Origin of the sequence: Tropicimonas aquimaris, assembly GCF_042676185.1 — a bacterium.
GTDB lineage: Bacteria > Pseudomonadota > Alphaproteobacteria > Rhodobacterales > Rhodobacteraceae > Tropicimonas > Tropicimonas aquimaris.
In genome coordinates this window covers 1-56740 of the sequence record NZ_JBHTJT010000056.1, presented here as the reverse complement: position 1 = coordinate 56740, position 56740 = coordinate 1, and the positions used below count along the sequence as shown (strand labels likewise).

49 protein-coding genes, 1 tRNA gene and 1 riboswitch (1 of these 51 cut by a window edge) are annotated in these 56740 nt (G+C 66.5%); of the genes, 34 read left to right on the top strand and 16 right to left on the bottom strand.

Annotated features, from left to right (window positions below; genetic code table 11):
• The 3 genes in view from ACFQ2S_RS22980 to ACFQ2S_RS22970 are tightly spaced (at most 5 nt apart) and all read left to right on the top strand, a layout consistent with a single transcriptional unit that may run on beyond the window.
• A protein-coding gene (locus tag ACFQ2S_RS22980) for a hypothetical protein (protein WP_386078563.1) crosses the window boundary here: on the top strand, positions 1-455 show its 3' portion. Its footprint begins 67 nt before the window's first position; 455 of the gene's 522 nt are visible here — the last part of the coding sequence; the start codon falls outside the window, past its left edge; the stop codon is at positions 453-455.
• A 5-nt stretch (positions 456-460) separates the two neighbouring features.
• Positions 461-862 carry a response regulator transcription factor gene (locus ACFQ2S_RS22975; protein ID WP_386078561.1) on the top strand — a complete coding sequence of 134 codons (402 nt, stop codon included), beginning with the start codon at positions 461-463 and terminating at the stop codon, positions 860-862.
• Complete coding sequence (locus ACFQ2S_RS22970; protein ID WP_386078558.1) at positions 855-2984, top strand: 3'-5' exonuclease; 2130 nt, start codon at positions 855-857, stop codon at positions 2982-2984. The genes ACFQ2S_RS22975 and ACFQ2S_RS22970 overlap by 8 nt, the downstream gene beginning before the upstream one ends.
• A gap of 288 nt (positions 2985-3272) precedes the next feature.
• Here ACFQ2S_RS22970 and purD read toward each other — a convergent pair whose 3' ends face one another.
• Positions 3273-4535: a phosphoribosylamine--glycine ligase gene (purD, locus tag ACFQ2S_RS22965; protein WP_386078556.1), complete on the bottom strand. Its 1263-nt coding sequence runs from the start codon at positions 4533-4535 to the stop codon at positions 3273-3275.
• A gap of 76 nt (positions 4536-4611) precedes the next feature.
• Between purD and xseA the strand changes: the two genes are divergently transcribed.
• A complete protein-coding gene (gene xseA / locus ACFQ2S_RS22960) occupies positions 4612-6168 on the top strand; it encodes an exodeoxyribonuclease VII large subunit (RefSeq protein WP_386078553.1) in 1557 nt (518 codons plus the stop codon).
• Positions 6169-6242: 74 nt separating this feature from the next.
• Here the strand turns inward: xseA and ACFQ2S_RS22955 are convergent, their stop codons facing one another.
• Positions 6243-6644 (bottom strand): hypothetical protein, encoded by a 402-nt coding sequence (locus tag ACFQ2S_RS22955; RefSeq protein ID WP_386078551.1) that lies wholly within the window; start codon positions 6642-6644, stop codon positions 6243-6245.
• Positions 6645-6802: 158 nt separating this feature from the next.
• Here ACFQ2S_RS22955 and ACFQ2S_RS22950 point away from each other — a divergent pair, with 158 nt between their 5' ends.
• The 5 genes from ACFQ2S_RS22950 to ACFQ2S_RS22930 all read left to right on the top strand — a co-directional run bounded on the left by ACFQ2S_RS22950 (position 6803) and on the right by ACFQ2S_RS22930 (position 11316).
• Positions 6803-7465, top strand: a complete 663-nt coding sequence (locus ACFQ2S_RS22950) for a lysoplasmalogenase family protein (protein WP_386078548.1) — start codon at positions 6803-6805, stop codon at positions 7463-7465.
• Between the two features lie 68 nt (positions 7466-7533).
• Positions 7534-8844 (top strand): signal recognition particle-docking protein FtsY, encoded by a 1311-nt coding sequence (gene ftsY / locus ACFQ2S_RS22945; protein ID WP_386078545.1) that lies wholly within the window; start codon positions 7534-7536, stop codon positions 8842-8844.
• Between the two features lie 19 nt (positions 8845-8863).
• Positions 8864-9634: a class I SAM-dependent methyltransferase gene (locus tag ACFQ2S_RS22940; protein WP_386078542.1), complete on the top strand. Its 771-nt coding sequence runs from the start codon at positions 8864-8866 to the stop codon at positions 9632-9634.
• A gap of 105 nt (positions 9635-9739) precedes the next feature.
• Positions 9740-10642, top strand: coding sequence for a DMT family transporter (locus tag ACFQ2S_RS22935; protein WP_089232460.1), 903 nt, complete (start codon positions 9740-9742; stop codon positions 10640-10642).
• A gap of 62 nt (positions 10643-10704) precedes the next feature.
• Complete coding sequence (locus ACFQ2S_RS22930; RefSeq protein ID WP_386078539.1) at positions 10705-11316, top strand: inner membrane-spanning protein YciB; 612 nt, start codon at positions 10705-10707, stop codon at positions 11314-11316.
• Between the two features lie 90 nt (positions 11317-11406).
• Here ACFQ2S_RS22930 and ACFQ2S_RS22925 read toward each other — a convergent pair whose 3' ends face one another.
• Positions 11407-12342 (bottom strand): alpha/beta hydrolase, encoded by a 936-nt coding sequence (locus tag ACFQ2S_RS22925; protein WP_386078537.1) that lies wholly within the window; start codon positions 12340-12342, stop codon positions 11407-11409.
• Positions 12343-12485: 143 nt separating this feature from the next.
• Positions 12486-12564, top strand: a riboswitch (SAM riboswitch).
• Between the two features lie 43 nt (positions 12565-12607).
• Between ACFQ2S_RS22925 and metZ the strand changes: the two genes are divergently transcribed.
• The gene (metZ, locus tag ACFQ2S_RS22920) at positions 12608-13786 is read left to right on the top strand and encodes an O-succinylhomoserine sulfhydrylase (RefSeq protein WP_386078535.1); all 1179 of its coding nucleotides are present in this window, start codon (positions 12608-12610) and stop codon (positions 13784-13786) included.
• A 23-nt stretch (positions 13787-13809) separates the two neighbouring features.
• On the opposite strand, the gene ACFQ2S_RS22915 is transcribed toward metZ, so the two are convergent.
• Positions 13810-14019 carry a DUF2061 domain-containing protein gene (locus ACFQ2S_RS22915; protein WP_386078532.1) on the bottom strand — a complete coding sequence of 70 codons (210 nt, stop codon included), beginning with the start codon at positions 14017-14019 and terminating at the stop codon, positions 13810-13812.
• A 120-nt stretch (positions 14020-14139) separates the two neighbouring features.
• On the opposite strand from ACFQ2S_RS22915, the gene ACFQ2S_RS22910 reads away from it, so the two are divergent.
• The 4 genes from ACFQ2S_RS22910 (at position 14140) to ACFQ2S_RS22895 (ending at position 18628) form a co-directional block, all read left to right on the top strand.
• On the top strand, positions 14140-14994 hold the full coding sequence (locus tag ACFQ2S_RS22910; RefSeq protein WP_386078530.1) for a helix-turn-helix domain-containing protein: 855 nt from the start codon (positions 14140-14142) through the stop codon (positions 14992-14994).
• A gap of 51 nt (positions 14995-15045) precedes the next feature.
• Positions 15046-15780 carry a glutamine amidotransferase gene (locus ACFQ2S_RS22905; RefSeq protein WP_386078529.1) on the top strand — a complete coding sequence of 245 codons (735 nt, stop codon included), beginning with the start codon at positions 15046-15048 and terminating at the stop codon, positions 15778-15780.
• Between the two features lie 123 nt (positions 15781-15903).
• The gene (folE2, locus tag ACFQ2S_RS22900) at positions 15904-17007 is read left to right on the top strand and encodes a GTP cyclohydrolase FolE2 (protein ID WP_386078526.1); all 1104 of its coding nucleotides are present in this window, start codon (positions 15904-15906) and stop codon (positions 17005-17007) included.
• A gap of 172 nt (positions 17008-17179) precedes the next feature.
• Complete coding sequence (locus tag ACFQ2S_RS22895; protein ID WP_386078524.1) at positions 17180-18628, top strand: TrkH family potassium uptake protein; 1449 nt, start codon at positions 17180-17182, stop codon at positions 18626-18628.
• Positions 18629-18658: 30 nt separating this feature from the next.
• Here the strand turns inward: ACFQ2S_RS22895 and ACFQ2S_RS22890 are convergent, their stop codons facing one another.
• Positions 18659-20437 (bottom strand): trypsin-like peptidase domain-containing protein, encoded by a 1779-nt coding sequence (locus ACFQ2S_RS22890; RefSeq protein WP_386078521.1) that lies wholly within the window; start codon positions 20435-20437, stop codon positions 18659-18661.
• 220 nt (positions 20438-20657) lie between these two features.
• Here ACFQ2S_RS22890 and ACFQ2S_RS22885 point away from each other — a divergent pair, with 220 nt between their 5' ends.
• The 9 genes from ACFQ2S_RS22885 to glmM all read left to right on the top strand — a co-directional run bounded on the left by ACFQ2S_RS22885 (position 20658) and on the right by glmM (position 32645).
• Positions 20658-21587 (top strand): glycine--tRNA ligase subunit alpha, encoded by a 930-nt coding sequence (locus tag ACFQ2S_RS22885; protein WP_089232452.1) that lies wholly within the window; start codon positions 20658-20660, stop codon positions 21585-21587.
• 124 nt (positions 21588-21711) lie between these two features.
• A complete protein-coding gene (locus tag ACFQ2S_RS22880; protein WP_386078517.1) occupies positions 21712-22179 on the top strand; it encodes a DUF6446 family protein in 468 nt (155 codons plus the stop codon).
• Entirely contained in the window at positions 22176-23387 is a 1212-nt protein-coding gene (gene gltS / locus ACFQ2S_RS22875; RefSeq protein WP_386078514.1) for a sodium/glutamate symporter, read from the top strand. Before ACFQ2S_RS22880 ends, gltS begins: the two co-directional genes overlap by 4 nt.
• A gap of 9 nt (positions 23388-23396) precedes the next feature.
• Positions 23397-25616 (top strand): glycine--tRNA ligase subunit beta, encoded by a 2220-nt coding sequence (glyS, locus tag ACFQ2S_RS22870; protein WP_386078512.1) that lies wholly within the window; start codon positions 23397-23399, stop codon positions 25614-25616.
• Between the two features lie 142 nt (positions 25617-25758).
• Positions 25759-28308 carry a putative PEP-binding protein gene (locus ACFQ2S_RS22865; RefSeq protein WP_386078509.1) on the top strand — a complete coding sequence of 850 codons (2550 nt, stop codon included), beginning with the start codon at positions 25759-25761 and terminating at the stop codon, positions 28306-28308.
• 322 nt (positions 28309-28630) lie between these two features.
• The gene (locus ACFQ2S_RS22860) at positions 28631-29182 is read left to right on the top strand and encodes a cell wall hydrolase (RefSeq protein WP_386078506.1); all 552 of its coding nucleotides are present in this window, start codon (positions 28631-28633) and stop codon (positions 29180-29182) included.
• Positions 29183-29329: 147 nt separating this feature from the next.
• On the top strand, positions 29330-30244 hold the full coding sequence (locus tag ACFQ2S_RS22855; protein WP_386078504.1) for a dihydroneopterin aldolase: 915 nt from the start codon (positions 29330-29332) through the stop codon (positions 30242-30244).
• 35 nt (positions 30245-30279) lie between these two features.
• Positions 30280-31305 (top strand): dihydropteroate synthase, encoded by a 1026-nt coding sequence (gene folP, locus ACFQ2S_RS22850; RefSeq protein WP_386078501.1) that lies wholly within the window; start codon positions 30280-30282, stop codon positions 31303-31305.
• Positions 31302-32645, top strand: coding sequence for a phosphoglucosamine mutase (gene glmM / locus ACFQ2S_RS22845; RefSeq protein WP_386078498.1), 1344 nt, complete (start codon positions 31302-31304; stop codon positions 32643-32645). Before folP ends, glmM begins: the two co-directional genes overlap by 4 nt.
• Before the next feature lie 74 nt (positions 32646-32719).
• Here the strand turns inward: glmM and ilvC are convergent, their stop codons facing one another.
• The gene (gene ilvC / locus ACFQ2S_RS22840; protein ID WP_386078496.1) at positions 32720-33802 is read right to left on the bottom strand and encodes a ketol-acid reductoisomerase; all 1083 of its coding nucleotides are present in this window, start codon (positions 33800-33802) and stop codon (positions 32720-32722) included.
• 76 nt (positions 33803-33878) lie between these two features.
• Between ilvC and ACFQ2S_RS22835 the strand changes: the two genes are divergently transcribed.
• The 3 genes from ACFQ2S_RS22835 (at position 33879) to ACFQ2S_RS22825 (ending at position 36073) form a co-directional block, all read left to right on the top strand.
• The gene (locus ACFQ2S_RS22835; protein WP_386078493.1) at positions 33879-34334 is read left to right on the top strand and encodes an Lrp/AsnC family transcriptional regulator; all 456 of its coding nucleotides are present in this window, start codon (positions 33879-33881) and stop codon (positions 34332-34334) included.
• Entirely contained in the window at positions 34331-34789 is a 459-nt protein-coding gene (locus ACFQ2S_RS22830) for an Lrp/AsnC family transcriptional regulator (protein WP_386078490.1), read from the top strand. Before ACFQ2S_RS22835 ends, ACFQ2S_RS22830 begins: the two co-directional genes overlap by 4 nt.
• A gap of 156 nt (positions 34790-34945) precedes the next feature.
• The gene (locus tag ACFQ2S_RS22825; RefSeq protein WP_386078487.1) at positions 34946-36073 is read left to right on the top strand and encodes an aminotransferase class V-fold PLP-dependent enzyme; all 1128 of its coding nucleotides are present in this window, start codon (positions 34946-34948) and stop codon (positions 36071-36073) included.
• A 60-nt stretch (positions 36074-36133) separates the two neighbouring features.
• Here the strand turns inward: ACFQ2S_RS22825 and ACFQ2S_RS22820 are convergent, their stop codons facing one another.
• From ACFQ2S_RS22820 to ACFQ2S_RS22810, 3 genes are all read right to left on the bottom strand, one after another.
• Positions 36134-37333: an FAD-dependent monooxygenase gene (locus ACFQ2S_RS22820; RefSeq protein ID WP_386078484.1), complete on the bottom strand. Its 1200-nt coding sequence runs from the start codon at positions 37331-37333 to the stop codon at positions 36134-36136.
• Positions 37334-37426: 93 nt separating this feature from the next.
• Positions 37427-37663 (bottom strand): hypothetical protein, encoded by a 237-nt coding sequence (locus ACFQ2S_RS22815; protein ID WP_386078482.1) that lies wholly within the window; start codon positions 37661-37663, stop codon positions 37427-37429.
• A gap of 100 nt (positions 37664-37763) precedes the next feature.
• Positions 37764-38414: a pyrimidine 5'-nucleotidase gene (locus ACFQ2S_RS22810; protein ID WP_386078480.1), complete on the bottom strand. Its 651-nt coding sequence runs from the start codon at positions 38412-38414 to the stop codon at positions 37764-37766.
• A 146-nt stretch (positions 38415-38560) separates the two neighbouring features.
• On the opposite strand from ACFQ2S_RS22810, the gene ACFQ2S_RS22805 reads away from it, so the two are divergent.
• Positions 38561-39211 (top strand): GntR family transcriptional regulator, encoded by a 651-nt coding sequence (locus ACFQ2S_RS22805; protein ID WP_386078478.1) that lies wholly within the window; start codon positions 38561-38563, stop codon positions 39209-39211.
• Between the two features lie 98 nt (positions 39212-39309).
• Here the strand turns inward: ACFQ2S_RS22805 and ACFQ2S_RS22800 are convergent, their stop codons facing one another.
• Both ACFQ2S_RS22800 and carA read right to left on the bottom strand, forming a co-directional pair.
• Positions 39310-41316, bottom strand: a complete 2007-nt coding sequence (locus tag ACFQ2S_RS22800) for a glycosyltransferase (protein ID WP_386078475.1) — start codon at positions 41314-41316, stop codon at positions 39310-39312.
• An 86-nt stretch (positions 41317-41402) separates the two neighbouring features.
• On the bottom strand, positions 41403-42560 hold the full coding sequence (gene carA, locus ACFQ2S_RS22795; RefSeq protein ID WP_386078472.1) for a glutamine-hydrolyzing carbamoyl-phosphate synthase small subunit: 1158 nt from the start codon (positions 42558-42560) through the stop codon (positions 41403-41405).
• Positions 42561-42690: 130 nt separating this feature from the next.
• On the opposite strand from carA, the gene ACFQ2S_RS22790 reads away from it, so the two are divergent.
• Positions 42691-43152, top strand: a complete 462-nt coding sequence (locus ACFQ2S_RS22790; protein WP_386078470.1) for a GatB/YqeY domain-containing protein — start codon at positions 42691-42693, stop codon at positions 43150-43152.
• 30 nt (positions 43153-43182) lie between these two features.
• Here ACFQ2S_RS22790 and ACFQ2S_RS22785 read toward each other — a convergent pair whose 3' ends face one another.
• Positions 43183-44100, bottom strand: a complete 918-nt coding sequence (locus tag ACFQ2S_RS22785) for a hypothetical protein (protein WP_386078468.1) — start codon at positions 44098-44100, stop codon at positions 43183-43185.
• Position 44101: 1 nt separating this feature from the next.
• Positions 44102-44605: a DUF2244 domain-containing protein gene (locus ACFQ2S_RS22780; protein ID WP_386078465.1), complete on the bottom strand. Its 504-nt coding sequence runs from the start codon at positions 44603-44605 to the stop codon at positions 44102-44104.
• Positions 44606-44742: 137 nt separating this feature from the next.
• Here ACFQ2S_RS22780 and ACFQ2S_RS22775 point away from each other — a divergent pair, with 137 nt between their 5' ends.
• The 3 genes from ACFQ2S_RS22775 to ACFQ2S_RS22765 are packed head-to-tail and all read left to right on the top strand — an operon-like array spanning position 44743 to position 49756.
• Positions 44743-45408 (top strand): VOC family protein, encoded by a 666-nt coding sequence (locus tag ACFQ2S_RS22775; protein ID WP_386078463.1) that lies wholly within the window; start codon positions 44743-44745, stop codon positions 45406-45408.
• Entirely contained in the window at positions 45405-46658 is a 1254-nt protein-coding gene (locus ACFQ2S_RS22770) for an efflux RND transporter periplasmic adaptor subunit (RefSeq protein ID WP_386078460.1), read from the top strand. Before ACFQ2S_RS22775 ends, ACFQ2S_RS22770 begins: the two co-directional genes overlap by 4 nt.
• Complete coding sequence (locus ACFQ2S_RS22765; protein ID WP_386078458.1) at positions 46658-49756, top strand: efflux RND transporter permease subunit; 3099 nt, start codon at positions 46658-46660, stop codon at positions 49754-49756. Before ACFQ2S_RS22770 ends, ACFQ2S_RS22765 begins: the two co-directional genes overlap by 1 nt.
• 243 nt (positions 49757-49999) lie before the next feature.
• Here the strand turns inward: ACFQ2S_RS22765 and ctaD are convergent, their stop codons facing one another.
• A complete protein-coding gene (ctaD, locus tag ACFQ2S_RS22760) occupies positions 50000-51673 on the bottom strand; it encodes a cytochrome c oxidase subunit I (protein ID WP_386078456.1) in 1674 nt (557 codons plus the stop codon).
• A 417-nt stretch (positions 51674-52090) separates the two neighbouring features.
• Here ctaD and ACFQ2S_RS22755 point away from each other — a divergent pair, with 417 nt between their 5' ends.
• Positions 52091-52726, top strand: a complete 636-nt coding sequence (locus ACFQ2S_RS22755; protein ID WP_386078453.1) for a sulfotransferase family protein — start codon at positions 52091-52093, stop codon at positions 52724-52726.
• Here the strand turns inward: ACFQ2S_RS22755 and lipB are convergent.
• Positions 52723-53436, bottom strand: coding sequence for a lipoyl(octanoyl) transferase LipB (gene lipB, locus ACFQ2S_RS22750; protein ID WP_386078450.1), 714 nt, complete (start codon positions 53434-53436; stop codon positions 52723-52725). The two genes, ACFQ2S_RS22755 and lipB, sit on opposite strands and share 4 nt — an antisense overlap.
• A 102-nt stretch (positions 53437-53538) precedes the next feature.
• Between lipB and ACFQ2S_RS22745 the strand changes: the two genes are divergently transcribed.
• Both ACFQ2S_RS22745 and ACFQ2S_RS22740 read left to right on the top strand, forming a co-directional pair.
• The gene (locus ACFQ2S_RS22745; RefSeq protein WP_386078447.1) at positions 53539-54903 is read left to right on the top strand and encodes a peptidoglycan-binding domain-containing protein; all 1365 of its coding nucleotides are present in this window, start codon (positions 53539-53541) and stop codon (positions 54901-54903) included.
• A gap of 149 nt (positions 54904-55052) precedes the next feature.
• Positions 55053-55139: transfer RNA gene (locus tag ACFQ2S_RS22740), tRNA-Leu, on the top strand.
• Between the two features lie 324 nt (positions 55140-55463).
• Here the strand turns inward: ACFQ2S_RS22740 and ACFQ2S_RS22735 are convergent.
• On the bottom strand, positions 55464-56198 hold the full coding sequence (locus tag ACFQ2S_RS22735) for a hypothetical protein (RefSeq protein ID WP_386078446.1): 735 nt from the start codon (positions 56196-56198) through the stop codon (positions 55464-55466).
• Positions 56199-56740: the final 542 nt, after the last annotated feature.

Genomic DNA, 56740 nt, shown 5'->3' with positions numbered 1-56740 from the left:
ACCGGATCAGCGGCGGGCGGCTGCCTAGATGGACGATGCCTGCTGCCGCGGGCGTGGCGATCATCGGGTTTACGATCTACATGGAATACAGCTGGTTCGACCGGACGACCTCCGAATTTCCGGAGGGCGTGGAGGTGACCTTCACCCACGAGGCCCGCGCAGCCTGGCGCCCCTGGACCTATCTCTGGCCGCTGGTGGACCGGTTCTCCGCCGTCGATCTCGCCTCGATCCGGACCAACGACGCCGTTCCGGCACAGCGGATGGCCAACCTTCTGCTGTTCGCCCGCTGGTCGGGGCCGAAAGTGGTGCCCTTGGTTTACGACTGCGACGGCTGGCGCATGGCGCCGCTGCTCGATACCGTCGAATACGACGCGAGTGGCGCTGTCGCAAAGGCGGACTGGGGGCCGGTGCCCGAGGATGACCCCACCTTCTCCATCGTATGCAAGGAGGCCTGACCATCATGCCCAGCGACGCACCCGACCGCATCCTGATCGTCGAGGACGAGGACAACATCGCGCTCGCGCTGAGCCATGTGCTGAAGCGAGAGGGGATGGAGGTGACCCGAGCCACCGATGGCGAGGCCGGCCTGAAGGCAATCCGCGACACGCGTCCCGACCTCGTGCTGCTCGACGTCATGCTGCCAGCCATGTCGGGCTACGAGGTCTGCCAGGCGGTGCGCGCCGATCGTGATCTGGCCGGGATCAAGATCCTGATCATGACAGCCCGTGGCAACGCGATGGAGCAGCGCAAGGGGCTCGCGCTCGGCGCCGATGGGTTCATCGCCAAGCCCTTCGATCTCTCGAAGCTGCTGGAACGGACCCGTGCCTTGCTGGCAGGCGAGTCGGAGTCGAGCAATGCATGATTGGCTGGCAACGAGGCTCAGCCTGCGCCTGCGCGTCTTCCTGTTCTTCGCCCTGCTCGCGGTGGGCGGCATCGGTGCCGTGATCCTCGGCGAGATCCTCGGCTATCGCCGGGTGGAGGAGAGCGGCATCAAGGCGGGGTTCATCTTTGCCGGGCTGGTGGCCGGCTTCGGCATCCTCGGACTGGTGGCCTGGATCTGGATCCTGTTTGACGAACACGTTGCCAAGGCGATCCAGAAGCTCGCCGGCGGCATGCGGGCGCGCGCCCATGCCGAGATCGCGGAGGAACTGGACGAGGAACCGGCGCGTTACCTGGGTGATCTGGCCCCCGCGGCCAAGGCGATCACCGGTACGCTGACCGAAACCAAGAACGCGCTGGCCGAGGCGGTCGAGCGCGAGACGACGCGGCTCGCGGTGGAGAATGCACGCCTTCAGGCGCTGCTGGCCGATGTACCGGCAGGTGTTGTGCTGTGCTCCTCCGACCATCAGATCGTCTTTTACAACGCCCATGCGCAGGAGCTGCTATCGGGCGAGGTTTCGGCCGGGCTCGACAGGTCGATCCTCGACTACCTGCGCCCCGCGCCGCTGCGCAACGCATTCGCCCGGCTGCTGCAGAGCGAGGACGCCGACGCCGCCTGCAACGTGCTCTGCGCCTCCAGCCAGTCCGGCGATGTGATGGCTGGCCGAATGCGCCTGGTGAAGCTGCCGCAGCGCGGGGCGGAAGCGCCAGGCTACGTGCTGACGCTGCGCGACGTCACCGCCGACCTGGCCCTCCATGCCGAGCGCGAGGCGCTCCTGGAGGATGTGTTCGACAAGGTCCGCCGTCCGGCAGCCAACCTGCAGACCGTTCTCGATGCGGGCGAGGTGGATACGGCCGAAGGGGGGCGCGCGGCGCTTCTGTCAGAGGTATCTGCGCTCACCCACGCCATCACCGATCTCGGAACGCGCTACGATCGCGCGCGCGGCGGATGGTGGCCGATGGATGAGATCCGAGCAAGCGAGCTCGTCGACAGCGTCGTTGCCCGAGTCGGTCTGGAGGGCATCCGTCTGACCGGCGAAGCAGAACGGATGATGCTGCGCTGCGACGCTTTCCAGCTCGTCGCATTGCTCGGACACCTCTGCGAGCGGCTGGTCTCGGTGATCCGCGCCTCGGCCCTGTCGCTCCGCATCTCTGAGGACAGCAATGGCGGGGCCATGATCACGCTCGGCTGGAAGGGCAGCCTGCTGCAGGTCGGCCTGCTCGACGGCTGGCTCGACGTGGCGCTGGAAGTGGGGCTTGCGAACGTGACCGGTCGCACGGTTCTGTCCGCCCATGCCACCGAAGCCTGGCCCGAGGCCGGCGCGGTCGGGCGCAACCTGATCCGCCTGCCTTTGGCCGAGGCCTGGCCGATCTCGGCGCAACCGGCGACGGTGCGGCGATCGGCGGTCTATGATTTCGACCTGATGGACCGCGAACCCACCGGCGAGCTGGCCCAGACGCCGTTGCGCGAGCTGACTTGCGTAGTGTTCGACACCGAGACGACCGGGCTGCTGCCATCCTCTGGAGACAAGATCGTGCAGATAGCCGCGCTGCGCCTGCTTGGCGGCAAGCGGATCCCCGGCGAGGAGTTCGAGAGCCTGGTGAACCCCGAACGCCCGATCCCGGCTTCGGCCACCGAGGTGCATCACGTGACCAACGAGATGGTTGCCTCTGCGCCCACGATCGCGACGGTCGGTCGCCGTTTCCACGCCTTCGCGCAGGATGCCGTGCTGGTCGCGCACAACGCGCCTTTCGACCTGGAATTCCTGCGCCTCCACGAAGGGGAGATTGGGGCCCGCTTCGACCACCCGGTCCTCGATACGGTGCTACTCTCGGCGGTGGTGTTCGGGCAATCAGAGACCCACACGCTCGACGCCCTGACCGAACGCCTCGGTGTCGTGATTCCTCCCGAGGCGCGTCACACCGCCATGGGCGACACCATCGCCACGGCGGCGGCGCTCGAGATGATGATCCCGATGCTGGAGGGGCAGGGCTATCGCACTTTCGGTGAGGTCATAACGGCGGTGCGCAAGCACGGACGGCTGCTGCGTGACGCAAACAGTCCCGACAAGGTTCAGCCGGTGCGCCAAAAAAGTCGGGCGTGACGGGGGAGCGACGGTAGGCTCCCGCCCGCCAGAGCCGCATCGAAGATGCGACCCTGCCCGTTGGGCCGGGCGCCGCCTTCGGCGGCGTGGATGGGCTGGGTCGGTTGTCGTTGACCGAGCCGAGGGCTTCGATCCACTCCGAGGACAAAAGAGGCTGTGAAGGCGCAAGCCCTTGAGGCTGGCACCCAGGCTCTGCCAATCGGCCTCGCGTGCGAAAGCACGCGCCCGGCCCAACGGGATGAGGGGCCGCAAGGCCTCGAATCCGGGCGGGAGCGCTCCGCCGTGCGATCAGAGTGCTCGCCAGCCGATGTCGCTGCGATAGAACCCCTCGGGCCAGTCCACCGCTTCGGCCATCGCATAGGCGCGGTCGCGGGCTTCCTGCAGGGTGCGGCCGCGGGCGGTGGCGTTGAGTACCCGCCCGCCGGTCGCGGTGATCTTGCCGTCGATCTCGGTCGTGCCGGCGTGGAACATCATCTCCCAGCTGGTTTCCGGAAGGCCGTCGAGCCCACCGATCACGCTCCCCTTGGCGTAGTCTCCTGGATATCCGCGGCTCGCCAGGACCACCGTCATCGCATAATCCTCGGCCCAGTTGACCTTGCGCTCCGCCAGGCGCCCCTCGGCGGCCGCGAGCATCAGATCCAGCGCCTGCGCGCCGAGCCGCATCATCAGGGCTTGGCACTCCGGATCGCCGAAGCGGACGTTGTATTCCACCAGCCGCGGTGCGCCGTCCTTGATCATCAGACCGACATAAAGCACCCCGCGATAGGGCGTGCCGCGCCGTGCCATCTCGGCCATCGTGGGCTTCACGATGCGCTCCAGCGCCGCTGCGGTCACCTCCGGCGTCATTACTGGCGCGGGCGAATAAGCCCCCATGCCGCCGGTGTTGGGGCCGGTGTCGCCTTCGCCCACGCGCTTGTGGTCCTGCGCCGTGCCGACCGGCAGCACCGTCTCCCCGTCGCAAAGCACGAAGAAGCTCGCTTCCTCGCCCTCCATGAATTCCTCTATTACCACCTCGGCGCCGGCCGCGCCGAAGGCGCCGGAGAACATCTCGTCGATCGCGGATAGGGCCTCGTCCTCGGTCATCGCCACGATCACGCCCTTGCCGGCGGCCAGTCCGTCAGCCTTCACCACGATCGGCGCGCCCTGCTGGCGGATATAGGCGCGGGCCGGTTCGGCGTCGTCGAATCGGGCCCAGGCGGCTGTTGGGGCCCCGGCGGCGTCGCAGATCTCCTTGGTAAAGCGCTTGGAGGCCTCGAGCCGCGCGGCCGCTGCAGACGGGCCGAAGGCCGGAATGCCCGCCTCCGCCAGCCGGTCCGCCACGCCCGCGGCCAGCGGCGCCTCCGGACCGATCACCACGAAGTCGATCGCCTCGGCCTCGGCGAATTCCACCACCGCCCCGCCGTCGCAGATGTCGAAACTCGCGCATTCGGCGATCTGCTCGATCCCGGCATTGCCAGGCGCGACGATCAGCCGGTCGCATTTCGGGTTCTGCAGGATCGCCCAGGCCAGGGCATGTTCGCGGCCGCCGCCGCCCAGCACCAGAATGTTCATCGCCTTGATCGCCTCCGCTTGGCCTTCGTCGTCCCGCGTTCTAAGGTCGGCGCCGATCCGACACAAGCGAGCCCCGATGTCCGACCTGATCGACGACGAATTCGACGCGCCCGGCCCGGGCAGCAATGCTCCCGAATTCACGGTTTCGGAGATCTCCGGTGCTGTGAAGAAGACGCTGGAGGGCGCTTTCGGGCGGATTCGCGTACGCGGCGAGGTGGGCCGGGTGTTCAGGGCCCGCTCCGGGCATCTGTACTTCGATATAAAGGACGACCGCTCCGTGCTCGCCTCGGTGAGCTGGAAGGGCCAGCTCGAGGCGCTGGCGGTGATTCCGGAAGAGGGGATGGAGGTGGTGGCCTCCGGGCGGCTCACGACCTTCGGCAGCCAGTCCAAGTACCAACTCAACGTCGACCAGGTGGAGCCAGCCGGCGCCGGGGCGCTGATGGCGATGCTGGAAAAGCGCAAGAAGCAGCTCGAGGCCGAAGGGCTATTCGCGGCCGAACGCAAGCGCCCGCTGCCGTTCCTGCCAGAGGTGATCGGGGTGGTTACTTCGCCTTCGGGGGCTGTGATCCGCGACATCCTGCACCGCCTGCGCGACCGCTTCCCGCGCAAGGTGCTCGTCTGGCCGGTGGCCGTGCAGGGCCGGGACTGCGCGCCGCAGGTGGCGGCCGCCATCGACGGGTTCAACCGGTTGTCGCAGGGGGGCGCCCTGCCGCGGCCTGACGTGCTGATCGTCGCCCGGGGTGGTGGGTCGATCGAGGATCTCTGGGGGTTCAACGAAGAGATCGTCGCCCGCGCCGCGGCGGCCTCGGCGATCCCGCTCATCTCAGCCGTGGGGCACGAAACGGATACGACGCTGATCGATTACGTCTCGGATCGCCGCGCGCCGACCCCGACCGCCGCGGCGGAAATCGCGGTCCCGGTGCGGCTCGACTTGCTGGCCCACGTGGAGGGGCAGGGCGCGCGCGCCTCCGCTGCGCTGGCGCGCGGCATGTCCCGGCGCGGCGAGCGGCTGCGCGATCTGGGGCGGGCGCTGCCCCGGTCTGAGGCGTTGCTCGCCACTGCCCGCCAGCGGCTCGACCACACGTCCCATCGCCTGCCGGCGGCGTTGCGCTCCGGCGTGCAGACCCGCAGGCCGCGGCTCGTGCGCTTCGCGGCGCTCCTGCGCCCCGCGCTGCTGACGGACCGGGTCGACCGCGCGCGGGAGCGGCTCGATACCCGCGGCGCCCGGCTCGATCCGGCGCTGACCCGAACCACCGAGCGCGCGCGTGCCCGGTTCGACCGCTCAGCCAGCCGGGTGAAGCCGGCGCCCGTCCAGCGCGAAATCGCGCGCCAGAAAGACCGGCTCGAGGGTCTTCTCCGCCGCTTCGGCAATGCCGCTGCCGCGCAGGAGGCCCGCCGTCGGACCAAGCTCACCGCCATCGACAGGATGCTGCAATCTCTCAACTACGAGGAAACTCTGAAGCGCGGCTTTGCCGTGGTGCGTGGCGACGGCCGGATCGTCACCACCCGCGCCGCCGCCGAACAGGCGCAGGCGCTCGAACTTCAATTCCATGACGGACGGATGAAGCTCGGCGGCACGCCGCGCAAACCTGCCTCGCGCGACGGGAAGCCCGACCAGGGCAGCCTGTTCTGAGCCTCGTCATCTTTTGGTAAATGTTCCCGCGGGCGGCACAGGCGATCGCCAGCCGCTCGCTCCGGCGCTGGTTGTCAGACGCCGACCTCGGGGCCGAGGCAGAAAAGCGGCTCCTCTGCCTCGCCGGCCTCGTAGAGTTCGGTCGCGTCTTCCCGGTCCTCGAATAGCGCCCGCAGCCCGTTGCCGGAATCAAAGAAGGTCCAGCATTGCGGGTCCGGCGTGTCCTCGTAAACGAAGCAGATGAACCGCCCCTCCTGGTACCATCGCCCTTCCTTGCATTGGCCATCGAGGAAGGTCCAGGTCACCCGCCCGTCCTCGCGATACCGCTCGGCGCCATAGGCCCGCCCCTCGGAATAGAAGAAAAGCGTGCGCCCCTGCGTGCGCGCGTCGAATTCTTCCGCGGTGAGCGGCGTTTCGGCGGCGGCAAAGGCCGGAAGCAGCAGTAGCAGGCAGGTCAGAAGGGTGCGCAGCGGCATGGTCTCTCCTTGCGGTCGCCGGGCAGGCGCCTTCCGGCGCCCGCATCAGAATGGCAGATCGGCGGAGGCGCGGCCAGTCACCATCCCGTCAGGGTGTTGCCGCATCGGTGGGTGACAGGCCTGCCTGTCGCGGCTATCGCGGAGGGATGTCCTCAATCGTGTTCGCCCTTGCCGTTTCGGCAGCCGGTTTCGCCACAATCTACCTGCTGCGCCATTGCGCGGGTCCGTCAGGTGTTGCTCGCAGCCTGACCAAGACCCTCTCGACCGGACTGCTCGCTGCCGCCGCCCTGTTTGCGGGTGCGCCGGTCTTGCTGGTGGCCGGTCTTGGGCTCGGTGCCATCGGCGACCTGCTGCTTTCGCGCTCGGGTGCGCGTACATTTCTCGCAGGGCTTGTCGCCTTCGCCGTCGCCCATCTGGCTTACACTTTCCTGTTCCTGAACGCTGGCGCCGTGCCTGCGAACCTCATCGCCCCGGAGCGCAACCCCGCCGCCCTGGCCCTGCTGGCGCTTGGCATCGCCATGGGTTGGCGTCTCTGGCCGGTTGCGGGGGCTTTGCGCTGGCCGGTGCTGGTCTATGTCGGGATCATCGTCATGATGGGGATGGCCGCATTGAGCCTGCCGATCCCGCCAGAAGGCCCTTACGACCCGCTCCTCGCGATCGCCGCCGCCTCCCTGTTTATCCTGTCGGACGCCATCCTCGCGTTCGAACTCTTCCTGCTGCCGGCCACGCACCGGCTGCGCCGCATCTCGCCTTATGTGGTCTGGGTGCCTTACTGGCTCGCACAGGCGCTTTTCCTCGCCGCCTTCGCGGGGTTAACCTGAGCGCGCAGGCTTCCAAACCCGTCGCCATGGGATTAGGTGATACCTGCGGCAAAGCGAAAGGCCCTGCCATGGCATTTTTCAAGAAACTGAAGGACCGGCTCTTCAAGTCGTCCTCCAAGCTCGAGGAGGGGCTGGAGGCGATCGTGCAAGAGGGCGGCGAGGAGGAACTCGTCGAGGCGGCAGCGCCCGATGAGCCCGATCCGCAGCCAGAGCCCGAACCGCAGCCCGTCCCTCCCGCCGAGGAGCCCGAGCCCGCCCCGGCGCCCCCCGGTGTGCCGGACCGCCCGGAAACCCCGCAGCCGGCGCCGGCGGATCCGATCCCGGAGCCTGCCGAGCCTGTCCCCGGATCGCCGGACTACCCGGCGGAAGTGCCCGAGGCGCCGGAGCCGGAGCCGGTGACACCGCCCGCCGAGGCGCCGCAACCGGCCGATCCGATGCCGATGGACCCGTTCCCGGAAATCCCCGCCGGCGATCCCATGGGCCAGACGGCGCGGCCTGGCATCCTCGGTCGCCTGCTCGGACGCGGCGAGCCGAAGACGGTGGTCCGCCGGACCCTCGACGACGACATGCTGGAGCAGCTGGAGGAACTGCTTATCGCCTCCGACATGGGGGTCGACACGGCGCTTCGCGTCACCGCCAACATGGCCGAGGGCCGGTTCGGCAAGAAGCTCTCCACCGAGGAGATCAAGAGCTTGCTGGCCCAGGAGGTTGCGCGGATTATGGAGCCGGTGGCCCGCCCGCTGCCGCTCTATCCGAAGAAGCCGCAGGTGGTGCTGGTGGTCGGTGTCAACGGATCGGGCAAGACGACCACCATCGGCAAGCTCGCCAGCCAGTTCCGCGCCGCCGGCAAGAAGGTGGTGATCGCCGCCGGCGACACCTTCCGCGCTGCCGCGGTGGAGCAGCTTCAGGTCTGGGGGGAGCGTGCCGGTGTGCCCGTGCTGACGGCCGCGCAGGGCTCCGATCCCGCCAGTCTCGCCTGGGACGCGATGGAGCAGGCGCAGCGCGACGGCGCCGACCTGCTGATGATCGACACCGCCGGACGGCTGCAGAACCGCGCCGACCTGATGGAGGAACTGGCCAAGATCGTCCGCGTGATCCGCAAGAAGGACCCCGACGCGCCGCACAACACGCTTCTCGTGCTCGACGCGACGACGGGCCAGAACGCGCTCTCCCAGGTCGAGACCTTCCAGAAACTTGCCGACGTCTCCGGCCTCGTGATGACCAAGCTCGACGGCACCGCCAAGGGGGGCGTGCTGGTGGCCTTGGCAGACCGCTTCGGGCTGCCGATCCATGCCATCGGCGTGGGCGAACAGATCGACGATTTGCAGGCTTTCGACCCCGAGGAATTCGCGCAGGCGCTGACCGGCGCGGCGGCCTGATCCGTTTCAGGAGACCCGCATGACCGGTTCCCACGTGGCGATCAACCGCGACTACTGGAACGGCATGGCCGCCGACTGGGTCGCCGCGGGCGAGAGGAACTGGCGCCGCGAGGCGCCTGTCTGGGGGATCTGGGGCCTGCCCGAGGCGGAACTGGGCCTTCTGGCGGAGGGCCTCGACGGCAAGGCGGCGATCGAGCTGGGCTGCGGCACCGGGTATGTCTCGGGCTGGATGACGCGGCGCGGCGCCCGCGTAACGGGCGTGGACGTCTCGTCGGAACAGCTGGCTACCGCGCGCAGGCTGGCCCGGGACCACGGCGCGGACATCGCCTTTCTCGAAGCCAATGCCGAGGCGACCGGCCTGCCTGCGGGCAGTTACGATTTCGCCATCTCCGAGTACGGCGCGGCGATCTGGTGCGACCCAGATCTCTGGCTGCGCGAGGCCTGGCGGCTGCTCCGTCCGGGGGGCGGGCTGGTGTTCCTCGGAAATCACCCGCTGGCGCTGATGACCGCGCCCAATAGCGGCGCCCCGAGCGAGGCCATTCTGCACCGGCCCTACCGGGGCCTCGGGCGGCTGGACTGGACCGGCGTCGAAATCGACCCGGGAGGCGTGGAATTCACCCGCACCACGGCGGGCTGGATCGCGGTCTTTTCCGAGATCGGCTTCGACATCGAGGGATATCTCGAACTCTACGCGCCCGACACGGCCGAGGGCACAAGGTTCAGCGTTCCTGCGGACTGGGCGAAGCGATACCCTTGCGAACAGGTCTGGAAACTCCGAAAACGCGCCTGACGCAGGCGCCCGATCTCCTGTCTGAAAATATCCTCCGGGAGTCCGGGGGTGGACCCCCCCCCCGGCCGGGCGCCATGCGCGGGCCGCTTGAACCGAGGCATTGCCATGTCCCAGTGGATCCAGTCGCTCGAAGGAACCGCCGCAGGCCACGACCTCGCAACCTTGCTCGCGCTCGCGGCGGCCTTCCTGCACGCCGTCTTCGGGGCGCTTCAGAAGGGGCGGCACGATCCCTGGCTGAGCCGCGGGGCAATCGACGGCTGGCTGGCGCTGCTGTCGGCGCCGATCGCGCTCTTCGTCGTGCCCTGGCCCGAGGGGCACGTCTGGCTGCTCCTGCTCGGCGCGATGGTGATCCATTTCATCTACAAGATCGGCATGGCGCTGGCCTTTTCCCGCGGCGCCTTTACCGTGGTCTATCCCGTGGTCCGCGGCTCGGGGCCGCTCTTCGCGGTGATCGGCGCCTGGCTGATCTTCGGCGAGACCTTCACACCCACCCAGTGGCTCGGCATGGCATTGCTGCTGACCGGGATCTTCGGGCTGGCGGTCTACAACCTGATTCATGTCGAGGTCGCCCGCGAGACGCTGGTGCCCGCGCTCTGGCTGGCGCTCTTCACCGGGGCGATGGTCGCGCTATACACCACCTATGATGCCTACGGCATCCGCGCCACGCCCGATCCCTTCACCTTCCTCGCCTGGTTCTTCTTTGTCACCGCCTTCGACATGCCGGTGATCGCGGCGCTGCGCTGGAAGAACATGCGCTACCGCCCTGCGGCTGGTCCGCTGCTGTGGCGCGGCTTCGTGGGGGCGTTGGTGGCCTGGGGGAGCTTCGGCTCCGTGATGCTCGCGACCCGACTGGACAAGGTGGGCGAGGCGGCGGTGCTGCGCGAGACCTCGACGGTCTTCGCCGCCCTGATCGGGTGGCTGATCCTGCGCGAACCGGTGGGTCCGCGGCGGATGCTCTTGATGGCGACGATCGCGGCCGGGGCCGTCGTTGTCGAGCTTGGCGGTTGACTCCCGCGCCGAAACGCGGTGTGCCATCGGGCATCGAACCCGATGGAGGCTTGCAGGACAGCATGGAAGAAAAGACGGTCAACCCGATCCTGAAACAGGTGCTGGAGCTGGGTCCCCCGCTGCTGTTCTTCGTGGCCTACATCTACATGCGCGATCAGACCTACACGATCGGCGGGACGGAATACGGCGGTTTCATCGTCGCCGCCGGCCTCTTCGTGCCGGTGCTGCTGGCCTCGATCGCGGCCCTCTGGAAGCTGACCGGGCAGATATCGCGCCTGCAGGTCGTCACCGCCTTCATGGTGGTGTTCTTCGGCGGCCTCACCGTATGGTTCAACGACGAGACCTTCTTCAAGATGAAGACGACCATCGTCTACGGGCTCTTTGCGACGATCCTCGGGGTTGGCCTGCTGCAGGGGCGGAGCTACCTGTCCTGGGTTCTGGGCGACCTGATGCCGATGGCGGAGGAGGGTTGGATGAAGCTCACGTCGCGCCTGGCGGCGGGTTTCGCCGTGCTGGCCGTCGCCAACGAGATCGTCTGGCGGACGATGTCGACCGACGCCTGGGTTAAGATCGAGACCTTCGCCTTCCCGATCGCGCTGATGATCTATCTCTGGGCGCAGATCATGACGTTGCAGAAATACATGGAGCCCGAGGGCGAGAAGCCGGGCGAGTAGCCGCTGATCCTTGGCAGAAGCGCCGGAGGGGCGGCGCTGCCTCCGGCGGGGATATTTTCAGACAGAAGAAGCCGGTCGCGCCTGCGTGGATCAGGAGGGCTGCCGGTCGCCAATGTCCAGCGGGCGTCCGGCGAGCTGTGCCAGCCGTGACCAGAACGGCGACGGAGCGGGTGAATCATCCGGAATGCGCAACGCGGCGAGCGGGATCTTGCGGTCGAGCACCGCCCGGTAGAACGGAAACAGCCCCGGCCGCAGGTAGACCGACCAATGGCAGACGCGCCGGTCCGATGCCGCGATCGGGTAACCTTGGTCGGCCAGCAGGCTGCGGGTCGCGTGGTTGTCGATGTTGATGTCGGTCCAGTTGCTGGCGAGCCGGCTCAGCCCGGCGCCGAGGGCGCGGTCGCCGAAGTGGTGGGGCGCGAGCAGCCATTCCAGCGCGCGGTCGTAGAGTCCATTTTCGCGGCTGGTGACGTTGATCACCTCGACTGTCCGCCCGGCCGGGCATTCCAACCGGGCGCGGGCCACCGAGCGCATCTCGGCCGGGGCCATCAGCACCGCGCGGCCCATCGCGCGGGCCGGAAGGTGGGGCAGGGCGGAGAGCGCGACGCGGCAGCCCAGAGAATGCGCCAACACGTCGACGCGCTGCCCCGGGCGCAGTTCGCGTATCAGGGCGATCAGGCGCGCCAATGCGAGCCCGGTGCGCGGCGCGCGCCCATAGGCCTTCCAGAGCGAGCCGCGCGCCTCCCACCCAAGCGCGATGCAGAGCGGCTCGGAGGCCTCGCCCGTCCCGAGTCCGAGTTCGCGCGGCCAGGACAGCGCCTTGCGGCCAGCCCTTGCGGGGGCGAGAGACAAGATATGGGTGTGCGGGCTGGTGCGGTCGCTCGACGGGGAGAACTTGTAGCCGTGAACCAGAACCACCACTGGCGCGCCGGGTGCGGTTCGTTCCAGCGCTGCGCGCAGCCGGGCCTTGGCCTGCCGCGGGGCTGCGAGGTCGGCTTCAGCAACGTTGATCCGGCACAGGGGCATCGCATCGGTCCACAAGATCTTGTGGAGGGGGTAGCGCGGCTCTGCATCATCCGGGTGACGGACCGGTTACGCCAAGGTGACGCAAACGTAACGGGCAGGTAAAAGCCGGGAGGTTGCTTGACGAGAGCGCCGCGAAACCGATACGAGGGCCGCGTGGCGATTTGTTCACCGGATTGCGGGCCACGATAAACATGCCGCTAAAGAGGTCAGGAGCGGGACGCCCCGCCGCTGGCTCGCGGTGGGGCTTTTGCTTGGAGGTCCTCGCATGGACGACTGGAAGACACGCACCAAACTCATTCACTCCGGCATCCGGCGCAGCCAGTATGGGGAAGTGGCCGAGGCCATCTTTCTCACCCAGGGCTTCGTCTATGACAGCGCCGAGCAGGCGGAGGCACGGTTTCTCGAGGCCGGGCCGGACGAGTTCATCTATGCCCGTTACGGCAACCCCACGGTCCGGATGTTCGAAGATCGGATCGCGGCCATCGAAGGCGCGGAGGATGCCTTTGCCGCGGCCTCGGGCATGGCGGCGGTCAACGGCGCGCTGACCTCGATGTTGAAGGCGGGCGATCACGTCGTCTCGGCCCGCGCGCTCTTCGGCTCCTGCCTCTATATCCTCGAGGAAGTGCTGGCCCGATACGGCGTGGAGGTCACCTTCGTCGACGGCACCGATCTCGACCAGTGGAAAAATGCGATCAACAAGGACACCAAGGCTGTGTTCTTCGAAACTATGTCAAACCCGACGCTCGAAGTGGTGGACCTGCCGGCGGTGGCCAAGCTGGCGCATCGCGTCGGCGCGAAGGTGATCGTCGACAACGTGTTCGCGACGCCCGTGTTCTCGCGCGCCCTGGAACTGGGGGCCGACGTGGTGGTCTATTCGGCGACCAAGCACATCGACGGGCAGGGGCGGACTCTTGGCGGGGTGATCCTCGGCACCAAGGAGTTCATTCGCAAGACAGTCGAGCCCTACATGAAGCACACCGGCGGCTCGATGAGCCCATTTACCGCCTGGGTCATGCTCAAGGGACTGGAAACGATGGACCTGCGGGTCCGGGCGCAGGCGGCGTCGGCGCAGGCGATGGCCGAGGCGCTGCAATGGGACGCACGGCTGGAGCGGGTGATCTATCCGGGGCTGGAGCAGCATCCGCAGCATGTGCTCGCCACCGAGATGATGGAAAAGGCCGGCACGGTCCTGTCGATCGACATCAAGGGCGGGCAGCCGGCGGCGTTTCGGTTCCTGAATGCGCTCAAGATCATGATCATCTCGAACAATCTTGGCGATGCGAAGTCGATTGTCACCCATCCAGCAACGACGACGCATCAGCGGCTGCCCGACGATCAGAAGGCGGCGCTCGGGATCACGCCGGGCCTGGTGCGGATAAGCCTCGGCATCGAGGACACCGAGGATCTGATCGCGGATGTGAAACAGGCGCTGGACGCGGTCTGAGCGCCTGACCGCAAGGGCCGGCGTCAGAACGGACGGCGGCCCCAGCGGATGCGGGCCCAGACACGTTCGTGCAGCAAATAGGTCAGCATCCCGCAGGCCGCGCCCGCCAGCGCGATGGCGCCGCCGGTGGCAACCGATCCGGTGATGGTCCAGGTGATCAGGGTCATCACGACAAGCCCGAGGATCTGCCAGGTGGTTGCCTTGACGATGCTGCGCAGCGCTGTCTCTCCCATGCCTCTCTCCAAAACCGTTTCTGTTTCGGCACTTATCGCGCCCTGGGACGGAGAGGGGAATTTCGGGAATTCTCTTTCTTTTTCCTGCATTGGTGATAAATATCATCATCAATGACAAGAATGGACAAACGCGAACGGGCCGAGCTGTTTCGACAACGGCTGACCGGGCAGATGATCGCGGCGGGGATAAACCGCAGCGAGCTGGCGCGGTCGGCCGGAGTGGACCGGTCCACCGTGGCGCAACTGCTGGCCGACGGAACCGCGCGGCTGCCAAATGCGCACCTCGCGGCGGAATGCGCCCGGGCGCTCGGTGTCTCGTCCGATTGGCTCCTCGGGCTGGCCGACCGGCCGGAGCGGTCCGGCGATCTGCTGGCCTCGGCGATGACGGTGACCGAGGCGGCGCGCAGCACGGCGGACGCGCAACTCCACGACTGGCATCGCGAAGCGGCTGGCGCAAAGATCCGCCATGTCCCGGCGACGCTGCCCGATGTGCTCAAGACCGAGGCCATGCTGACCTGGGAATACAGCCACGCCCTCAGCCGCACCGCCGAACAGGCGATCGGGGCCTCGCAGGACCGGCTCGGCCTGCTGGACGATCACCTGACCGACTACGAGATCGCGCTGTCTATGGGGGAGCTCCGAGCCTTTGCCGCGGGCGAGGGCTATTACAGCGGGCTCGACGTCGAGATCCGGCGGGAACAGATCGAGGCCATGATCCGGGCGACGCGGGATCTCTATCCCGGCCTCCGGCTGTTTCTCTACGACGCCCGTAGGGTGTTCAGCGCTCCGGTGACGGTTTTCGGCAGCTTCCTCGGGGTGATCTATGTCGGCCGATTCTACCTCGCCTTCCGCTCGCGGGAGCGCGTGCGCTCGCTGGTGGAGCATTTCGACTGGCTGGTTCGCGAGGCCGAAGTGGACGCGCGCGACGTGCCGGAATGGCTGGAGGCGCTCGCCTCGGGCATTCGCACGGGTTGACCTCGCAGCTGCTGGTGCGGCAGATGCGGGGGCGAACGAGGACCCGAGCCGATGAAACCCTTCCTGATCCTGCAATTGCGCCCCGAACCTGAGGCCTCGGACAACGAGTACCAGGCCTTTCTGGAGAAGGGCGGTCTTTCGGTGGCCGAAACGCACCGCATTCGCCTGGAGCGGGAAGAGGTGCCGGAGGATCTGGACCTCACGGCGTATGCCGGGGTGATCGTCGGCGGCGGGCCGGGCTGCGTTTCCGACCCGGACGAGACCAAGCCGGTGATCGAGCGGCATATCGAAGCCGAGATCCTCGGGCTGATGCCGCAGATCACGGCGCAGGACATCCCGTTCATGGGCTGCTGTTACGGCATCGGCATCCTCGCGCATCATCTTGGCGGCCAGGTCTCCAAGGAGCGCTATGGCGAGGACGTGGGGGCGGTGGCATGCGAGGTCATGCCGGAGGGGCAGGGCGATCCGGTGCTCGCTGGCTTGCCGGGCCGGTTCAACGCGCTGGTCGGCCACAAGGAAGCCGTGCAAGCCCTGCCGCCGGGCTGTGTCCACCTGCTGCGGTCGGATCCGTGCCCGTTCCAGATGATCCGGTATGGCCGGAACGTCTATGCTACGCAATTTCACCCCGAGGCCGATGGCGCCGTCTTCGCGCTTCGGATCGAGATCTACAAGGAGCGGGGGTATTTCCCGGCGCAGGAAGCGCAGGCGCTCAAGGACCGGGTCCTTGCCAGCGACGTAGATCTCGCGCCGGTCATCCTGCGCAACTTCGTGGACCGGTACCGGTGATCTCAGCATCCCGAAGTGATCCGCATCGGGACGGCCTGCGTATTATACCGTGATCTGCACTGGACAAACCGGCCGCCTATACCGACCTTGGGTGGGCGCCGGACAAACCCGCGGGGGGCCGAGATGAACTATATTACCGCCGATTTCGACAGGGACCCGACACGTGAGGACGCACGCCGGGCGCTGGAGGTGCTGCGCCAATGGGCGGATATGGCCTCCGATGTCGAGATTTCCGATCTCGATCCTGCGGTCGTCCGGCTGAAACCGGGCGGAGCCGTCGATGCCTATCCGGACCTCAGCCGGAGCTACCCGTCCGATTTCACGGTGGACGCCGACTACAAGGCCGGCATGCCCGACCTCCAGAACGGGCCAGAGAGCCTGATACGCGGCGCCCGGCGGCAGATCCAGCACGTGGGGATCTCGAACTTCCGACTGCCGATCCGCTTTCACAGCCGTGACGGTGCGGACATTGCCCTCGACACGTCGGTGACCGGCTCGGTCAGCCTCGATGCCGACAAGAAGGGCATCAACATGTCGCGCATCATGCGGAGCTTCTACCGTTCCGCTGAGCGCACTTTCAGCTTCGAGGTGATCGAGGAGACGCTGGAGGCCTACAAGAGCGATCTGGAGAGCTTTGACGCCCGGATCATCATGCGCTTCGCCTTCCCGATGAAGGTGCAGTCGCTGCGCTCCGGCCTTGAAGGCTACCAATACTACGACATGGCGCTCGAGGTGGTGGACCGCGACGGCGTGCGCACCAAGATCCTGCATCTCGACTACGTCTACTCTTCGACCTGCCCGTGCTCGCTGGAACTGTCGGAACACGCCCGCCGGACCCGCGGGCAGCTTGCGACGCCCCATTCGCAGCGCTCCGTGGCGCGGATCTCGATGGTGGTGGACCCGGAAGCCGGCTGCCTGTGGTTCGAGGACATCGTCGAGATGTGCCGCCGGGCGGTGCCGACCGAGACGCAGGTGATGGTCAAGCGCGAGGACGAGCAGGCCTTCGCAGAACTGAATGCGGCCAATCCGATCTTTGTCGAGGACGCGGCGCGGCTGTTCGCCGAGGCGCTGCAGGCCGATGCACGGATTGGCGATTTCCGGGTGGTGGCGAGCCACCAGGAGAGCCTGCACAGCCATGATGCGATCAGCGTGCTGACAGAGGGGACGACGTTCGATTCTGTCGGGCTCGAGCCTCATCTCTTCGCCAGCATGATTCACGCCCGCTAGGGAAAGCCGGCGCCAGCAGGAATACGGCCTATCCCTCGCGTGCGAGGTATGACGCGGCCTCCATCCGAGGCTGCTTCGCAAAGAAGCAATCGGTGCGGGTGCAGCATCGGACCCCGCGGCAAGGTGCTTGGGGCGCTTGACAGTCGCGATGCCACGCGCCAACGCTTCGGCCATGTTGGACATTCGCCCTGTGGGATATGTCATCGGCCTGCTGGTGGCCACGCTCGGGGTGACGATGCTGTTGCCGCTGGGGCTCGACCTCGTGGCGGGCAACGGGCATTGGCCGGCGTTTGCCGAAAGCGCGATCCTGACCATACTGACCGGTGGACTGGTGGCACTGGCTTGCAGAAACGCCGTGCAAGAGGGGCTGAGTCTGCGTCAGACCTTCCTGCTGACGACGGGGGTCTGGGCGGCCGCGCCGCTCTTCGGTGCGTTGCCCTTCATGCTGGGGGCGACCAACGCGACCTTCACCGATGCCTATTTCGAGGCGATGTCCGGGCTGACGACGACCGGCGCCACGGTGTTTTCTGGCCTCGACAACCTGCCTCATGGTCTTCTGCTGTGGCGGTCGCTTCTGCAATGGCTGGGCGGCATCGGAGTGATCGTGATGGCCATGGTCTTTCTGCCTGAACTTCGTGTGGGCGGGATGCAGATATTCCGCTCCGAGGCCTTCGACACCCTGGGCAAGATCCTTCCGCGGGCGGCGGAGATCGCCGCGCAGATCACCTGGATCTACGTGGCCCTGACAATCTTTGCGATCACCGGGTACCTCGCACTTGGCATGGACTTCTTCGACGCGTCCAACCATGCGCTGACCTCGGTCTCGACCGGGGGGTTTTCCACCCGCGATGCTTCTTTCGGGGCATTCCAGGGCCCACCGGAGTATTTCGCCTCGCTGCTGATGCTCCTCGCGAGCCTGCCCTTCGTCCGCTACATCCAGCTGCTTGCCGGCACCGCGCAGCCGTTTCTACGCGACACCCAGATCCGCACCTACCTCGCGGTGATCATCGTCGTCGCGGTGACCTTGGCGCTGTTCCAGGTGTTCTACGACCGGCGCGGGCTGGAGCCGAGCATTCGCGAGGCGCTGTTCAACGTGACCTCGATCATCTCCGGCACCGGCTATGCGAGCGTCGACTACCAGGAATGGGGCGCCTTCGCCGCGACGGTTTTCTTCTTTCTCGGGCTGATCGGCGGCTGCGCCGGCTCGACCGCCTGTTCGGTCAAGATCTTCCGCTACCAGCTCCTGTTCGGGGCGATCGTGCAGCAGATCCGCCTGCTGCACTCGCCGCGCGGCATCTTTCCGCTGCGCTATGGCGGGCGGGAGGTGGAGGTCTCCACACTGAGTTCGGTGATGTCGTTTTTCGTTCTTTTCACGGTGTCGCTTGGCGGCTTTTCCGTGGCGTTGGCGATGACCGGACTCGACTTCACGACCTCGGTGTCGGGTGCCGGCGCGACGCTCGGCAACATCGGCCCGGGATTGGGAGAGATTATCGGACCCTCGGGCAATTTCTCCAGCCTTAACGTCACCGCCAAGTGGATCCTCTCGGCGGCGATGCTTGTCGGGCGGCTGGAATTGCTGGCGGTCTACGCGCTCTTCACCGTGGCCTTCTGGCGCAAGTGACGCCTCCGGCCGGAGCCGCGGGGTACGGGCTCAGTTCCAGCAGCTGACCCGGACCGTGAGGTCGCCAGCCAGCGTCGTGAGGTCTTCGGGCGGCAGGGCGGCGTGGCGGTCCGAGCCGCGCAGCGCGACGCCGGCCCCGTCCAGAAACTCCGCCATCGCCGGCACATCGACAGCGAAGTTCACATCGGGGGGCAATTGCCGTCCGTCGCTGTCGGAGCGGGCGCGCAGCATGCCGATAATCGCGCCGGTGCCGTCGAAGACCGGTCCGCCCGCGTCGCCGGGGCGGGATTCGAGCGACAGGCGGTCGAGATCGTCCTCGCCCTGCAGGCCGCGGATGTCGGCCAGCGTGCCATAGGTCATCACCGGCAGGTCGAGCACGTCCCCGAAGGAGAACCCGGCGAGCGCAACCTCGGAGTTCAGGCGCGGCACGTCGGATCGGAACTCGGCGACGGCGATCGGTGCGAGCGGTTCGCGCGGCTTGAGCAGGGCAAGGCCCAGGCGGTCGTCGCGGGCTGTGATCTCGGCCTCGGCCTCCTCGCCAAGGGTCAGGCGGCTGCACTGGGCGAGCACATCCGTCGTGGTCAGCACGGACCCGGCCGCATCGATGAAGAAGCCGCTGCGGCTGCGTTCCGGCCGACGGATCTCGAGGCCGGACATCAGGTCGATCCGCTGGTCGGCGCCGTCGCCGCTCAGGGCAGTGTCGGGCAGGACGGTGCCTTGGATCGGCATGAAGCTGTCGCGCATGGTCTGGACGACGCGTTGCATGAGCCTGTCCTGCGCCGGGGGCCAGGCGAGGGTGAACCCCTTGATCTCGCCGTCGGAGAGCTGGGCATAAGTGTGGGAGCTCAGGGTGTCGGACTGGCCCGTCAGCACGAAGCTCCGCTGCTGGCGCTCGCGAAAGCCGCTCGGCGGGACGATGTTGAGCGTCTGCATGATGTCGTAGAGACCGAACAGCGTCGCCTCGTCGCCCGACTGGCTGATCAGCACGACCCGGATGCCGTCATCGTCGCTGCTGTCGTAATGCACGAAGGGCGCTTCGGTTTCGCCGTACTCGATCTTGCCCGAGGGCAGGATCATCTCGATCCCGGCGGTGTCGTCCCGGACCGAGGCGAGGGCGAGATCGGCAAAGACGCTGCGGTAGCCATCGACCAGCTCGCCGCGCTGGCGGGTGGTGAGCACGCCGGACGCCTCGTAGCCCCTGGCGGACTGCCAGGCGGCCATGGCGTTGCGGGTTCCGGGGCCGAAGGCACCATCGATCCCGCCGGCATAGAAGCCCTCCCATTGCAGGGCTTCCTGCAGTTCCTGGCGCTCTGCCGGCAGCAGGCTGCGCTCGCCGGCCAAGGCCTCGCGCGGCGTCTCGTCGGGGATAACGGCCAGCACTTCGGGGCTCTCCGCCTCGGGCTGGGCAGGGGGCGTCTCGGGCTGTGCGAGCGGCAGCGTGCCGGCGGTTCCGGGGCGGGGCGCCGCGCCAAGCAGGTCGGTGCCGACCGGCCAGAACTGCTGCACATAGGTGTCGGAGGTTACGATGTAGCTGTCCGCGGGGATCAGCCCGTCGCGCTTGAGCGCGGCCAGCTCGGCCTCGGCGGTTGCCGCCGTGTAGGGGCCGAGCGCAACAGCGTACCAGGTCGTCCCGGTGCGGAAGCCGGCGACATTGGGAAGCGCACCGGCATAGGCGCGGGCCCTGTCCTGCGCCAGCGCCAGGGTGCGGACGGCCTCGATCTGGACCCACGCCGTGTCCTGCTGCGCCCGCGCGCCCGTCGCGACGATCCAGAATGACATGATCGAAAAAATCAAAAGAATGCGCTTCACTGCTCGGTTCCCCGGAAATTCGCCTGTTTCTGCCGACCACGCGGCGTTTCGCGGGAAAATAGCAGAGGCGCATGCGGGCGCACCTCAATTCTGACTGAGGCGGCGGAGCGTGGCCGTCCTGCATCGCCGGCGTCCCGGGGTGCGATTGACCCTTGCCCGCCTGCCGCCTATTGAGGCGCAACACCGCCAAGTGCGACCGACAACCGAGCAGGGCCGAGCCATGACCGACACCACCCGACCGACCTGTTTCCAGGAGGTGATTCTGCGGCTGCAAACCTATTGGGCCGAGAAGGGATGCGCGATCCTCCAGCCGTATGACATGGAGGTCGGGGCGGGCACGTTCCACCCGGCGACGACGCTCAGGGCGCTCGGCAGCAATGCCTGGGCCGCCGCCTACGTGCAGCCCTCCCGCCGGCCCACCGACGGGCGCTACGGCGAGAACCCCAACCGGCTGCAGCACTATTACCAGTACCAGGTGCTCATCAAGCCGAGCCCGCCGGACCTGCAGGCGCTCTACCTCGGCTCGCTGGAGGCGATCGGCATCGACATGGCGCTGCATGACATCCGCTTCGTCGAGGATGACTGGGAAAGCCCCACGCTGGGCGCCTGGGGCCTCGGCTGGGAAGTCTGGTGCGACGGGATGGAGGTGAGCCAGTTCACCTATTTCCAGCAGGTCGGCGGGCATGATTGCAAGCCGGTCTCGGGCGAGCTGACCTACGGGCTGGAGCGCCTTGCCATGTACGTGCTCGGCGTCGATCACGTGATGGACATGCCGTTCAACCGCCCCGACGCGCCGATCCCGCTGACCTATGGCGACGTGTTCCGGCAGACGGAGGCGGAATACAGCCGTTGGAACTTCGATGTGGCCGACACCGACGTGCTGCTCAAGCAGTTCGAGGAGGCCGAGGCCCATTGCGAGTACATTCTCTCGCATGGCGAGGTCGATCCCAAGACCGGCAAGCGCATCGTCATGGCGCACCCGGCCTACGACCAGTGCATCAAGGCCAGCCACCTGTTCAACCTGCTCGACGCACGCGGCGTGATCTCGGTGACCGAGCGGCAGGCCTATATCGGGCGGGTGCGTGCGCTTGCCAAGCGCTGCGCCGATGCCTTCGTGCAGACCGAAGCCGGGGGGTGGGTCGCGCCGTGACCCGGCCTGCCGCCATCAGCCACCGGGCCGCGCTATTGCGCCAGCCCCGGCAGCAGGGCCCTGGCCCCGCTGAAGATCATGGCGATCCGGGGAGCCGCGCAGGGGCAGCCGGGACGGTGGCGACATGAGCGGGAAGATCATCGGGGGTGGAATCGTGGCGATCGCGCTGATTTTCGGGGCGATGGTCTACTATTTGCAGGAATATTACTACTACGAAGAGGTCTCCGCTTCTCCGGAGGAGATCTCGTTGACCCTGATCGGTGGCGCTCCGGAGCCGATCCTCGCCGAAAACATCCGGGCGATCGACGCCATTTCCTCGCCGATCCGCTATCGCGCCTGTTTCACCACGCCGATGTCGCTGTCGATGCTGACCGAGACCTACGAGCCTTATGCCAAGGCCGTGCCGCTGGTCGGGCCGCGCTGGTTTGAGTGTTTCGACGCACAAGAAGTGGGCGAGGCGCTGGAACAGGGCGAGGCCGTCGCCTTCCTGGGGCAGAAGGACATCGCGACTGGCGTGGACCGGGTCGTCGCGATTTTTGAGGACGGGCGCGGCTATGTCTGGCACCAGGTGAACGAGGAGTTCGCCGAGTGATCGAGACAATGACACTCAACGGCTTCGCCTCGGTGACGCTTGCCTTTCTCGTGTACCTGCTCGGAGCGAAGCTGACCCGGCAGGTCGCCTTTCTGCGCGATTTCAACATCCCCGAGCCGGTGTCCGGCGGGCTGCTGGTCGCGTTTGTCACCATGCTGATCTACGGCCTGCTCGGGCGGGCCATCGCCTTCGACCTGGCCGCGCGGGACTACTTCCTGCTGGTCTTCTTCACCGGCATCGGGCTGAATGCGCGGCTTTCGGACCTGGCGCGCGGCGGGGTGCCGCTGGCGATCCTGCTGGTGCTGACCATCGGCTATGTCGTGCTGCAGAACCTCGTCGGCGTCGCGGGCGCGCGACTGTTCGATCTGCCGCCGGAATTCAGCGTGCTGCTGAGCTCGGCGGCGCTGATCGGCGGCCACGGCACGGTGATCGCGTGGACGCCCCGGATCGAGGAACTGACCGGCGGCGCGGCCGGGGTGAGCGAGCTTGGCGTCGCGGTGGCCACGATCGGCCTCGTCTGCGCGGCGCTGATCGGCGGGCCGATCGCGAAATACCTGATCAACCGGCACGGGCTGACGCCCGAGCGCCCGGAGGAAGAAAACACCATCGGCGTGAGCTTCGAGGACGAGGAGGTCGAGACGATCGACCACCTGTCCTTCATGCGCGTGATGCTCTGGGTGCACGTGACCATCGCCATCGGGATCTCTCTCTGGGAGGCGCTGAGCTATACCGGGGTCGAACTGCCGCCTTTCGTGCCCTGCCTGCTGACCGGCATCGTTCTGGGCAACCTCATCCCCGCGGTGATGCCGCGCGTGGTCGAAGTGCGCCGGACGCCCACACTGGCCATGGTCTCCGATTTCGCGCTCGGCACCTTTCTCGCGATGTCGCTGATGAGCCTCCAGCTCTGGACGCTGCAGGGCATGGGGCTGGTGCTGGCGGTGGTGATGGGGGCGCAGGTGCTGCTCTCCGTCGTCTTCACGCTCTTCGTGCTTTTCCCCGCGATGGGGCGGGGCTATCGCGCGGCGGTGCTTGCCTCCGGCTTCGGCGGCGTCTCGCTCGGCGCCACGCCCACCGCCATCGCCAACATGACCGCCGTGACCAAGCGTTACGGCCCCTCGCCGATGGCCTTCGTCATCCTGCCGCTCGTCTCGGCCTTCTTCGTGGATATCGTGAACAGTGTCGCGATCCAGTTCTTCCTGCCGCTCTGAGGACCAACCATGCCCGATCTTCTGATCGAACTCCTTTCCGAAGAAATCCCAGCCCGGATGCAGGCGCGCGCCTGCGCCGATCTGAAGAAGCTGGTGACCGACGGTCTGGTCGAGGCGGGGCTCACCTATGCCTCCGCCGAGGCCTTCGCGACGCCGCGCCGGCTGGCGTTGACGGTCGAGGGGCTGAGCGCGGAGAGCCCGACCGTGACCGAGGAGCGCAAGGGGCCGCGGGTGGATGCGCCGGAAAAGGCGCTGGAGGGTTTCCTGCGCTCGACCGGGCTGACCCGCGACCAGCTCGAAGCGCGGGACGCGGGCAAGGGGCAGGTCTGGTTTGCCAGCATCACCAAGGCCGGCCGCCCGGCGGCCGAGATCGTGGCCGAGGTTCTGGAGAGCGCGATCCGCAACTTCCCCTGGCCCAAGTCCATGCGCTGGGGGGCGGGCAACCTGCGCTGGGTGAGGCCGCTGCACTCGATCCTCTGCACGCTGACCGACGAGGCCGGCACCAGCACCGTGCCGCTCGAGGTCGACGGGATTGCGGCCGCAGACACCACCGCGGGACACCGGTTCCTGGCGCCGGGGCGCTTCGCCGTGCGGGGCTTCGACGATTACGCGGCCGCGTTGAAGCGGGCGCATGTGATCCTCGATCCGAAGGAGCGGGCCGAGGCGATCTGGCATGACGCGACCAACATGGCGTTTGCGCGCGGGCTCGAGGTCGTAGAGGACCGCGGGCTGCTGGCGGAAGTGGCCGGGCTGGTCGAATGGCCGGTGGTGCTGATGGGCGAGATCGGCGCCGACTTCCTCGGCCTGCCGCCCGAGGTGCTCAAGACCTCGATGAAGGAGCATCAGAAGTTCTTCTCGGTGATGAATCCGAAGAGCGGCCGGATCGAATGCTTCGTCACCGTCGCCAACATGGTGACCGAGGACAACGGCGCGACGATCCTCGCTGGCAACCAGAAGGTGCTCGCAGCCCGGCTGTCGGACGCGAAATTCTTCTGGGAGAACGACCTGCGCGTGGCGAAGGCCGGGATGGGCGACTGGCTCGACGCGCTCGACAACGTGACCTTCCACAACAAGCTTGGCTCCCAGAAGGCGCGGATCGATCGGATCGCCGGGCTCGCGCGCGAGATCGCGCCGATGGTGGGAGCCGATCAGGCGCACGCCGAAAAGGCCGCGCAGGTGGCCAAGGCCGACCTCTCGTCCGAGATGGTCTACGAGTTCCCCGAGCTTCAGGGCACGATGGGGCGCTATTACGCCGAGGCCGCGGGGCTGGCCCCGGAGGTCGCCGCCGCCGCGGAAGAGCATTACTCGCCGCTCGGCCCGTCGGACAGCGTGCCGACCGCGCCGGTTTCCGTCGCCGTGGCTCTGGCCGACAAGCTCGACACGCTGACCGGCTTCTGGGCGATTGACGAGAAGCCCACCGGCTCCAAGGACCCGTTCGCGCTGCGGCGCGCGGCGCTCGGCGTGATCCGGCTCGTTTTGAACAATGGCCTGCGGCTGAACCTCGACCGCCTGATCGACGCGCAGATCCTGCGCCACAAGATCGAGCCGGCCAGCGACCGTGAAGAGGCGCTCTGCAATGCGCTGCTCGGAGAGATTGCGCATCACGGCGTCTTTGGCGGCGCGGTGCGGGCGATGATCGATCAGATCGAGGGCGATGCTCCGGAATGGATCGAGAAGGTCACCGAGCATTCGCCCGACACCAGCGACGACCTCGTCGGTTTCTTCCACGACCGGCTCAAGGTGCACCTGCGGGACGAAGGGCTGCGTCACGACGTGATCGACGCCTGCCTGTCGATGCCCAGCAGGGACGACCTTGCGCTGGTGGTGAAGCGGGCGCGGGCCCTGTCGGATTTCCTTGGCACCGAGGACGGGGAGAACCTGCTGCAGGGCTTCAAGCGGGCCAACAACATTCTGACCCAGGCCGAGGAGGCCGATGGGGTCTCCTACGAGTTCGGGCCCGACCGCAAATTTGCCGAGAGCGACGAGGAGCGGGCGTTGTTCGACGCGCTGGACCGCGCGGAGGGGGCGATCTCTTCGGCCATCGAGGCCGAAGATTTCGCGTCGGCCATGGGAGCCATGGCCTCCCTGCGTGCTCCGATCGACGCGTTCTTCGAGGCGGTCCAGGTCAACACCGACAACCAGATCGTGCGCCGCAACCGGCTGAACCTGCTGCACCGGATCCGGGAAATCTGCCTGCAGGCGGCCGATCTCACGCGTATCGAGGGCTGATGGTACGGGCCTGTTCGGCCTACCGGCCGGGCGGGCGGCTGTTGCGCGAATGCCTGCAATCCGCGATGCTGCACAGCAGCGGTTGTGGCAGGGCGCGGCTCGGCTATCCTTGTGGGGCCGGCGCAATACGAAGGAATCGCCTGTGTTGAACCCGGGAGACCTCAAGGATTTCACGCTGATCACGCCCACTGCGGACGTGCGGACAGATACGCATGGCGGCCGGGCGAAATGCCTTCAGCGCCTGGTGCGGCTCGACATCCCGATCCCGCGAACCGTGGCGATCTCGTTCGGTGCGGTGCACAAGATCGCCGAAGGCGTGCGGCCGGACACGCCGCGGCTGCTCTCGGCCTTCGGGCGGACTCCGCTGGTCTCGGTGCGTCCGTCGAGCGCCGATCCCGACTGGGGCGGGCCGGGGGCTGTTCTCAATATCGGCATGAACAACGAGCGCTACACCGAGCTCTCCAAGACGATCGGTCGCGAGGCGGCAGCGGCGCAATACGTCAAGTTCATTCAGGCCTATGCGATCGAGGTCGCGCGGCTTGACCCTGAGCCATTCGAGGAGGCCGCGGAGGACGACGATCCGGTCCGCGCGGCGCTGGCGGCCTTCGAGATCGAGATGGACGAGCCCTTCCCGCAGGATCCCGCGGAGCAGATGCAGGAAGTGCTGCGCTCGATGGCGCGCGCCTGGGAAGGGGTGAGTGCCCGGCTGCTGCGGCAGGCGCGGGGCGCGCCGGTCGATGCCGGGCTGGGGTTGGTGGTGCAGGACATGGCGCCTGGGCTCGGCACCGGCGAAAGCGGCTCCGGGGTGATCCGGATGATCGACAAGGTGACCGGCGACCGCCAGATCACCGGGCGCTACAAGCGCAAGGGCCGATCCGGGCGCAAGCGCCAGGAGATGTTCCTTGCCGCCGATCCGCGCGGGGCCTCGATGGAGGAAGAGGCGCCTGAGCTTTTCGCGCAGCTGACGCGCATCCTCGACACCTGCCGGACCAACCTGCGCGAGGAGATGGAGATCAAGTTCACCGTCTCGCAGGGCGAGTTGCGCGTGCTCGACGCGGTCAAGGTCGTCCGCAGTGCGCGGGCTGACGTGAAGATCGCGGTGGCGCTCGCCGAGGACGGGATCATCTCGCCCGAGCAGGCGCTGCTGCGCGTCGAGCCGATGTCGCTGACAGAGCTGCTGCACCCGCAGGTCGATCCGGAAGCCAAACGCGACGTGATCCTCAAGGGCATTGCCGCCAGCCCCGGCGGGGCCACTGGGCGGCTCGTCTTCTCTTCCCGCGCCGCGCAGACCTCGGCCAGCCACGAGCTGCCCTGCATCCTGGTGCGGCGGGAGACGACGCCGGAGGATATCCGCGGCATGCATGCGGCGCAGGGGATCATCACCGAGCGCGGCGGCATGACCAGCCACGCCGCGGTGATCGCCCGCGGGCTCGGGCTGCCCTGCATCGTGGGCGCCTCACGGATGCGGATCTCGCGCCGCGAGAAAACGGTGACCACCGCCGATGGGCGCGTGTTCCATGAGGGCGACATCGTCACCGTGGACGGTTCCACGGGCGAGGCGCTGGCTGGCGCGGTCCCCATGCTGGAGCCGGCGCTCGACCGGCCGTTCCGGACGCTCATGCGATGGGCCGACGAGGTGCGCGACATCGGCATCCGCGCCAACGCGGACACGCCCGACGACGCGCGCATGGCCGAGACCTTCGAGGCAGACGGCATCGGCCTGTGCCGCACCGAGCACATGTTCTTCGAACCCGCCCGTCTGACGGTGATGCGGGAGATGATCTTTGCCGACAGCGAGGTCGACCGACAGGCGGCGCTGGATCGCCTGCTGCCGATGCAGCGCGAGGATTTCGTGGAGCTGTTCCGGATCATGGCCGGCCAGCCCGTCTGCATCCGCCTGTTCGACCCGCCTCTCCACGAGTTCCTTCCGTCCGATCGCGAGGGCCTCATGGCGCTGGCGGAATCGCTCGACCTGCCGCTGAGCGACGTCACCCGGCGCGTCGACGCGCTGTCGGAGTTCAACCCGATGCTCGGCATGCGCGGCGTGCGTCTCGGCGTCACTATGCCCGAGATCTACGACATGCAGGTCCGTGCGATCTTCGAGGCCACGGTGGAGGCAAGCCGGCAGGCCGGCGCCGCGGTGGTGCCCGAGGTGATGATCCCGCTGGTCTCGGCCAAGCGCGAGGTTGAACTTGTCAAGGCGCGGATCGATTCCGTTGCCGCCTCGGTGCGTGTGGAGACGGGGCAGGGCTTCGACTACCGGCTCGGCGTGATGGTCGAAACCCCGCGCGCTGCGTTGCGGGCGGGTGAGATCGCGAGCTATGCCGCCTTTCTCAGCTTCGGAACCAACGACCTGACGCAGATGACCTACGGACTGTCGCGCGACGACGCCGGCCGCTTCATGGGAACATATGTGAGCAATGGCGTGTTTCATGAAGACCCCTTCCATTCGCTTGATCGCGATGGGGTGGGAGAGTTACTTCTGATCGGCGCAGAGCGGGGTCGGGAGGCCCGCAAGGACGTCGTTCTGTCGGTCTGCGGCGAGCATGGCGGCGATCCGGATACCATCGGATTCTGCCGGGACGCGGGCTTCGACTACGTGTCCTGTTCGCCCTTCCGTGTGCCCGTCGCGCGACTCGCTGCGGCCCATCTCGCGCTCAAGTCGCCGGGAGTGCCAGACTCACAAGATTGAAAACGCGCAGTTTTCTGCCGATTTCTGGCGGAAATCCGCCCAGTTTCGTCACATTTTGGCCACGATTCTGCCGTTAGGTCAGCGTCCCTGCCAATTCGGACGGTTTGTGGCATTTACACCTTTAGCCGTCGTGCGCTATCGCCCCCGACGGCTCGACGTGGCCAGACGCGTCGCTGGGTGGGAAAGTCTTATGTCGTTTTTGCGTGCAACCGTTCTGTCGCTTGTTTTCGGTATTTCGCTCTCCGGAGCAGCACAAGCCGAAGTCCGTCTGTCGACCTCGACGGACCCGTCAGGGTCTGGGGCTGAGCGACTGGAAAGCCTGATGGGAATGGAAAGCCGCGTGCTGAACTCGCTCAGCGACGACCATCTGGGGCGCCTGGCCCCGAGCAGCTCCCTCCGTGCGAAATCGCGTCCGCGCACTTTCAAGTCCGTGAGCTATACGCGGGGCTGGCTCGACAAGCAGCCCTTCGTCGAGGGCGGACAGGAATGGGAATGCCTTGCCGAGGCGCTTTATTTCGAGGCGCGCGGCGAGAGCGTGAAAGGCCAGTTCGCGGTGGCCGAGGTCATTCTGAACCGCGTGAAAAGCCCGCTCTACCCGAACACCGTCTGCGGCGTGGTCAACCAGGGCACCGGCAAGCGGTACCAGTGCCAGTTCACTTACACCTGCGATGGCAATCCCGAGAACATCAACGAGCCCTCCGCCTTTCGCCGGGTCGGCAAGGTGGCGCGGCTGATGCTGAACGGCGCGCCGCGGCTGCTGACCGGTGGGGCCACCCACTACCACACCACCGCCGTGCGCCCGTCCTGGTCGAAGAAATTTCCGAGGACGGCGGACATCGGGGATCACCGTTTCTACCGCCACCCGCGGTCGTAAGCCCGCGACGCTCCTGATGCCCGATCGCCTGAAAGGGACGTCGGATACGTTTCCTCGGCGCGTCCGGCAGGTCGCAGGGATCGCATGGCGGTTCAAATTCGTCGTTTGCCGCGTGGCTTTGCCGGCGGAACGTGGCATGAAGCCGACATGACGACCGACATTACACTCGCCTTCGCCCATCCCGAAAGCCGCGCCTCCGCGACGGCGCCCGCGGATGCCCCCCGCGACCGCATCTCCCTGCGCGACTATATACGCACCGTCGAAATCGGCGCCTTCCAGGAGGAGCGCGGCGTGGAGCAGCGTTTGCGCTTCAACGTGGTGGTCGAGGTCGGTCATGCCGCGGCGCCGCTGGCCGACGATGTCGACAGGATCCTCAGCTATGACGCTATCACCGAGGCAATCGATGCCGCGCTGGCAGCCGAACGACTGAGCCTGCTGGAGACGCTGGCGGAGCGGGTCGCCGAACGTCTTCTTGGCGAGCCGCGGGCGCGCCGGGTCTTCGTACGAATCGAGAAGCTCGACCGCGGGCCCTATGCGCTCGGTATCGAGATCGAGCGCTCCTGCGCCGTCGTGCGTCCGACCGAACCGGAACCCGACCGCTATTCCCGACCGCTGGTGCTGCATCTGTCCAACGCGGCGATTGCGGACAAGCGGCTTCCGGGGTGGCTCGACCAGATCGAGCGTCTGAAACGCCCCGTGGTGCTGACCGTCGGGATGCCGGACGCCGCCACGCCGGTTGCGGGCGCGTCCATGCCGCAGCGCCGGATCGACCTTCTGGCGCTGGAGCAGAACGCCTGGGTTCTGGCCGCGCGCGACCGCCGGTGCATCGTGGTCAACAGCCGCACCGAAATCACCCATGCCATCCACGCCGGGCGAATCATCGTCTGGGCGCCTTCGAAGATCGTTCTGGATGCCGTGGAGGGCCCCGACGCCGGGCCGCGCGAGGCCGCTGCGCTCTCGGGCTGGTTCGCGCGCACGCTCGAGGCGGAACGCTTCATCGGTCTCGGGGCGGAGGTGCCAAGGGGTGACCTGCTGGAACTCGAGGACGAACTGGCGCTATAGCTGCGCGACATCGTCAGAACCTGAGCAGGGGTCCAATGACCGACTATTATCGCCCGATCCCGAGCTGCGATCCGGCACGCCCGGACGGGGCGCTGACGCTGGCCGGCGGCTGGGCATGGTTCGACCGTGTCGAACGGCTTCGACGTGGGGCTGCGCCAGTGGTGATTGGCTGCGATGCCGTGCCGTCCGAGGTTCTGGCCCGGCTGGCCGCGCCCCGGCCGGCCCTCGCGGGGCTGAGCTTCGAGACGCCCGCGATCATGGGCATCCTGAACGTGACCCCGGACAGCTTTTCCGATGGCGGCGAGCACGAGGAGCGGAGCACCGCACTGCGTCGGGCCAGGGAAATGGCGCAGGAGGTCGAGATCATCGACATCGGCGGCGAATCCACTCGGCCCGGCGCCGACGAGGTGCCCGTGACAGAGGAGATCGCGCGCACCGTGCCGGTGATTTCCGAACTCCGGGCCTCGGGCGTGGCGTCGCCAATCTCGATCGACACCCGCAAGGCCGAGGTCGCTCGTGCCGCGCTCGCGGCGGGCGCCGATCTTGTCAACGACGTCTCCGGGCTCGGCTTCGACCCGGCGATGCTGCCGCTTTTGGCCGAAACCGGCGCGCCGCTCTGCCTGATGCATTCGGTGGCCACGCCGGCCACGATGCAGGACGATCCGCGCTACGACGACGTGCTGCTCGACGTCTACGACTTCCTCGAAGAGCGCCTGATCCGTGCCGAGGCCGGCGGGTTGCCGAGGGAGCGGGTGATCGTCGACCCGGGCATCGGCTTCGGCAAGACGCTGGAGCACAACCTCGCGCTTCTTGCCCGCCTGTCGCTGTTCCACAGCCTCGGATGCGCGGTCCTGCTTGGGGCATCGCGCAAGCGCTTCGTCGGCGCTGTCGGCGGCGCGGCCGAGGCGCGCGACAGGGCGCCTGGGTCCATCGCCGTGGCGCTTGCGGCCGTGGCGCAAGGGGTGCAGATAGTCAGGGTGCACGACACCGCGGAAACCGCGCAGGCGCTACGCCTCGCGTGGGCTGCCTGGTCAGGGAAACAACTCGAGGGGGGAAGATGAGCAGGAACCTGTTCGGAACCGATGGGGTGCGGGGGCGCGCCAACGCGCACCCGATGACCGCCGACATGGCGCTGAAGCTCGGCGCTGCGGCCGGTCGGTATTTCCGCCGCGACGGCAAGTCCGGCCACCGGGTGGTGATCGGCAAGGACACCCGGCTCTCGGGCTACATGTTCGAGAACGCGCTGACCGCGGGGCTGACCTCGACCGGCATGAACGTGCTGCTGCTCGGTCCGGTGCCGACGCCGGCGGTGGGCTTCCTGACCTCCTCAATGCGGGCCGACGTCGGGATCATGATCTCTGCCAGTCACAACCCGCATTACGACAACGGCATCAAGTTCTTCGGGCCGGACGGCTTCAAGCTCTCCGACGAGGCGGAGGCCGAGATCGAGGCGCTGGTGGTGAACGGGGTCGAACTGGCCAAGGCCGAGAATATCGGCCGCGCCCGCCGGATCGACGACGGCCGCTTCCGTTATATCGAACGCGCCAAGGCGAGCTTTCCCACCCATCTGCGGCTGACCGGCATGAAGGTGGTGGTCGATTGCGCCAATGGCGCGGCCTATCGCACGGCGCCTGAAGTGTTGTGGGAACTTGGGGCCGAGGTGATCCCGCTTGGGGTCTCGCCGGACGGTCTCAACATCAACAAGGAATGCGGCTCCACCCATACCGAGGCGGCCGTGGCCGCGGTGCTGGAACATGGCGCCGATGTGGGCATCTGCCTCGACGGCGACGCCGACCGGCTGATGATCATCGATGAGAAGGGCAGGGTGGCCGACGGCGACCAGATCATGGCGCTGATGGCCTCCCGCTGGGCCGAGGAGGGCCGGCTGCGGGGCGGTGCGCTCGTCGCGACCGTGATGTCCAACCTCGGGCTGGAGCGTTACCTCGAGGGCCGCGGGCTGCGGTTGGAGCGGACGCCGGTTGGCGACCGCTACGTCGTCGAGCGGATGCGCGCCGGCGGGTTCAACCTCGGGGGCGAGCAGTCCGGGCACATCGTGTTCACGGATTACGCCACGACGGGCGATGGTCTGATCGCCGCGCTGCAGTTCCTGGCCGGGATGGCCGACACCGGACTGCCGGCCTCGGCCCTGTCCATGACCTTCGAGACGGTGCCTCAGTTGCTGCGCAACGTCCGCTTCAAGGACGGCCAGACGCCGCTGGAAACGCTCTCGGTCCAGAAGGCGATCGCGGCGGCCGAAGCGCAGCTTTCCGGCAATGGCCGGCTGCTGATCCGCAAGTCCGGAACCGAACCGCTGATCCGTGTGATGGCGGAAAGCGAGGATGCGACGCTGATGGAAGACGTCGTCGCGGCGGTGGTGGCCGCCGTGGAAGCCGCGGCCTGAGGCCGAAACCGGGCTTCCGAAACAAAAAGGGCGCTCTTCGGAGCGCCCTTTTCTTTCAACGGGGGGTGGCAGCTTCAGTTGCGCGCCTTGTCCACCATCTTGCCGGCGGAGATCCACGGCATCATGCCGCGCAGCTTCTCGCCGACCTGTTCGATCTGGTGCTCGTCGTTCAGGCGGCGGGTGCCTTTGAAGAACGGCTGGCCGACGGTGTTTTCCTGCATGAAGTCACGCACGAACTTGCCGGTCTGGATGTCGGTCAGGACGGCTTTCATGCGGGCCTTGGTCTCGTCGTAGGGAAGGATGCGGGGCCCGGAGACGTACTCGCCGTATTCGGCGGTGTTCGAGATCGAGTAGTTCATGTTGGCGATGCCGCCTTCGTAGATCAGGTCCACGATCAGCTTCACCTCGTGGAGGCACTCGAAATAGGCCATCTCGGGGGCGTAGCCCGCCTCGACCAGTGTCTCGAAGCCCATGCGGATCAGCTCGACCAGGCCACCGCAGAGCACGGCCTGCTCGCCGAACAGGTCGGTTTCGCATTCCTCGCGGAAGTTGGTCTCGATGATGCCCGAGCGGCCGCCGCCGATTGCGGAGCAATAGCTGAGGCCGATCTCCAGCGCCTTGCCGGAAGCGTCGTTATGCACCGCGACGAGGCAGGGCACGCCGCCGCCCTTGGTGTATTCGCCGCGCACGGTGTGGCCGGGGCCCTTGGGGGCCATCATGATCACGTCGACGCCGGGCTTCGGCTCGATCAGGCCGAAATGCACGTTCAGGCCGTGCGCAAAGGCGATCGCGGCGCCTTCCTTGAGGTTGTCGTGCACGTATTTGCGGTAGGTCTCGGCCTGCAGTTCATCGGGCATGGTGAACATGATCAGGTCGCACCAGGCGGCGGCCTCGGCGATGCCCATCACTTTCAGGCCTTCGCCCTCGGCCTTGGCGGCGGAGGCGGAGCCTTCGCGCAGGGCGACGACGACGTTCTTGGCGCCGCTGTCGCGCAGGTTCAGGGCGTGGGCGTGGCCCTGCGAGCCGTAGCCCAGGATGGCGACCTTCTTGTCCTTGATCAGGTTGATGTCGCAATCGCGGTCGTAATACACGCGCATGGTGTTTTCCTTCAGTCTTGAGCGGTGTTGCTGGCGGCATTCTATGCAAAAGACGTGCATGGACGTTTCAAATTTCCCGGATTGGCGGGAAAGGCGGCGCATTCTATAAGTGTATCGAACCAAATCCGGTGAATTCATGCTCGACGACCTCGACCGCCGCCTGCTGCGCCACCTTCAGCCCGACCCGGGAATCGCCATTGCCGATCTCGCGAACGCCGCCGGCACCACGCCCTCGGTCTGTTCCCGGCGTCTCACGCGGATGCGCGACCGCGGTATTCTCAAGGGACAGGAGGCGGTGATCGACTGGCACGCGCTTGGCTACCAGGTGCATGTCTCTCTTCGCATTTCGCTCGACAAGACTCAGTCCAACGCCTTCGACGTCTTCATTCGCGAGGCGAGAAAGGTGCCGGAGGTACTTGAAATCCAGACGTTTCTCGGGCGCGTCGACCTCCGGCTGGTGATCATCGCCCGCGACATGGCGCATTATCAGCATCTCTACCGGACGAGGATCCTGACCCTGCCGCATATCGCCGACGTCGAGGCGCTGGTTCACGTGGCGACCATCAAGTCCCGGGAGATCCTGCCGCTGTGATGGACCTCGACGAGACCGACCGCGCGATCCTGCGCGCGCTTCGCGCCGATGCCGCGCTCAGCGCAGGCGAGTTGGGCCGCAGGCTGGGCCTGTCACAGCCCGCCGCTTGGCGCCGTATTCGCCGACTGACCGAGAGCGGCGTGATTTCCGGCCGCCGGGTCGTGCTCGATCGCGAGGCGCTCGGCTTCGGCGTCACGGTCTTTCTCGGTGTGAAACTCGCCACCAAGGGGCGTGTGTCGCTTGACGAGTTCGAACGCGCCGCCTCCGCCATTCCCGAGGTCCAGGCGATCGAACACGTGCTCGGCCTGTTCGACTACCGGCTGAAGGTCGTGGCGCGCGACCTTGCCGATTTCGAACGTGTCCTGCGTCGTCGCATCATGACCCTTCCCGGTGCCGGCAACGTGGAGGCCAACGTGATGCTCAGCGAGGAGCGGCTGCCGGGCCCGCTCGGCTGATCAGGTTTGACGCGGGCGGGGAGGAGCGTCCCGGCCCGGTTCCGGTTGAAGGCCGCCCACGTCCGCTGGGGATGAAACCCGGAGCGTCAATACCGCCATTTGCCAAACCGATGGGCGCGCGGTAGCACGGGGCGACACGCATCAGGGGAGGCACCTATGGCCGCTTTGCTCGACACCGTAGATCCCGACGGGCTGCTGGAGTATTCCGTCGTTTTCACCGACCGCTCGCTCAATCACATGAGCGCGACTTTCCAGCAGGCGATGCGCGACATCAGCGAAATGCTGCGCGAGGTTTACAATGCGGATGCCGTGGCTCTCGTGCCCGGCGGCGGCACCTGCGGAATGGAGGCCGTGGCGCGCCAGTTCGGCACTGACGCCCATGCGCTGGTCGTGCGCAACGGTTTCTTCTCCTTCCGCTGGAGCCAGATCTTCGACGCCGGCCGCTTCACCTCGCAGACCACGGTGATGAAGGCGCGTCAGGCGGGAAACGACACGCGCGCACCGTTCGCGCCCGCGCCGATCGAGGAAGTGACCGCGAAGATCCGCGAGGCGAGGCCCGATGTCGTCTTTGCCCCCCATGTCGAAACCGCGGCGGGAATGATCCTGCCCGATACCTACGTCACGGCGCTGGCCGAGGCCGCGCACGAGGTCGGCGCGCTGATGGTGCTCGACTGCATCGCCTCCGGCGCCGCCTGGGTCGACATGAAGGCCACTGGCGTCGACGTGCTGATCTCGGCGCCGCAAAAGGGCTGGTCCGCGTCGCCCTGTGCGGGGCTGGTGATGATGAGCTCCCGCGCCGTGGCCCGGCTCGAAGCCACCGAAAGCTCCAGCTTCGCGCTCGATCTCAAGAAATGGCGCGCGATCATGGCCGCGTACGAGAACGGCGGCCATGCCTATCACGCCACGCTACCGACGGATGCGCTCCGCACCTTCCGTGACACGATGCTGGAAACCCGCGAGCACGGGTTCGAACGCCTGCGGGAGGCGCAATGGGCGCTCGGCGACGGCGTGCGCCGGATGCTGGCTGCAAAGGGCGTCCGCTCGGTCGCTGCCGACGGCTTCGGCGCGCCCGGCGTGGTCGTGAGCTACACCGACGATCCGGAGATCCAGAACGGCAAGAAGTTCGCCGCCGAAGGGTTGCAGATCGCCGCCGGCGTGCCGCTGCAATGCGACGAGCCGGCAGATTTCAGGACCTTCCGCCTCGGCCTCTTCGGTCTCGACAAGCTCTACGACGTGCCCGGCACGCTCGCCCGCCTGCAAGCCGCTGTCGACAAGGTTCTCTGACACATCTTCTTGGCGCAAATATCCCGGGGGGCTCCGGGGGGCTGGCCCCCGGTTCCGTCCTCAGTGGCCCATGCCGGCCCGCATGATCGCCTGGCGCAGCCCGGTGAGGTCGTGCACCGCCTTCATCCCGGTCAGGCGCAGCATCTGCACCTGGGGATTGGGGGAGCGCGTTACCCGGTTGAACAGGTCGATGGCGCCCACCCGCCGCCGTATGTCGCCCGACCGCTGGCGGTCGTAGGAATCCAGCATCTTTGCCTCGCCCAGGCCCTCGCGTCCGGCCATCAGCGCGAGGTTGCGCAGCAGGATCAGGTCGTTCAGCGAGGTGTTGAGGCCCTGCGCGCCGATCGGCGGGATCACATGAGCGGCCTCGGCCATGATCGCCACCCGCGGCGCAGATAGGCGCTCGGCGCGCTGGCTGATGATCGGCCAGAGCCGGCGTGCGGATTTCAGGTGCAGGGGGCCGAGGATGTAGCAGGACCGCTCCGACATCCGGGCCTCGAAGGCGGCCTGGTCCATGGCGGCCAGTGTTTCGGCCCGCGGCCCCGGGTTCATCCAGACCACTGCCGAGGCCGGCCGTCCATCGAGGTCGGGCAGGGGCACCAGCGTGAACGGCCCACCCTCGTTGTAGATCTCGGTTGAGGCATTGGCGTGGGGCTTGGTGTGGCTGACGACGAAGGCGAGGGTCTTCTGCCCATAGCGCGTCGTCTTCACGCCGATCCCAGCGGCCTCGCGAACAGCGGAGTTCCGGCCGTCGGCGCCGATGACGAGTCTCGCCGTGACCGATTCCCCGTTGTCGAGCCGCACGATGGCGCCGGTGTCGCGCGCCACCATCGACTTGAAGCGCGTGCCGAAGCGGAGATCGACCGTCTGCAGCCCGTCAAGAACCCGCGACAATCCCTTGAGAACGCGCCAGTTCATCAGGTTCCAGCCGAAACTCTGCGCGCCGAGGTCACTCGCCATGAATTCCCGGCTGTCGCGGATCTGCGGCGGCCAGCCCACCGTGTCGACGACGCGCAACACGTTCAGCGGCGTCGCGGTCTCCGCGAGATCGTCCCAGAGGCCGATTTCCTCGAACAGCGCCTTTGCGGGTTGCAGAAAGGCCGTCGACCGCAGGTCGGAGCCGTCCGCCTCGCCTTCGGTCACCGGCGGTTCGGGCGAGACCAGCATGGTGCGGAATCCGGCGCGGCCAAAAGCCAGCGCCGCGGTGAGGCCGGCGATCCCGCCGCCGGCGATCAGGATTTCGGTTTCGGTGCATGCCATGGTCGGACCCTCCTGCAGCCGGATGTAGGGCGCATGGCTGGTAAGTCGCAAGCGGCAAAGGGCCCCGGCTGCCGTCCGGGGCACGCGCCTTGCCTAGCCGCCGATCGAGATGACGACGAGAATGGCCAGCGACACGAAGGCCAGCAGCACGAAGAGCACTCCGACGCCGGCGGCGCCCATGGTCAGCCCGACCAGCACAGCGATCACCAGCAGCAGCGCCACCAGCGCAAAGGCCGCGCCTTCGCCCTCGCTGCGGGAAAGGCCTTTCCAGCCGCGGTCTCCGGTAAAGGGTTCGAGGCTTTCGGTCGGTGGGGTGTGGTCTTCGCTCATCTGAATGCTCCGGATTTCGACGTTCATTCACCCTATCGCATATCACGCGGGGACGCGCGCGACCATCTTGCCGCAGCCGGGGAGTGGGGCCAAGCGCATCTCAGCGTCCGGTGATTTCGCCCAGAAAGCCCGCGAGATCGTCGGTGTGATGGTGGATATGCGGTGCGCCGGTTGCCTCGGGAGCCACGTGCACGGTGCGAAGTCCCATGTCGTGCGGTGCTGCCAGGTTGCGGGGGTCGTCCTCGAACATCGCCGCCTTGTCGGGTTCAAGCCCATCGGTGGCAAAGACCGTCTCGAAGGCGATGCGTTCCGGCTTGGGGTGAAACCGCGCATGCTCCACGCCGTAGACGGCATCGAACAGCCCCTCCAGCCCCCGCGCCGCGATCACGCGCTCGGCATAGGGCCGCGACCCGTTGGTGTAGACGATGCGCCGCCCGGGCAGCGCCTCGATGCCGCGCGCGAGATCCGGATCCGGAACCAGGTGCCCGAAGTCGATGTCATGCACCTCGTGCAGGTATCCCGAAGGGTCAGTGCCGTGCTCGCGCATCAGCCCGGCCAGCGTCGTGCCGTAAAGGCGCCAGTAGTGCTGCCGCAGCCGGTCCGCCTCGTCGCGCTCGACGCCCAGTTCGCGCATCACCCAAGCCGTCATGCGGACCTCGATCTGATCGAACAGGCGCATCTCCGGCGGATAGAGCGTGTTGTCGAGGTCGAAGACCCAGGTCTGGACGTGGGAAAAGCTGGAATGGATCATGCGCGGACCCTAGGGCGGTGCCGGCTGGCGTGCAAGCAGCGCCATGCGACGTTCCGGCCGTTCGCCGTGGCGCCCAACTTCTTGAGTTTCGGTCGGTATCGGGTAGCGTGTTCCCCCGCGACCCGCCGCGAACCGAGGAATGACCGATGCCCAGCGACAAGCCCGCCCAGAAAGACGCCTACGAGATGATTCTCGAGGCGATCGACGTGGGAATCTACAAGCCGGGCGATCGCCTCGTGGAGAGCGAGCTGGCGGACCGGTTCGGCGTTTCGCGGACGCCGGTGCGCGAGGCGCTGCAGCGGCTGGAGACCCAGTCGCTTCTGGCCCGCGACGGGCGCAGCCTGATCGTGGCCTCGCTGGACCACAACCAGCTGGCAGAGCTCTATGTGGTGCGGTCCGAACTGGAAGGCCTCGCGGCGCGGCTCGCAGCCCGGCATGCGGCGGTCGAGGAAGTGAAAGTGCTGCAAAACATGATCGACGCAGATCGCAAGCTGATCGAGGATCCCGCCGCGCTGGCACGCGCCAACCGGCGCTTTCACCGGCAGATCCATCTTGCCTCCCACAACCGTTACCTCGTGCAGCAACTCGACTTGGTCTATCGGTCGATGGCGCTGATGGCGACGACCTCACTGGCCGCGGAAGGTCGGGGCGCCATGGCGCTGAACGAGCACCAGGTGATCGTGGATGCAATCCGGGACCACAAGGAGCAGGAGGCCTATGATGCGCTGAAGGCCCATATCTCCAGCGCTTTCGTGCAGCGTCTGACCCAGGACAGCGCGCTCAAGACCGCCCCCTGAAACCGCACGCGCCCGCGCGCCTTCGGATGCTGCGACAGCTTTCGCTGCGCAGCCGGTTTCGATCCCGACAAGACCTTCGGCCAGCTGAAGTCTCGCACCTAGTCTGAGGACGTGCCTGAGAGGTCCTCTTGCTGAGGCGTAGCCTCGTCGTCTGCGTCGATTTTCGGTTCGCCGGGTTCGTCGTGCAATCCGTGTTGCGTCTTGTCCCAGTAGAACGGCCGGGTGAGGATCTCGTAGATGGCCTTGTAGGACGCGGCGGCTGCCAAGGGATAGTAGAAGTGCTGAGTCGGCAACCACCACATCAGGAACCGACGTCCCGGATTGCGAACCGCGAAGGCGCCGACCGACAGGTTGACCAGTTCGGAGACGGCGAAGATGCCCATCAGACTCCAGTATAGCGGTGCCGGGATCAGGCCGGTCAGCGGGTGAGGAAGACCCAGTGTCAGCAGCCAGAAGGACCAGAGAATCGGCGCCAGGATGAATTGTGTAAGAGTGCCGAGGAACAGGATCTGAAAGCCGAGGAACTTCCACGGACCCAAGTCGCGCCAGAGGCGCCTTGGCGAGCGCATGTGAATTGCCCAGGTGATCGCATAGCCCTTGAGCCAGCGGGAGCGCTGCTTGATCCAGGGCACGACGCGGCAGTTCGCCTCCTCCTGCGTCACGGTCTCCACCATTTCGGTGCGGTAGCCATGGCGCACGACCCGCATGCCGAGGTCGGCGTCCTCGGTCACGTTATGCGCATCCCAGCCGCCCATCTTTTCCAGCGCCTCGCGGCGGAAATAGAGCGTTGTGCCGCCGAGCGGCAGTGCGAGGTTGAGGCGTTGCAGGCCGGGCAGCACGACGCCGAACCAGCTCGCGTATTCGATGGTGAACATGCGGCTGAGCCAGTTGGTGCTGTGGTTGTAGTAGTCGAGAACCCCTTGCAGGCAGGCGACTTCAGGCCCGCGCTCGTGGAAGTGCCGGACCACCTTGTGCAACTGGTCCGGCTCCGGGGCGTCCTCGGCGTCCCAGACGCCGACGATCTGTCCGCGGCAGAAATCCAGCGCGTAGTTGAGCGCGCGCGGCTTGGTCTGCACGCCGCCGCGCGGCACGGTGACGACCCGCATCCAGCCCGGCAGGCTGGTGCGGGACAGCACCTCCGCGGTGACCTCGTCGGATTCCTCGACGACGAGCAGGATGTCCATCAGTTCCTTGGGATAGGCCAGCCGGGTGAGGCGTTGGATGAGGCGCCCGGCGATGTCCTCTTCGTGGAACAGCGGCACCATCACCGAGATGGTGGGAAGTCGCGCGATGGCCGGGCTGGTGTTCGCCGCCGGGGAGAAGAGGGGCTTGCGCGTTGCTCGGAGATGACGGGCGGTGGTGACGAGCGCCGCCCCCTTAAGGGAGGCAGTTGCAACGAGGGTGAGCACGGCCCATCCAGCGAGAAGCGAGAAGATGATGGCGGGATAGGCCAGGGCGGCGGCCGTCACGGCGATGACGCCGGCAAGCATCATGCGTGCTGCGGCCACCGTTCCCCATCCTCGGCAGGAATAAAACGACGGCACACGAAGCTCGGCGCGCACGGCGAGGGCGGGATTGCGCACCTGCATCAATGCGCGGTGAAGCGCGGCTTCCGTGGTCAGGGCCATCACCACCGTGCCAAACCGGGCCTCGAGCGCCGATCGCTGGGCGGCAAACCGTTCGGGGTGGGTAGTGGCGACAACGACGGCGCTTCCGCTGCGGCGCCACGGGAGCAACCGCTCGCGCAGGCATTGCGCGGCGCCGAGTGCGTCGATCAGGCGCGCATCGGGCGCGTTGTTATCGAGATCGGCGATGGCCGCGGACCATTGCTCCGACAGCGCCTCCATCAGCTCCGACTCGCTGACCATCCTGTTGCAGAGAAGGATGTCGCCAAGCCGTGTGTCCTGCCGGACCTGCATGGCAAGCGCCTTGACCAGATCGCCCGGGTCGAGGACGCCGCGATCGACGAGGCGTTGCCCGATCAGGATATGTTGTGCGGGATTGACGCGGACGAGCTGCGGTCCGCTGTCGGGCAGGGTGCGGTGACGCCGCAGAAGGGACTGCGCCGGTACGGGCTTCAGCGGCTGTCGTGTCGGCGCGGTCATGTAACTGGCAAGCTGCCCCCACTGGAATTTGGGGCAACATTGCCTAGTCCTTGGTTAACAGTGCGTTAACCGGCGGAGTGAGAGTGTCAGGCGAACTGCGCCCGTGCTGCCATTGCCGCGGCAAAGCGCTCGAACAGATAGTAGCTGTCCTGCGGACCCGGGCTCGCCTCGGGGTGATATTGCACCGAGAAGACCGGGCGGTCGGACATCCGGATACCACAGTTGGACCCGTCGAAGAGCGAGACATGGGTTTCCTTCACGCCCTTGGGCAGGGTCTGGCTGTCGACCGTGAAGCCGTGGTTCATAGACGTGATCTCGACCTTGCCGGTCTCGAGATCCTTCACCGGGTGGTTGGCCCCGTGATGGCCGTGGTTCATCTTGATCGTCTTGGCGCCAAGCGCCAGCGCCAGCATCTGGTGGCCGAGGCAGATCCCAAAGAGCGGCAGCTCGGTCTTGTCGAGGATCTCACGGATCATCGGCACGGCGTACTGGCCGGTCGCGGCCGGATCGCCCGGGCCATTCGAAAGGAACACGCCGTCGGGACTGTGTGCCAGCACTTCCTCGGCGGTCGCGGTCGCGGGCAGGACGGTCACGTCGCAGCCGGCGGAGGCGAGGCAGCGCAGGATGTTGCGTTTGGCGCCGTAGTCCAGCGCCACGACCTTGTGCTTGGGGGATTCCTGACGGGTATAGCCCTCCGGCCAGGCCCACCGCATCTCATCCCAGCGGTAGGATTGCGCGCAGGTCACGTCGCGGGCGAGGTCCAGCCCGACGAGGCCGGAGAAGCCCCGTGCCGCCTCGATCAGCGCCTCGATGTCGAACTTGCCCTCCGGATCATGGGCGATGGCCACATGCGGTGCGCCCTGACGCCGGATCGCCCGGGTCAGCCGGCGGGTGTCGATGCCGCCAATGCCGATCCGGCCGCGCCGCTCCAGCCAGGTCTTCAAAGGCTCGGCAGCACGCCAGCTGGACGGCGAGGTCGGATCCCACTTCACGACCATGCCGGCGGCGACCGGTTCGGCCGTTTCGTCATCCTCGGGGTTCACGCCCACGTTGCCGACATGCGGGAAGGTGAAGGTGACGACCTGGCCCGCATAGGACGGGTCCGTCATGATTTCCTGGTAGCCCGTCATGGCGGTGTTGAAGCAGAGCTCAGCCACGGTCTGACCGGTTGCGCCGAAACCTGTGCCGTAGAACAGCGTGCCATCAGCGAGGGCGAGGCATGCGGTGGGGGTGGGCTGGGGCATCGGTCAACTCCTGCGGGCAAATCGGCGGCAAACTATGGGGCAGGAGAGGGGGCGTCAAGCCAAGCTTGTCAGGCCCGGGCACAAGCACTAGATTGCCCGTTCGAGTTTTGGGGAACCCAAGGGAAAATCGATGACGCAGCTGAGAGAACGTGTGAACGCGGGTCTTAAGGATGCCATGCGCAACAAGCAGGCAGACCGCCTTTCGACTCTGCGGCTCATCAATGCCGCGATCAAGGACCGGGACATTGCGACCCGCGGGGAGGGTTCGACAGAAGGCGCGACCGATGCGGACGTGCTGCAGATTCTCGGCAAGATGGTGAAGCAGCGCCAGGAAAGCGCCCGCGCCTACGAGGAAGGCGGCCGGCTGGAGTTGGCCGAGAAGGAACTTGCGGAGATCGAGATCCTCGAGGAGTTCCTGCCGCGGCAGTTGAGCGACGAAGAGGTCGAGAAGGCGATCGACGCGGCCATCGCCGAGACCGGCGCGCAGGGGATCCGCGATATGGGCAAGGTGATGGGAACGCTCAAATCCCGTTACAACGGCCAGATGGACTTCGGCACCGTCGGGCCCGCGGTGAAGAACCGCCTGGGCTGATCGCTTGTCTCGCATCCCGGGACCGGTGACTCAGGCCATCGGGAAATCGGCCTCGATCCGTGCCAGCGCGGCGTCGTCGGTCACCTTGAAGCGGGTCACGTAGCGGGTCTTGAAGCCCACGCGGCCGCGGCGGACGCCGAAATTCTCGCCGTGGTTGACGACATACATCGCCGCTTCCTGCCGAAGCGGGGCCAGTCTCCGGCCTGCCAGCGCGGCGAGATAGGGAAACATGCGGTGCTCGTGCGCTGTGGCCGCGGCGAGGAACTCCGCGTCGCGATGCGGCTCGACGCTCAGGTCGAAACGGAAGGCCGCGCAGCTGCCGCACATCTTCCAGAATGGCTTGCGTCCGGGATGCAGCAGGCTCTGCGGCGCGCAGAGGCCAACCTCCCGGCTCCTTGCATCGAAAATCAGCCCACGCGTCACGAGGTACCCATTGGGCTCCCGCCGCGAGACCATCTCGGCGACTGCGCGAAGGTTCAGCAAGTCGTCGGCATCGAAGCTCATCGCGTAGCCGGTGCTGATCCCAAGCTCGGGCAGATGGCGGCACAGGATGTCGAGCTTGGACCACTTGTCGTTGCCCTCGACCACGCGGGTAAATGGCAGGAAGCGGACCTGGCCGTCGAAATCGATGCTCTCCGGACGGTCCTGCCCGCAGATCACGGCCATCCACCGATCCGATGTCTGCCCACGGAAGCTGGCCACGGTATCGGCGAGCCGCGCCTCCACCTCTTGCCAGTTGCCGACATGGTGGCGCCCGACGAGGGGAAGGAGGAATACGACCGTGGGCCGCTCGATCGGGCCGGGGCGGCCGTTGACGCGCCGTTCCAGTGCCTCCTGCTCGGAGGGTTGAAGAACACAATGGTCATAGGTCCAGCGTGGCCCAAGGGTGGAGGCCGCCAGCCGCCGCAGCAGCCGCCGCGTTTTGGGTGTCGCCGGAACCTGCGCCATGTCACGCCCCCCTTGCGGGCAGGTATCGCGACAGATCGTGGTAGAGGTCAACGCGCTCTTCGTCGCTGAGGAAGGCGCCGATCTCTACCTCGCGCCCGGCACCGCGCAGCGTGACGTAGTTCGGCACCGGGCCGCCCGTCGCATGCAGAACGACCTCGACCCAGTGCGGGTTGGCCTCCCAGTCCTGCGTCGCCCGGTGGCGCGCATGGCGTTCCAGCCTTGCCCGGTCTTTCCAGATCCGCAGCTCCTCCAGCACGTCGCCGTCGCGATAGCTGCGCTGGATCGCCCAGTAGAGCAGCCAGAGCGTACCCATCAGGAACGGCAGCAGGCCCCAGAGCACCGGTGATCCGATCGCAGGGTAGAGCGGCAAGAGCAACAGAACGAAAGTTCCGCCGATAAAGCCTGCAAACCCGCGCTTGGGCAGCGAGCGGTGCGGCCAGAGGTGAACCTCGTGCAGCGGCGACGTCGCATCGCCGGGGTCCGGGGTGATCCATTCGTAAGGCAAGTCAGGCTTCCAAGATCCGGTCGGCCGATCTTATCGAGTGGCGGAAGCGGCCGGAAGCCTCGGACGAAAGTTTTGCCAGTGACGCCGGGCACAACCGGGTCCATGCTGGCCCGCAATTGGCGCGTTGGGAGAGCGGGATGAAGCAGCACATGACGATGGTCGGCCTGGGCGTGCGGGACCTCGATGCCGCGCGCGCCTTTTATAACGGTGTGCTGGACTGGACGCCGATGAGCGATCAGCGCGAGATCGTCTTTTACGATCTCGGCGGGGTCGTGCTTTCGCTCTATGGGCTCGAGGCGCTGGCGGAGGACGCCACGTTGCCCTTCGACGGTGTCTTGCCCGCCTATCGCGGCGTCACGCTGGCGCACAACACCAACAGCCGCGCCGAGGTCGATGCGATCTTTGAAAAGCTGCGGGCGGCCGGCGCCGACATATTGAAGGAGCCACAAGAGGTTTTCTGGGGGGCTATTCCGGCTACTTCCGGGATCCTGACGGGCACGCGTGGGAGGTGGCGCACAATCCGTTCTGGACGATCCGTCCGGACGGTGGCGTGGTTCAGGAAGCGCCACCGCAGGACTCCTGAGCACACCGACGCACAATGGCTGCGCGGCAGGCCGCTGTGCTGCCTTCCGAACCGGCTGATTTCGCAGCCCGGTGCGCGTGTTGGATCACGCATCCGCGAGACCGACCGAATATTCGATTCTCCACGACGGAAACGCGGTAGTGCTTCGTTGAACCTGGAAGCGAGGCGACAGGACGGCAGGATTTTCTGCCGGCGGATATCCACGGAGAACGGCGCGTGAAACGGATTCTTTCCCTTTTGCTGGGAGTAGCCATCGTGGCTGCGGCCTGGATCTACACCTTTGGCATGCCCGGAGAGACCGACGCCGAACGCGTTGCGGGCGCGGGCAGTCAGCAGGCTGCCGGCGCGCGGCCCGGTGGCGGCGGTCCGCGAGGCGGCGGCGGTCCGACCGTGGTGACTCTTGCGGATGTGGAGGTGTCGCCCTTCGTCGATACGTTCCGCTCCGTCGGCACCGCGAAGGCCAAGGCGAACGTCCGGGTCGAAAGCGAGGTTTCCGGCCAGGTGCGGCAGGTCCATTTCGGGGCGAACGAGGAGGTTGCGGCCGGTGATCCGCTGGTCTCGCTCGACGACCGAGTGGAGCAGATCGCCCTGCGCTCTGCGATGGCCAGTCTCTCCGAGGCGCGCTCCACACTGGAGCGCTACACCACGCTGCGCCAGTCCAACAGCGGTGTCGTCTCGGCCGTGGCCGAGACCGAGGCCAGCACGCAGGTGGAGATCGCGGAGGCCAACTTGGCCCGCGCAGAATATGACCTCGAGCAAAAGACGATTCGTGCCCCGATCTCCGGAATGCTCGGCCTCACCGATGTCGAGCCCGGCGCCTTTCTCGCCGCCGGCACGCCCATCGTGACCATCACCGACCAGTCGGTCCTGAGCATCGAGTTCGGCTTGCCGGACCGTGCGGCGGGGATCGTCGAGGTCGGCCAGACCGTGCGCCTGACCACCGGATCGCTTCCCGGCCGGGTGTTCCAGGGCGTGATCGAGGGCTTCGACCGGCAGATCGACAGCACCACCCGCACCGTCAAGGTGCGCGCGCGGGTCGAGAACCCGGACGGCTACATGCTGCCGGGGATGATCTTCAACGTGATCCTCGACACCCAGAACGAACCGCTGCCGAGCGTGTCGGCAAATGCCATCACCTGGGGCCGGGACGGGGCCTCCGTCTGGGTGGTCGAGAACGGCGTGGCGCGTTCGCAGAGCGTCGCCATTCGCCATCGGAGCGAGGACCGGGTCTGGCTCGACGCCGAGCTTGTGCCCGGACAGCAGATCGTGGTGGAGGGCGTCCAGAAGATGCGTGAAGGGGCCGAGGTCGGCACCGCCGCGGACATGGCAGCTCCGCGCCGCGAGGCGCCGGCGGGCAGCGCGGGCGAGGCCGAGGCAGGGGCGGCGTCCGCCGCTGAAAGCCCGCGACCGGCCAGGGTCGCCTCCGCCGAGGCCGCGCCGGGCGCCTCCGCCGAGGGGAGCGCCAACTGATGGCGCACCGTTTGATCCGTTCCGGGTTCGCCGATCTCTTCGTGTCGCGCCCCATCCTCGCCATCGTGCTCAACCTGCTGATCGCCATCGCCGGTCTCGCCGCCCTGACGAGCGTCGAGATTCGCGAAATGCCCGATGTCGACCAGCCGGTGGTGTCGGTCCGCATCAACTGGGACGGCGCCGCGCCGGAGACGGTCGATTCCGAGGTGACGTCGGTCGTAGAGGACGCCCTGGCGCAGCTCGACGGGTTGAAATCGATCTCCTCCTACTCCAGCTACGGCATTAGCCGGCTGACGCTGGAGCTCAATGAAGGCACCGATGTCGACACCGCCGCCAACGAGGCGCGCGAGATCATCAGCCAGACCGAACGCCAGCTCCCTGACGGCATCGACGATCCCACCATTGCCAAGAACGATTCGGATTCCGACCCGATCATCCGCCTCGCCCTGATCGGCGAAGCGCCGATGGCGGAGATGACCGAACTGGCCGAGGGGCTGGTGACCGACCGGCTGTCCTCGATCGACGGCATAGCCGAGATCGAGATCATGGGCGGGCAGGAGAACGAGTTCCGCGTCGAGGTCTTCCTGACAGCACTCGTGGGCCGCGGCCTCGAACTCGACGACATCGGCGAGGCGCTCGCCACGCTCCGGATCGATACGGCGTTGGGGGACCTCGATTCGGGCAGCCAGTCGGTGCTTCTGCGCAGCGCGAACCCCGAGATCACCGCCGAGACCATCGCCGATCTCCGGGTCAATGCGCATACCCGCGTGGGCGATGTCGCTCTGGTTCAGCTCACGGCCAAGGAACGCGAGATCTTCTCCCGGGTCGACGGGCAGAGCTCGGTCGGCATGTCGGTGGTGCGCCAGTCGCTCGGCAACACGCTTGCGATCTCGCAGGGCGTCCGTGCCGCCGTGGCCGAACTCGAATCCGATCTGCCGGACGACGTGCGGCTGATCGTGGTGTCGGACGACGGCGTCTTCATCGAGAAATCGATCGAGGAAGTGTCGATGACCATCGGCATGGCCGTGCTGATCGTCGTTGCGGTGATCTTTGCCTTCCTGCTGTCCTGGCGGGCGGTTCTGATCCCGGCGGTGACCATTCCGGTCTCGCTGCTCGGCTCGGTGGCGGCGATCTGGCTTGCGGGCTTCTCCATCAACACGATCACGCTCCTGGCGCTGGTGCTGGCCACCGGCATGGTGGTCGACGATGCTATCGTCGTGGTCGAAAACATCGTGCGCCGCCGCCACCAGGGCATGGGCGCGCGCGTTTCCGCCGCGACCGGCACCAACGAGGTGTTCTTTGCCGTGGTCTCCACCACGGCGACGCTGGCCGCGGTCTTCGTGCCGATCTCCTTCCTGCCGGGACAGGCGGGTGGCATATTTGCCGAGTTCGGCTTCGTGCTGGCCTTCTGCGTGATGCTGTCCTCGGTCGTGGCCCTGACGCTCGCCCCGATGCTGGCCTCGAAGCTGGACCCGGGCGGAGACGAGCACGTCACCGAGGCCGAGGAAGAGGCGCGCAGCCGCCGCGGGCTCTCTGGGCTCTACCTGCGGATCGTGGACGGCACGTTGGCCGCGCCGGCCATTGCGATCGGGGTCGCCATCGCCTTTGCGATCGTCGGCTGCGGGACCTTCACCAACCTCTCGTCGGCCCTCACACCGTCCGAGGACAGGGGCGCGTTCTTCATCGTCGGCTCGGCGCCGTCCGGGGCGAGCCTGAGCTTCACCGATGCACAGGTCAGCAAGATCGAAGAACTGATCGAGCCATACGTGGAGAGTGGCGAGATCGCCGCCGTGCAGTCGCTGATCGGCCGGGGCGGTTCCTCCGGGGCGGCGGTAATCGTGCGACTGGCGGATTGGGAAGCGCGCGACCGGACGGCCCAGGAACTGCTTGGCGAATTGAACCGCCAGCTGCGCAACGTGCCCGGTATCTCCGTCTTCGCGGTGTCGCCCAACAGCCTCGGGATCCGGGGCGCCGGGCGCGGGCTTCAGTTCGCGCTTCTGGGCAAGGATTACACCGCGCTGGCTGCGGAAGGCGACTCACTGATCGCGGCGATGGAGCAGGACCCGACCTTCGCCAACCCGCGGCTTTCCTACGACACGACCACACCGCTCCTGTCGGTGGATATCGACCGGGAGATGGCAACCCAGCTAGGCCTTTCGCCGGAAAGCATCGCCACCACGATCAACACCCTGACCCAGGGCGTCGTCGCGACGGAGGTCTTCGTCAATGGCGAGGAGACGGATGTGCGGATGGTGCCGGGCGGCAAGCCGATCCAGGACCCGTCCGACATCGAGAATGTCTGGTCGTTGAGCCGGGATGGCGTCTTCGTGCCGCTCTCCTCGGTGGTGACGCTGACCTCCTCCTCCACCGCCTCCCGGCTGTCGCGCGAGGAGCGCTCCCGCGCTGTGCCGGGAGAGGCCAACCTCGGCACCGACGTGAGCCTCGGCGAAGCCGCGGCGCGGGCCGAGGACCTGGCCGCGGAAATCCTGTCGGACGATGTCCGCCTGATATTCATGGGCGAGGCGGCGACGCTGGAAGAAAGCCAGTCGGGCACCGCGCTGGTGTTCGGCGTGGCGCTGCTGGTGGTCCTGCTGGTGCTGGCGGCGCAGTTCGAGAGCTTCGCTTCGGCGGTGGTGATCATGCTGACCGTGCCCTTCGGGCTCGGCGCGGCTGTGATGGCGATCTGGCTGACGGGCGGCACGCTCAACTACTACAGCCAGATCGGCCTGGTGATCCTGATCGGCATCATGGCCAAGAACGGCATCCTGATCGTCGAGTTCGCCAACCAGCTCCGGGAGCGCGGGCTCGACATTGACACGGCGATCCGCGACGCGGTGCGCTTGCGGGTGCGGCCGGTGATGATGACGGCGGTGTCCACCGTGGTCGGTGGCCTGCCGTTGGTGATGGCCTCCGGCGCGGGCGCGGAGGCGCGCGAGGCGGTTGGCTGGGTCATCGTCGGCGGGCTCGGATTTGCCACCGTCTTCACCCTGTTCCTCACGCCGGTCTTCTATCGCCTGCTCGCGCCACTCGGCGGCGAGCCGGGAGCGGCGGCCCAGCGGCTGGAACTGGAGAAAGGGCAGGCGGCGCAGGGCGCCTAGCGGCCTGCCACTGACGACGCGATCCCCCGAAAACGGGCCGGCCAACACAGCCGGCCCGTGTTTCTTTTGTCCGTTGCAGTGACGCGAGCGGCATTCCATGCCGCAGCTCTGGCCCGCTGCTCCCCGACGTCGATCGCTCGGGCTTCCAGCCAACCTTCAGACAAGAAAAAACCTGCCGCGCGGTGCGCGGCAGGTCGATGTCGTCCGGGTACCGATGCGGGCTTGGCCGCTCCGGAAGCGGGATCAGTGCGCGTGGCCCTTGTCCCAGTCGCTCTGCTTGGGGAGCGTCTCGAAGGTGTGCTCCGGCGGCGGAGACGGTAGGGTCCACTCCAGCGTGTCGGCCCACTCGTTCCACGGGTTCGCCCGCGTCTCCTTGGCGCCGGAACGCAGCGCCGAGAAGATGATGTAGAAGAACAGCAGGAAGGAGGCGAAGCCCAGCAGCGCGCCGATCGACGAAACGTAGTTCCAGGTGGCGAAGGCCTCCGGATAGTCGATGTAACGGCGCGGCATGCCCTGACGGCCCAGGAAGTGCTGCGGGAAGAAGGTCAGGTTCACGCTGATGAAGAACAGCCAGAAATGCACCTTGCCGAGCGTCTCGTTGTACTGCTTGCCCGTCATCTTCGAGAAGTAGAAGTAGACCCCCGCGAAGATGGTGAAGGCCGCGCCCATCGACATGGTGTAGTGGAAGTGCGCCACGACGTAGTAGGTGTCGTGATAGGCGCGGTCCACGCCGGCCTGGCTGAGCACGATGCCGGTCACGCCGCCGACGGTGAAGAGCAGCAGGAAGCCCATGGCGAAGAGCATCGGAGTCTTGAACTCCACCGAACCGCCCCACATCGTCGCGATCCAGCTGAAGATCTTGATGCCTGTCGGCACCGCGATCACCATCGTGGCGAGCATGAAGTAGCTCTGCTGGCTGAGCGACATGCCCACGGTGTACATGTGGTGCGCCCAGACGACGAAGCCGAGCACGCCGATCGCAACCATCGCGTAGACCATCGGCAGGTAGCCGAAGATCGCCTTGCGCGAGAAGGTGGCGATAACGTGGGATGCGATGCCGAAGCCGGGAACGATCACGATGTACACTTCCGGGTGGCCGAAGAACCACAGGATGTGCTGGTAGAGGATCGGATCGCCGCCGCCAGACGGATCGAAGAAGGTGGTGCCGAAATTGCGGTCGGTCAGCAGCATGGTGATGGCGCCGGCCAGAACGGGTAGCGACAGCAGGATCAGCCAGGCGGTGACGAAGATCGACCAGGCGAAGAGCGGCACCTTGTGCAGGGTCATGCCCGGGGCGCGCATGTTCAGGAAGGTCGTGATCATGTTGATCGCGCCGAGGATCGACGAGGCGCCGGAGACGTGGACGGCAAAAATCGCCAAGTCCATCGAGTAGCCGCCTTCATTGGTCGAGAGCGGCGGGTAGAGCACCCAGCCCACGCCCGAACCCAGCTGGCCGTTGCCGCCCGGGCTGAGCACCGAGGCCACTGCGAGGCAGCAGCCGGCAAAGTACATCCAGAAGCTGAGGTTGTTCAGCCGCGGGAACGCCATGTCCGGCGCGCCGATCTGCAGCGGCATGAAGTAGTTGCCGAACCCCCCGAAGAGCGCCGGAATCACCACGAAGAACATCATAAGGATGCCGTGGGCCGTGATCAGCACGTTCCAGATATGGCCGTTGGGTGTACAGCCATCAGTCGAGCTGGCGAAGAGCCGGAAGCCCTCCATGCACATGTGCTGCACGCCGGGCGTCATCAGTTCGATGCGCATCAGAACGGTGAAGAAGACCGCAATGAAGCCCATGGCGGCCGCGGTCACCAGGTAGAGAATCCCGATGTCCTTGTGGTTGGTGGACATGAACCAACGGGTAAAGAAGCCCCGATTGTCCTCATGGTCATGCCCGTGAATGGCTGCATCGGCCATGCATTCCCTCCGGATGAAGTGTGTCCTGTTTTTCGGGGGCAGCATCGTTGGATCGGCGCCCCCCGCGTCCGACGCTCACATTAGGGCGTAAGGGGACCGTCAGCAACAAGCAATGCGCTCACAACATGGCCTATATGCAGTTTGCGGAATGCAAATTGCCGCGGCGCGCCGGGACCTGCGCCACCCGGTCAGCCGGGTCGTGACGCGGTTCAAGTATGGGCGGCACAAGCCGGTCGCGGAATCGGGGCACCGAATCGCACCGCGTCAATCTCGTTCCATGCGGTCGAAGGACCGGGCGAACGAATCGTTGCCGTGGGGGAACTCGTGGCGCACGCTTCCTGGATTGGGTGCGGCGAGGGTCCGGTCCCGCGTCGCCACTATCTACAGTGATAGAATTTTTCTTGAGGAGACAGTGGCATGGAGCTTTCCGTTATTGGGTCGGGCTTTGGGCGAACCGGCACGAGGTCGCAGAAGGACGGGCTCGAACGTCTCGGCTTCGGTCCCTGTCACCACATGGCGGAAGTCTTTGCCAATCCCGAACAGGTCTCGCACAGGCAGGATCTGGCGGCAGGCCGCGACATGGATCTCGAAGCCGCATTCGAGGGGTATCGGGCACAGGTGGACTGGCCCGGCGCCGCGGTCTGGCGGGAGCTTCGCGCGCTCAACCCCGATGCGAAGGTGGTGCACAGCGTCCGCCCGGAGGAGAAATGGGTTGCCAGTTTTGCCGAGACCATCGGGCGAATGCTCGGTCTGTACAAGCAACTCGATATATCGGGTCATGGTCGCGATATGCTGGACGCCGCGCACGAGATCGTCGGTATGCGGATCTTCGGCGGTGACTACGCCAATCCGGACACCACGTTGAAAGCTTTCCGGCTCAACACAGAGCAGGTGCGCGACGAGGTCCCGGCAGATCAGCTTCTCGTTTTCGACGTTGCCGAGGGCTGGGAGCCGCTCTGTCGGTTTCTCGAGGTTCCGGTGCCGGATGAGCCGTTTCCCCATCGCAACCACATGGTCCAGTTCTGGGAAGGCTTCGGTGGCGTTCCGGACTAACTGCTGGTGCCTCTGCTCCGCGATCCTCGGTCCGAGACGCCTTGGTTCAGTTCAGGGAAAACGAGCTCGAAGGTGCTGCGCAGCGCGACGTCGAGGTCGTTCATCGTCACCGGCAGGCCGAGGTCGACAAGACTGGTGACGCCATGGCCGGAGATGCCGCAGGGCACGATTCCGTCGAAATGGCCGAGGTCCGGCTCCACGTTGATCGAGATCCCGTGAAAGCTCACCCATTTCCGGAGCCGGATGCCAATGGCGGCGATCTTGTCCTCCCGGGGTGTGCCGTCGGGCAGGGGGGCCTTCTCGGGCCGCGCGACCCAGACGCCAACGCGGCCGGGACGGATCTCGCCCTTCACGTTGAACGTGTCGAGGGTATCGATGACCCAGGTCTCGAGATGCTCGACAAAGGCGCGCACGTCCCGCCCGCGCCGGTTGAGATCGAGCATCACGTAGATGACCCGCTGTCCGGGCCCGTGATACGTATACTGGCCGCCTCGCTTGCTCTCGTAGACGGGAAATCGGCCTGGCTGCTTGAGGTCGGCCGGCCGGGCCGACGTGCCGGCGGTGTAGAGTGGCGGGTGCTCGAGCAGCCAGACCGCCTCGTCGGCGGTGCCGGCGGTTATTTCCGCCACGCGGCGCTCCATTTCGGCGACGGCCGTCTCGTAGGGGACGAGCCCGTCGGACGTGATCCACTCAACCATGCTGGCCCCCAAGCTTGACTCGAATCGGTGTCGGCCATGACCATTAGACAAACGTTATTGGGGCCGCCATGGCCCAATCCTCTTTTTCGACCGTGAATATATCAGGAGATTGACATGAAAGGACGCATCCTCGTCTCGACCTTGCTTGCAGGAACTCTCGCCATCGGCCCGGCCCACCGGGCGGCCGCGGATGCGGGGGACGCCATCGCCGGCGCGATCGTCGGCGGCATCATCGGCAACGCCATCGCCCGCGACCAGCAGCGCCGGACCACCACCGTCTACCGCCAGGCGGCGCCTTCCAAGAAGACCTACAGTTCCGGCATTTCCTCGGCGCAACGGGCCGAGAACCGTTCGGTTCAGCACGCGCTCAACTATTTCGCGTTCAATGCCGGTGGCGCCGACGGCGTGCTCGGGCGCAATTCTCGTGCGGCAATCTCCAGCTATCAGGCGCACATGGGCTACCCGGCGACGGGCCAGCTAACCCAGTACGAGAAGGACTTCCTGCTGACCTCGCACAACCGTGCGCTCGCCGGCGGGCCGACGACGAACCAGCTCATCGCGGCGAACCCGATGGGGCCCAAGGGGCTGCTGATCACCTATCGCGACCAATTGGCGGGCGGGGCCATGGCGGGCGTCGTGCCGCCGGCAACCACCACCGTCGTCGTGAACCCCGCCGTCGCGCAACCTGCTGCGCCGGCGCCAGTACCGGTTGCCGCGGAGCCCGCTGCGCCGGTGACGGAAGTGGCCGTGGACGAGGGGCCGAAGATGCCCAGCTTCCTCGGCGAAGCCAGCGAGGCCTCGCTCGCCTCGCATTGCAACGCGGTCAACCTGATGACCAACGCCAACGGCGGCTTTGCGACCCTCGCCTCCATGTCTGATCCCGCGGTTGCGCTGAACGAACAGTTCTGCCTCGCGCGGACCTATGCCATCGCCCAGAGCGAGCAATTGATCGGCAAGGTGCAGGGCGTCTCAGCGGCCGAGATCACCGCACAGTGCAAGCAGCTCGCGCCGCTTTTGAAGGACCAGGTTGCCGCGATGTCGGTGAACGACAAGGAGGCGGTCGTCCAGCAGGTCTCGCAATTCGTGCTCTCGACGGGAATGTCGCCGGCCCAGATGGTGCAGACGGCGAAGATCTGCCTCGGCGACGGCTACCGGGTCGATGACCTGAACGTCGCCCTGGGCTCGGCGCTGATTCTCGTCGTGCTGGGCGAGCCGGTCTATGGCGAGCTGCTCGGCCATCACCTCTCGCAGGGATTCGGCGCGTCGAAACGCCCGGACCTTTCGCTGGCCTGGTACCAGTCCAGCGCAGACGCGATCGCCCGCGGGACCACGCCGGTCTTTGCGCCGGGGCAGGAGGGCCGCAACGAGCTGATCCTCACGGCGGCGTCCGAACTCAATGGAACCGGTAGCGCGCCGCGGGCGATACAGCCGCAGGCGGCCTCCTCGACGGCGATGCCGAGCTTCCAGATCAGCCAGTGACCTTTGCAAACCAGGGTTGACGTGGGCGCCCGGAGCACTCCCCGGGCGCTCGTCCGCGCGATTTGCGACAGAAGCTTTACGAAAGCCGAAAAAACCCCTTTTCATCCCCGCGCGGCTTCGCTAGAAGCGCCGAGCCTACCTGATCACGTGCGGTCGTGGCGGAATTGGTAGACGCGCAGCGTTGAGGTCGCTGTGGGGTAACTCCCGTGGAAGTTCGAGTCTTCTCGACCGCACCATCAGGACGAAAATAATCCATATTTATCAATTTATTGACCCGTGGGGGCTGACTTCGGTCCCCCTCTTGGGCCCCTTTCGGCGTTACGGTACGCTTTTTTCTCATGCAAAGATCCCGCGAGCTTACCAACGACCGCGGGCGTTCGCTTTCGCAGCAAACTTTGCCTCTAAAGGGCCCCTAGGAACTTCAGTGAACCCAGTGTGGCGGGACGGCCGCATTGCGTGGCGAAAGTGTAGGGAGGCGCAGGCCTTTTCTGACCCTCCGCTGGCAGCAGGTCGTTGCTATCTGCCAGTAGCAGTCCGCGAGCCACGTATGGAAAACCTTGCTATTCGACGTTGCTGCCTTCACCGAAAAGGTCCTTCACGTCGGTCATAAGCCCCCCGATCCATCCAATGATCTTATTGGCATTCCCTGACCTATCAATGTCGGGCAGGCCAACAACGAACTCTGCTGCGGCGTCCCATGCCTTTCCGGGAGCTTCAATCATGCCTTTCCAGACATCCATTCCTGAGGGCAGGGTGTCCGCGTCTGGGATGAGGTCGGTGCAGCTAAATGTGTCTACAGCTCGCTGGCGTGCCGCCTCCGGATCATTTTCTGCATCAAGAGCTGCCTCGAGGCCAGCCATGTCTTGGGCCGTATCGCAAGCGTCCTTAATCTCGAGAGCGAGCACGCCAACAATTACGGCTGTTCCCAAGACCGGGATGGCCTCTCCGAAAACGGAAGAGGTACTACGCGCCGCACCTCTCACAACCCTGCGTTTAACTCGATCGGTCGTTGATTTGGTTATCGCCTTTGTTTTCTTACTAAATTCTTCTGCTTTCTCAGCAATCTTGTTCGCCCTTGCTAGCGATGCCGTGGCCGCAGCAGATTGTCGGGCCAGCACAGCTGATTGTCGCGCTAGGACAGCTGATTGCCGGGACATCACGGTACTGACGCCAACTGCGGAGAGGGCGCCGGATACCGCAGTGTAAACCCCGGTCATCGTGATCGTGGCTACGTTGAAGAGAAGGGACATCACCAGAAGCAACGCGAGTAGCGTTTTCACGGACACGCGCAACAAGGAGAAAGTCCTTCGAAGGGCAGTCCACGCCCACAGGAGCGGCGTCAGGAGCGTGCGCGTGGTGCATGGACCCGAGGAGCTTAGGTGGCGACTTCGCGTCTTGATGGCTGTGCCGAGGTTTGCAGGGCGGCCCTCAGTATTCTTTTGATCTTCGAGTTGCTGCCGACTTCGTCGCAACATGGCTATCAGTTCTTTTCGGGTTTTGTAGCGTATGTATCGAACACTGGATTATCTGTCCTAGCTGCAAACGACCAGGTAACTCGCCTACGTGATATGTACTTCGGTCCTGATTTCTCAGATGCCTAGGCTCTTAAGAAATCTAGGAATTGTGGCTTTTGTAGCGGCTCGGGGGGGGCTGAGAGCTGAGCAGTGCGCCGTGGTCGCCTAACGTGCGTAAAGGGTAAGGTGGAACAAAGCTCCTCACACTGGCCTGCCCCCATCGGGTGGTCCGGTTTCAGTCTTAGTGCATGATGGGGGGGGACTTCACCCCGTTTCTGGTCCGGTCGTCATGCGACCTTTCGGGTTGGTTGAAGTTGGGCTGC

Excerpts from the sequence above, each read along its gene's own strand:
- ACFQ2S_RS22975 (WP_386078561.1), top strand. The coding sequence starts at position 461 with ATGCCCAGCGACGCACCCGACCGCATCCTGATCGTCGAGGACGAGGAC.
- ACFQ2S_RS22970 (WP_386078558.1), top strand. The coding sequence starts at position 855 with ATGCATGATTGGCTGGCAACGAGGCTCAGCCTGCGCCTGCGCGTCTTC.
- purD (WP_386078556.1), bottom strand. The coding sequence starts at position 4,535 with ATGAACATTCTGGTGCTGGGCGGCGGCGGCCGCGAACATGCCCTGGCC.
- xseA (WP_386078553.1), top strand. The coding sequence starts at position 4,612 with ATGTCCGACCTGATCGACGACGAATTCGACGCGCCCGGCCCGGGCAGC.
- ACFQ2S_RS22955 (WP_386078551.1), bottom strand. The coding sequence starts at position 6,644 with ATGCCGCTGCGCACCCTTCTGACCTGCCTGCTACTGCTGCTTCCGGCC.
- ftsY (WP_386078545.1), top strand. The coding sequence starts at position 7,534 with ATGGCATTTTTCAAGAAACTGAAGGACCGGCTCTTCAAGTCGTCCTCC.
- ACFQ2S_RS22940 (WP_386078542.1), top strand. The coding sequence starts at position 8,864 with ATGACCGGTTCCCACGTGGCGATCAACCGCGACTACTGGAACGGCATG.
- ACFQ2S_RS22935 (WP_089232460.1), top strand. The coding sequence starts at position 9,740 with ATGTCCCAGTGGATCCAGTCGCTCGAAGGAACCGCCGCAGGCCACGAC.
- ACFQ2S_RS22930 (WP_386078539.1), top strand. The coding sequence starts at position 10,705 with ATGGAAGAAAAGACGGTCAACCCGATCCTGAAACAGGTGCTGGAGCTG.
- ACFQ2S_RS22925 (WP_386078537.1), bottom strand. The coding sequence starts at position 12,342 with ATGCCCCTGTGCCGGATCAACGTTGCTGAAGCCGACCTCGCAGCCCCG.
- metZ (WP_386078535.1), top strand. The coding sequence starts at position 12,608 with ATGGACGACTGGAAGACACGCACCAAACTCATTCACTCCGGCATCCGG.
- ACFQ2S_RS22915 (WP_386078532.1), bottom strand. The coding sequence starts at position 14,019 with ATGGGAGAGACAGCGCTGCGCAGCATCGTCAAGGCAACCACCTGGCAG.
- ACFQ2S_RS22910 (WP_386078530.1), top strand. The coding sequence starts at position 14,140 with ATGGACAAACGCGAACGGGCCGAGCTGTTTCGACAACGGCTGACCGGG.
- ACFQ2S_RS22905 (WP_386078529.1), top strand. The coding sequence starts at position 15,046 with ATGAAACCCTTCCTGATCCTGCAATTGCGCCCCGAACCTGAGGCCTCG.
- folE2 (WP_386078526.1), top strand. The coding sequence starts at position 15,904 with ATGAACTATATTACCGCCGATTTCGACAGGGACCCGACACGTGAGGAC.
- ACFQ2S_RS22895 (WP_386078524.1), top strand. The coding sequence starts at position 17,180 with ATGTTGGACATTCGCCCTGTGGGATATGTCATCGGCCTGCTGGTGGCC.
- ACFQ2S_RS22885 (WP_089232452.1), top strand. The coding sequence starts at position 20,658 with ATGACCGACACCACCCGACCGACCTGTTTCCAGGAGGTGATTCTGCGG.
- ACFQ2S_RS22880 (WP_386078517.1), top strand. The coding sequence starts at position 21,712 with ATGAGCGGGAAGATCATCGGGGGTGGAATCGTGGCGATCGCGCTGATT.
- glyS (WP_386078512.1), top strand. The coding sequence starts at position 23,397 with ATGCCCGATCTTCTGATCGAACTCCTTTCCGAAGAAATCCCAGCCCGG.
- ACFQ2S_RS22860 (WP_386078506.1), top strand. The coding sequence starts at position 28,631 with ATGGGAATGGAAAGCCGCGTGCTGAACTCGCTCAGCGACGACCATCTG.
- ACFQ2S_RS22855 (WP_386078504.1), top strand. The coding sequence starts at position 29,330 with ATGACGACCGACATTACACTCGCCTTCGCCCATCCCGAAAGCCGCGCC.
- folP (WP_386078501.1), top strand. The coding sequence starts at position 30,280 with ATGACCGACTATTATCGCCCGATCCCGAGCTGCGATCCGGCACGCCCG.
- glmM (WP_386078498.1), top strand. The coding sequence starts at position 31,302 with ATGAGCAGGAACCTGTTCGGAACCGATGGGGTGCGGGGGCGCGCCAAC.
- ilvC (WP_386078496.1), bottom strand. The coding sequence starts at position 33,802 with ATGCACGTCTTTTGCATAGAATGCCGCCAGCAACACCGCTCAAGACTG.
- ACFQ2S_RS22835 (WP_386078493.1), top strand. The coding sequence starts at position 33,879 with ATGCTCGACGACCTCGACCGCCGCCTGCTGCGCCACCTTCAGCCCGAC.
- ACFQ2S_RS22825 (WP_386078487.1), top strand. The coding sequence starts at position 34,946 with ATGGCCGCTTTGCTCGACACCGTAGATCCCGACGGGCTGCTGGAGTAT.
- ACFQ2S_RS22820 (WP_386078484.1), bottom strand. The coding sequence starts at position 37,333 with ATGGCATGCACCGAAACCGAAATCCTGATCGCCGGCGGCGGGATCGCC.
- ACFQ2S_RS22815 (WP_386078482.1), bottom strand. The coding sequence starts at position 37,663 with ATGAGCGAAGACCACACCCCACCGACCGAAAGCCTCGAACCCTTTACC.
- ACFQ2S_RS22810 (WP_386078480.1), bottom strand. The coding sequence starts at position 38,414 with ATGATCCATTCCAGCTTTTCCCACGTCCAGACCTGGGTCTTCGACCTC.
- ACFQ2S_RS22805 (WP_386078478.1), top strand. The coding sequence starts at position 38,561 with ATGCCCAGCGACAAGCCCGCCCAGAAAGACGCCTACGAGATGATTCTC.
- ACFQ2S_RS22800 (WP_386078475.1), bottom strand. The coding sequence starts at position 41,316 with ATGACCGCGCCGACACGACAGCCGCTGAAGCCCGTACCGGCGCAGTCC.
- carA (WP_386078472.1), bottom strand. The coding sequence starts at position 42,560 with ATGCCCCAGCCCACCCCCACCGCATGCCTCGCCCTCGCTGATGGCACG.
- ACFQ2S_RS22790 (WP_386078470.1), top strand. The coding sequence starts at position 42,691 with ATGACGCAGCTGAGAGAACGTGTGAACGCGGGTCTTAAGGATGCCATG.
- ACFQ2S_RS22785 (WP_386078468.1), bottom strand. The coding sequence starts at position 44,100 with ATGGCGCAGGTTCCGGCGACACCCAAAACGCGGCGGCTGCTGCGGCGG.
- ACFQ2S_RS22775 (WP_386078463.1), top strand. The coding sequence starts at position 44,743 with ATGAAGCAGCACATGACGATGGTCGGCCTGGGCGTGCGGGACCTCGAT.
- ACFQ2S_RS22765 (WP_386078458.1), top strand. The coding sequence starts at position 46,658 with ATGGCGCACCGTTTGATCCGTTCCGGGTTCGCCGATCTCTTCGTGTCG.
- ctaD (WP_386078456.1), bottom strand. The coding sequence starts at position 51,673 with ATGGCCGATGCAGCCATTCACGGGCATGACCATGAGGACAATCGGGGC.
- ACFQ2S_RS22755 (WP_386078453.1), top strand. The coding sequence starts at position 52,091 with ATGGAGCTTTCCGTTATTGGGTCGGGCTTTGGGCGAACCGGCACGAGG.
- ACFQ2S_RS22745 (WP_386078447.1), top strand. The coding sequence starts at position 53,539 with ATGAAAGGACGCATCCTCGTCTCGACCTTGCTTGCAGGAACTCTCGCC.